Source organism: Pseudarthrobacter leeuwenhoeki, from assembly GCF_055412885.1.
In genome coordinates, this window is the sequence record NZ_JBVAYY010000016.1 from 1 (window position 1) to 56,702 (window position 56,702).

At 63.4% G+C, this 56,702-nt stretch carries 47 protein-coding genes and 7 pseudogenes (1 of these 54 running past the window's edge); 23 read left to right on the top strand and 31 right to left on the bottom strand.

Annotated features, from left to right (window positions below; genetic code table 11):
* Positions 1-299: 299 nt before the first annotated feature.
* The 4 genes and pseudogenes from ACZYX4_RS14460 to ACZYX4_RS14475 all read right to left on the bottom strand — a co-directional run.
* Positions 300-455: pseudogene (locus tag ACZYX4_RS14460) on the bottom strand (transposase); the annotation flags it as partial.
* A gap of 1,533 nt (positions 456-1,988) precedes the next feature.
* Positions 1,989-2,573 (bottom strand): annotated as a pseudogene (istB, locus tag ACZYX4_RS14465) (IS21-like element helper ATPase IstB); the annotation flags it as partial.
* Between the two features lie 453 nt (positions 2,574-3,026).
* Positions 3,027-3,704: a haloacid dehalogenase type II gene (locus ACZYX4_RS14470; RefSeq protein ID WP_463877050.1), complete on the bottom strand. Its 678-nt coding sequence runs from the start codon at positions 3,702-3,704 to the stop codon at positions 3,027-3,029.
* Between the two features lie 889 nt (positions 3,705-4,593).
* Positions 4,594-5,043, bottom strand: coding sequence for an NmrA family NAD(P)-binding protein (locus tag ACZYX4_RS14475; RefSeq protein WP_463877052.1), 450 nt, complete (start codon positions 5,041-5,043; stop codon positions 4,594-4,596).
* A gap of 295 nt (positions 5,044-5,338) precedes the next feature.
* On the opposite strand from ACZYX4_RS14475, the gene ACZYX4_RS14480 reads away from it, so the two are divergent.
* A complete protein-coding gene (locus tag ACZYX4_RS14480) occupies positions 5,339-7,852 on the top strand; it encodes an AMP-binding protein (protein ID WP_463877054.1) in 2,514 nt (837 codons plus the stop codon).
* A 97-nt stretch (positions 7,853-7,949) separates the two neighbouring features.
* On the top strand, positions 7,950-8,459 hold the full coding sequence (locus tag ACZYX4_RS14485) for an SRPBCC family protein (protein WP_463877056.1): 510 nt from the start codon (positions 7,950-7,952) through the stop codon (positions 8,457-8,459).
* A gap of 103 nt (positions 8,460-8,562) precedes the next feature.
* On the opposite strand, the gene ACZYX4_RS14490 is transcribed toward ACZYX4_RS14485, so the two are convergent.
* From ACZYX4_RS14490 to ACZYX4_RS14515, 6 genes are all read right to left on the bottom strand, one after another.
* Positions 8,563-8,907 (bottom strand): cupin domain-containing protein, encoded by a 345-nt coding sequence (locus ACZYX4_RS14490; RefSeq protein ID WP_463877058.1) that lies wholly within the window; start codon positions 8,905-8,907, stop codon positions 8,563-8,565.
* Between the two features lie 163 nt (positions 8,908-9,070).
* Positions 9,071-9,550 (bottom strand): hypothetical protein, encoded by a 480-nt coding sequence (locus ACZYX4_RS14495; protein ID WP_463877060.1) that lies wholly within the window; start codon positions 9,548-9,550, stop codon positions 9,071-9,073.
* A 68-nt stretch (positions 9,551-9,618) separates the two neighbouring features.
* The gene (locus ACZYX4_RS14500; RefSeq protein ID WP_463877062.1) at positions 9,619-10,806 is read right to left on the bottom strand and encodes an OsmC family protein; all 1,188 of its coding nucleotides are present in this window, start codon (positions 10,804-10,806) and stop codon (positions 9,619-9,621) included.
* A 1-nt stretch (position 10,807) separates the two neighbouring features.
* A complete protein-coding gene (locus tag ACZYX4_RS14505) occupies positions 10,808-11,164 on the bottom strand; it encodes a hypothetical protein (RefSeq protein WP_463877064.1) in 357 nt (118 codons plus the stop codon).
* Positions 11,165-11,276: 112 nt separating this feature from the next.
* Complete coding sequence (locus tag ACZYX4_RS14510; protein ID WP_463877065.1) at positions 11,277-11,525, bottom strand: thioredoxin family protein; 249 nt, start codon at positions 11,523-11,525, stop codon at positions 11,277-11,279.
* A 33-nt stretch (positions 11,526-11,558) separates the two neighbouring features.
* On the bottom strand, positions 11,559-12,653 hold the full coding sequence (locus ACZYX4_RS14515) for a permease (RefSeq protein WP_463877067.1): 1,095 nt from the start codon (positions 12,651-12,653) through the stop codon (positions 11,559-11,561).
* Between the two features lie 58 nt (positions 12,654-12,711).
* On the opposite strand from ACZYX4_RS14515, the gene ACZYX4_RS14520 reads away from it, so the two are divergent.
* The 3 genes from ACZYX4_RS14520 to arsA all read left to right on the top strand — a co-directional run bounded on the left by ACZYX4_RS14520 (position 12,712) and on the right by arsA (position 15,394).
* Positions 12,712-13,071 (top strand): metalloregulator ArsR/SmtB family transcription factor, encoded by a 360-nt coding sequence (locus tag ACZYX4_RS14520; protein WP_463877069.1) that lies wholly within the window; start codon positions 12,712-12,714, stop codon positions 13,069-13,071.
* 158 nt (positions 13,072-13,229) lie between these two features.
* Positions 13,230-13,622 carry an arsenite efflux transporter metallochaperone ArsD gene (arsD, locus tag ACZYX4_RS14525; protein WP_463877071.1) on the top strand — a complete coding sequence of 131 codons (393 nt, stop codon included), beginning with the start codon at positions 13,230-13,232 and terminating at the stop codon, positions 13,620-13,622.
* Positions 13,623-13,630: 8 nt separating this feature from the next.
* The gene (arsA, locus tag ACZYX4_RS14530; RefSeq protein ID WP_463877073.1) at positions 13,631-15,394 is read left to right on the top strand and encodes an arsenical pump-driving ATPase; all 1,764 of its coding nucleotides are present in this window, start codon (positions 13,631-13,633) and stop codon (positions 15,392-15,394) included.
* Between the two features lie 49 nt (positions 15,395-15,443).
* Here the strand turns inward: arsA and ACZYX4_RS14535 are convergent, their stop codons facing one another.
* Genes ACZYX4_RS14535 through ACZYX4_RS14545 form a run of 3 tightly spaced genes read right to left on the bottom strand, consistent with a single transcriptional unit; the run spans position 15,444 to position 16,319 of the window.
* Positions 15,444-15,677 carry a hypothetical protein gene (locus tag ACZYX4_RS14535; RefSeq protein WP_463877075.1) on the bottom strand — a complete coding sequence of 78 codons (234 nt, stop codon included), beginning with the start codon at positions 15,675-15,677 and terminating at the stop codon, positions 15,444-15,446.
* Between the two features lie 28 nt (positions 15,678-15,705).
* Positions 15,706-15,933 (bottom strand): hypothetical protein, encoded by a 228-nt coding sequence (locus tag ACZYX4_RS14540; protein WP_463877077.1) that lies wholly within the window; start codon positions 15,931-15,933, stop codon positions 15,706-15,708.
* A 35-nt stretch (positions 15,934-15,968) separates the two neighbouring features.
* Positions 15,969-16,319 (bottom strand): ArsR/SmtB family transcription factor, encoded by a 351-nt coding sequence (locus ACZYX4_RS14545; protein WP_463877079.1) that lies wholly within the window; start codon positions 16,317-16,319, stop codon positions 15,969-15,971.
* 39 nt (positions 16,320-16,358) lie between these two features.
* Between ACZYX4_RS14545 and ACZYX4_RS14550 the strand changes: the two genes are divergently transcribed.
* The gene (locus ACZYX4_RS14550; RefSeq protein WP_463877081.1) at positions 16,359-17,066 is read left to right on the top strand and encodes an arsenic resistance protein; all 708 of its coding nucleotides are present in this window, start codon (positions 16,359-16,361) and stop codon (positions 17,064-17,066) included.
* Between the two features lie 160 nt (positions 17,067-17,226).
* Here the strand turns inward: ACZYX4_RS14550 and ACZYX4_RS14555 are convergent, their stop codons facing one another.
* Genes ACZYX4_RS14555 through ACZYX4_RS14565 form a run of 3 tightly spaced genes read right to left on the bottom strand, consistent with a single transcriptional unit; the run spans position 17,227 to position 19,265 of the window.
* Positions 17,227-17,994: an SCO1664 family protein gene (locus tag ACZYX4_RS14555; protein ID WP_463877083.1), complete on the bottom strand. Its 768-nt coding sequence runs from the start codon at positions 17,992-17,994 to the stop codon at positions 17,227-17,229.
* Positions 17,994-18,548: a DUF3090 domain-containing protein gene (locus ACZYX4_RS14560; RefSeq protein ID WP_463877085.1), complete on the bottom strand. Its 555-nt coding sequence runs from the start codon at positions 18,546-18,548 to the stop codon at positions 17,994-17,996. Before ACZYX4_RS14560 ends, ACZYX4_RS14555 begins: the two co-directional genes overlap by 1 nt.
* A gap of 24 nt (positions 18,549-18,572) precedes the next feature.
* Positions 18,573-19,265, bottom strand: a complete 693-nt coding sequence (locus tag ACZYX4_RS14565; RefSeq protein ID WP_463877087.1) for a histidine phosphatase family protein — start codon at positions 19,263-19,265, stop codon at positions 18,573-18,575.
* A 626-nt stretch (positions 19,266-19,891) separates the two neighbouring features.
* On the opposite strand from ACZYX4_RS14565, the gene ACZYX4_RS14570 reads away from it, so the two are divergent.
* A complete protein-coding gene (locus ACZYX4_RS14570; RefSeq protein WP_463877089.1) occupies positions 19,892-20,614 on the top strand; it encodes a class I SAM-dependent methyltransferase in 723 nt (240 codons plus the stop codon).
* A gap of 273 nt (positions 20,615-20,887) precedes the next feature.
* On the opposite strand, the gene ACZYX4_RS14575 is transcribed toward ACZYX4_RS14570, so the two are convergent.
* Positions 20,888-21,424, bottom strand: coding sequence for a hypothetical protein (locus tag ACZYX4_RS14575; protein WP_463877091.1), 537 nt, complete (start codon positions 21,422-21,424; stop codon positions 20,888-20,890).
* 1,128 nt (positions 21,425-22,552) lie between these two features.
* Positions 22,553-22,681 carry a hypothetical protein gene (locus tag ACZYX4_RS14580; protein WP_463877093.1) on the bottom strand — a complete coding sequence of 43 codons (129 nt, stop codon included), beginning with the start codon at positions 22,679-22,681 and terminating at the stop codon, positions 22,553-22,555.
* Between the two features lie 222 nt (positions 22,682-22,903).
* On the opposite strand from ACZYX4_RS14580, the gene ACZYX4_RS14585 reads away from it, so the two are divergent.
* The gene (locus tag ACZYX4_RS14585; RefSeq protein ID WP_463877095.1) at positions 22,904-23,572 is read left to right on the top strand and encodes a hypothetical protein; all 669 of its coding nucleotides are present in this window, start codon (positions 22,904-22,906) and stop codon (positions 23,570-23,572) included.
* Positions 23,573-24,133: 561 nt separating this feature from the next.
* Here ACZYX4_RS14585 and ACZYX4_RS14590 read toward each other — a convergent pair.
* Both ACZYX4_RS14590 and ACZYX4_RS14595 read right to left on the bottom strand, forming a co-directional pair.
* The gene (locus ACZYX4_RS14590; RefSeq protein WP_463877097.1) at positions 24,134-25,456 is read right to left on the bottom strand and encodes an alpha-amylase family protein; all 1,323 of its coding nucleotides are present in this window, start codon (positions 25,454-25,456) and stop codon (positions 24,134-24,136) included.
* A gap of 939 nt (positions 25,457-26,395) precedes the next feature.
* Entirely contained in the window at positions 26,396-27,175 is a 780-nt protein-coding gene (locus ACZYX4_RS14595) for an ion transporter (RefSeq protein WP_463877099.1), read from the bottom strand.
* 571 nt (positions 27,176-27,746) lie between these two features.
* Between ACZYX4_RS14595 and ACZYX4_RS14600 the strand changes: the two genes are divergently transcribed.
* Positions 27,747-27,980: a hypothetical protein gene (locus ACZYX4_RS14600; RefSeq protein ID WP_463877101.1), complete on the top strand. Its 234-nt coding sequence runs from the start codon at positions 27,747-27,749 to the stop codon at positions 27,978-27,980.
* A 1,199-nt stretch (positions 27,981-29,179) separates the two neighbouring features.
* Here ACZYX4_RS14600 and ACZYX4_RS14605 read toward each other — a convergent pair.
* The 3 genes and pseudogenes from ACZYX4_RS14605 to ACZYX4_RS14615 all read right to left on the bottom strand — a co-directional run bounded on the left by ACZYX4_RS14605 (position 29,180) and on the right by ACZYX4_RS14615 (position 30,952).
* Positions 29,180-29,665: a universal stress protein gene (locus ACZYX4_RS14605; RefSeq protein WP_463877103.1), complete on the bottom strand. Its 486-nt coding sequence runs from the start codon at positions 29,663-29,665 to the stop codon at positions 29,180-29,182.
* Positions 29,666-29,918: 253 nt separating this feature from the next.
* Positions 29,919-30,164: pseudogene (locus tag ACZYX4_RS14610) on the bottom strand (AMP-binding enzyme); the annotation flags it as partial.
* Between the two features lie 581 nt (positions 30,165-30,745).
* Entirely contained in the window at positions 30,746-30,952 is a 207-nt protein-coding gene (locus tag ACZYX4_RS14615; RefSeq protein ID WP_463877105.1) for a hypothetical protein, read from the bottom strand.
* A gap of 928 nt (positions 30,953-31,880) precedes the next feature.
* Here ACZYX4_RS14615 and ACZYX4_RS14620 point away from each other — a divergent pair.
* From ACZYX4_RS14620 to ACZYX4_RS14640, 5 genes and pseudogenes are all read left to right on the top strand, one after another.
* The gene (locus ACZYX4_RS14620) at positions 31,881-32,075 is read left to right on the top strand and encodes a hypothetical protein (protein ID WP_463877107.1); all 195 of its coding nucleotides are present in this window, start codon (positions 31,881-31,883) and stop codon (positions 32,073-32,075) included.
* A gap of 364 nt (positions 32,076-32,439) precedes the next feature.
* The gene (locus tag ACZYX4_RS14625) at positions 32,440-33,054 is read left to right on the top strand and encodes a hypothetical protein (RefSeq protein ID WP_463877109.1); all 615 of its coding nucleotides are present in this window, start codon (positions 32,440-32,442) and stop codon (positions 33,052-33,054) included.
* Positions 33,055-33,441: 387 nt separating this feature from the next.
* Positions 33,442-33,988: pseudogene (locus ACZYX4_RS14630) on the top strand (DDE-type integrase/transposase/recombinase); the annotation flags it as partial.
* Positions 33,989-34,421: 433 nt separating this feature from the next.
* Complete coding sequence (locus tag ACZYX4_RS14635) at positions 34,422-34,856, top strand: SDR family NAD(P)-dependent oxidoreductase (protein ID WP_463877111.1); 435 nt, start codon at positions 34,422-34,424, stop codon at positions 34,854-34,856.
* Positions 34,853-36,055 (top strand): MFS transporter, encoded by a 1,203-nt coding sequence (locus tag ACZYX4_RS14640; RefSeq protein ID WP_463877113.1) that lies wholly within the window; start codon positions 34,853-34,855, stop codon positions 36,053-36,055. The genes ACZYX4_RS14635 and ACZYX4_RS14640 overlap by 4 nt, the downstream gene beginning before the upstream one ends.
* A gap of 354 nt (positions 36,056-36,409) precedes the next feature.
* Here the strand turns inward: ACZYX4_RS14640 and ACZYX4_RS14645 are convergent.
* Positions 36,410-36,688: pseudogene (locus ACZYX4_RS14645) on the bottom strand (IS3-like element ISAar46 family transposase); the annotation flags it as partial.
* Between the two features lie 9 nt (positions 36,689-36,697).
* Between ACZYX4_RS14645 and ACZYX4_RS14650 the strand changes: the two are divergent.
* Positions 36,698-37,237, top strand: a pseudogene (locus ACZYX4_RS14650) (IS21 family transposase); the annotation flags it as partial.
* Positions 37,234-38,042, top strand: a pseudogene (gene istB, locus ACZYX4_RS14655) (IS21-like element helper ATPase IstB). The pseudogenes ACZYX4_RS14650 and istB (ACZYX4_RS14655), both read left to right, overlap by 4 nt.
* 211 nt (positions 38,043-38,253) lie before the next feature.
* Here the strand turns inward: istB (ACZYX4_RS14655) and ACZYX4_RS14660 are convergent.
* A complete protein-coding gene (locus ACZYX4_RS14660) occupies positions 38,254-38,490 on the bottom strand; it encodes a hypothetical protein (RefSeq protein WP_463877115.1) in 237 nt (78 codons plus the stop codon).
* 441 nt (positions 38,491-38,931) lie between these two features.
* Complete coding sequence (locus tag ACZYX4_RS14665; protein ID WP_463877117.1) at positions 38,932-39,861, bottom strand: RHS repeat-associated core domain-containing protein; 930 nt, start codon at positions 39,859-39,861, stop codon at positions 38,932-38,934.
* A 192-nt stretch (positions 39,862-40,053) separates the two neighbouring features.
* On the opposite strand from ACZYX4_RS14665, the gene ACZYX4_RS14670 reads away from it, so the two are divergent.
* The 4 genes from ACZYX4_RS14670 to ACZYX4_RS14685 all read left to right on the top strand — a co-directional run bounded on the left by ACZYX4_RS14670 (position 40,054) and on the right by ACZYX4_RS14685 (position 44,025).
* Positions 40,054-40,428 (top strand): DUF7793 family protein, encoded by a 375-nt coding sequence (locus tag ACZYX4_RS14670; RefSeq protein ID WP_463877160.1) that lies wholly within the window; start codon positions 40,054-40,056, stop codon positions 40,426-40,428.
* A gap of 256 nt (positions 40,429-40,684) precedes the next feature.
* Positions 40,685-42,223 (top strand): putative bifunctional diguanylate cyclase/phosphodiesterase, encoded by a 1,539-nt coding sequence (locus tag ACZYX4_RS14675; protein ID WP_463877119.1) that lies wholly within the window; start codon positions 40,685-40,687, stop codon positions 42,221-42,223.
* Positions 42,224-42,364: 141 nt separating this feature from the next.
* A complete protein-coding gene (locus tag ACZYX4_RS14680; RefSeq protein WP_463877121.1) occupies positions 42,365-43,051 on the top strand; it encodes a class I SAM-dependent methyltransferase in 687 nt (228 codons plus the stop codon).
* A 215-nt stretch (positions 43,052-43,266) separates the two neighbouring features.
* On the top strand, positions 43,267-44,025 hold the full coding sequence (locus ACZYX4_RS14685) for an SDR family NAD(P)-dependent oxidoreductase (RefSeq protein ID WP_463877123.1): 759 nt from the start codon (positions 43,267-43,269) through the stop codon (positions 44,023-44,025).
* An 854-nt stretch (positions 44,026-44,879) separates the two neighbouring features.
* Here the strand turns inward: ACZYX4_RS14685 and ACZYX4_RS14690 are convergent.
* The 5 genes from ACZYX4_RS14690 to ACZYX4_RS14710 all read right to left on the bottom strand — a co-directional run bounded on the left by ACZYX4_RS14690 (position 44,880) and on the right by ACZYX4_RS14710 (position 52,902).
* On the bottom strand, positions 44,880-46,067 hold the full coding sequence (locus tag ACZYX4_RS14690; RefSeq protein WP_463877125.1) for a TerC family protein: 1,188 nt from the start codon (positions 46,065-46,067) through the stop codon (positions 44,880-44,882).
* A gap of 1,414 nt (positions 46,068-47,481) precedes the next feature.
* Positions 47,482-48,000, bottom strand: coding sequence for a DUF427 domain-containing protein (locus tag ACZYX4_RS14695; protein ID WP_463877127.1), 519 nt, complete (start codon positions 47,998-48,000; stop codon positions 47,482-47,484).
* Positions 48,001-48,475: 475 nt separating this feature from the next.
* Positions 48,476-48,691 (bottom strand): hypothetical protein, encoded by a 216-nt coding sequence (locus tag ACZYX4_RS14700; protein ID WP_463877129.1) that lies wholly within the window; start codon positions 48,689-48,691, stop codon positions 48,476-48,478.
* A 481-nt stretch (positions 48,692-49,172) separates the two neighbouring features.
* Complete coding sequence (locus tag ACZYX4_RS14705) at positions 49,173-50,717, bottom strand: acetyl-CoA hydrolase/transferase family protein (RefSeq protein WP_463877131.1); 1,545 nt, start codon at positions 50,715-50,717, stop codon at positions 49,173-49,175.
* Between the two features lie 1,075 nt (positions 50,718-51,792).
* Positions 51,793-52,902: a cytochrome P450 gene (locus tag ACZYX4_RS14710; protein WP_463877133.1), complete on the bottom strand. Its 1,110-nt coding sequence runs from the start codon at positions 52,900-52,902 to the stop codon at positions 51,793-51,795.
* Between the two features lie 972 nt (positions 52,903-53,874).
* Here ACZYX4_RS14710 and ACZYX4_RS14715 point away from each other — a divergent pair.
* The 3 genes from ACZYX4_RS14715 to ACZYX4_RS14725 form a co-directional block, all read left to right on the top strand.
* On the top strand, positions 53,875-54,285 hold the full coding sequence (locus tag ACZYX4_RS14715) for a hypothetical protein (protein WP_463877134.1): 411 nt from the start codon (positions 53,875-53,877) through the stop codon (positions 54,283-54,285).
* Positions 54,286-54,472: 187 nt separating this feature from the next.
* Entirely contained in the window at positions 54,473-55,942 is a 1,470-nt protein-coding gene (locus tag ACZYX4_RS14720) for an APC family permease (protein WP_463877136.1), read from the top strand.
* Positions 55,943-55,972: 30 nt separating this feature from the next.
* Positions 55,973-56,702 carry the 5' portion of a 5'-3' exonuclease gene (locus ACZYX4_RS14725; protein ID WP_463877138.1) on the top strand. 206 nt of this gene lie beyond the right edge of the window, so 730 of the gene's 936 nt are visible here — the first part of the coding sequence; the start codon lies at positions 55,973-55,975; its stop codon lies off the right edge, out of view.

Below are 56,702 nucleotides of genomic sequence, written 5' to 3' on the forward strand. Positions count from 1 at the left end.
CTCGTGGTTCCTGTTCAGGTTGAATGCGTAGTAACACTCATCCCAGCAGGACCACGAGTCCTCTGCTAGCTACAACACGAACCTATTTCCCCGGGAACCTTGAAGAGCCGCGTTGATCAGGTTCCAGGCTCCGCCCAGGGCCTGGCTGACGTCGATGCGGAAACCTGGAGGATGGTGCCAGATGGCGACATCGACGACCGTGCGCGGGAAGTGGCGCTCACCCCCGGTTGAGAAGGCCGCGCCTTTGATCGTAAATTTGTTGCCGCGGCGGAATAGGGGAACCCCTTGTTCATGGCCTTGAGTTCGGCCATGGAGGCCTCGGAGAGGTTGCGGCGGTCGCGCGCTTCCCATTCGTCATGTTGCTCGACCAGGACCGCGCCGGCAAGCCGGAGAAGGGCTGCCGGGTTGGGAAAGACCCCGATGACGGCAGTGCGTCTTTTGATCTCCTTGTTCACGAGATCACCCGCTTCACGCCATCCTGGGTGTGTCAAGTATCTGTGGCCCCGGTAGGACGGCTATATCTGGACCCACTCGAAGTCCACTGGCTCCCGCCCGGTGCGGCGCGCGGTGATCCAAGTTCCGGGTGCCGTATGCCGCAGGGCTTGGGTTGTGTCTCTGCTGCGGTCCAAATTAGCGGGCTCTTCCTCTGGCGGGGTGGTTGTTGGTTCGGATGCTTCCCGTTGCAAAGATCCGGTCCTACCGAACTTTGTGTCAACGATCGTGCTCCTAGGCGTCTATTGAGTTCGATAGGAAAAGGACTGAGCCCCCGGGCATTTCTGTCCGGGGCTCAGTCCTTGGGCGGACCTCCGAAGACCTGTAGGCCCAAGTTAGATGCGGAAGTCGATACGGCAGTTCTGTGATGCCAAGGTAAATGTTTCCTCAAGATTTAGGGGAGCGCTTTTAGGAAATGCCAGATCAGTTATTCCAAGAAATGGCCCTTCCCCAGTTGACACTGAATGCGACATGGGAACGGGCTCCCCAATTCCAACACGCAGCGTGAACCGTTCCGTCTCCACTGTGCGACTAGGCCGGTCATTTTTACGTAGACTACCGGGCTCGTCTTCTCGAAGTCGGAGTAACACGAAGTCCTCGGTCAACGGACAGAAGGTAAGCTAAGTTTCCTTCGGCACTAACAATTTCCGGCCTAATCGTGTACATATTTGTCCTCTAGGTTACATGGTCTGGCCATACACTACATCGTAGAAATTAGAGTCGTTGATATCAAGCCAGGCTTCAAGAGCAATCTGCTGGCCCGGGTAGGGGCACTCCCAGTTGCTTCAGGTGGAAAGATATGTCCCAGTGCCCGATGCAGACCCGCAGAACTGCCAACTGTCCCAGTTTCGCTGTATGGAACAAGTCAGCGAGTTCCACACGCCGTTGGGCATGGAACTCGCTGGGGCGCTGTATGTCATTTGTCCCGGGGACAGCGCGAGATTCGCCGCGAGGTAACCATAGCTGGTCCAGTGAGCCATCGGAGTCACCGTACCGTCAGTCGGCTTGCCCTTTTCCCCTTTTGGGCCACAACCGTTTTGTCGTTTACGCACCTCCTGCGTAGGTGCTTCTCCATGAGTCGAGACTCTTCCGCCGTCAGCTGCTCGCCATCGGTCCCGGTGAGCATGTAAGAGATGCCCGGACAAATCGTCTTTTCGCCCGGACCGGCATTCTTTTGTGATGAGTCGGCGTTAGCCGCAACTGGAGCCATGAGTGCCAGGATCATTGCAGTGATAGGAATTAGTAAGAGACGCCTAAAGGACATAGTATTCCCCCTAAATTCAACCAGCATGGAAATTGAAGGTTACAGCATGCCTCCGGAGTCTCTTGTTTATCGACGCCTATATGGCTTGCAGTAAATTGAATATCTAGCAGGGAAAGTCCGGCGTCTAGCGTAATTCTCGTTCTCTTAGAGTAGTTCACCAGATGTTCATTTAGGCCGACGTTGGTGGCGGTCCGCATCGAAGCCCGCCAACCACCACGGTCCTGCTTTATGGCTATCCGGGAGCTGCCCTGTTGAGGCTGTGTGCGAGGCGATAAGAGTCTGTGCCGGTTTCGATGATTGCCCCATTGAATGTGAGCCTATCGACAATCGCAGCGCACAGCCTCGGGTCTGTGAAGGTCTTGGTCCAGCCCGAGAAGGACTCGTTGCTTGCGATGGCGATGGAGTTCTTCTCTTCCCTTTCGGTGAGGACCTGGAAGAGAAGCTCGGCGCCGCGCCGGTCCAGTTCCATATAGCCGAGCTCGTCGATACAGAGCAGGTCGACGCGGCCGTAACGGGCGATGGTCTTGGCGAGAACCTTCTCGTTAGCTGCTTCAACGAGTTCGTTCACGAGCCTGGTGGCGAGGGTGTATTTGACCCGGTAGCCCTTCTCCGCCGCGGCCGTGCCGAGACCAATGAGCAGGTGAGACTGGCCGGTCCCGGAGTCGCCGATGAGGCACAGGGGTGCTCCTTTGCGGATCCAGTCCCCGGTCGCGAGGGTGTGGATGGTTGCGGCGTTGATGTTCGGGTTAGCGTCGAAATCGAAATCTCCCAGCCACTTGTCCCGGGGAAAGTTCGCTGCTTTGATCCTTCGGATGGAGGGTGCTCAGCTGCTGCGGGGACGGTTTGCCGGGATGATCTCCAGGCGGGGTCGGCACGTGTTGGTCCTCGCCGCCAGGAGCAGAAGCGCCCTAACGGCGCTGTGCGTTCTCGCTCATGTCTGCATGGTCCCACCGTGACGCGCCCGGCACTAGGGTAGTTCGTCCTATGGCTCCAGGCGTCTGAGTCTTTGAGCCAGAACTCATGGGGCCACAAACGTCAGGGAGCTCTGACAATATCCTCAGCATCGCTTATTAAGCGGGACGGCCGGTTCATGTCCGGTAGGCCGATGTCCGCCGGGGACGGCTTGGGTGTCGTCTGGATGGCCGGGCTGGGTTGCGGAGGGAAGGCCCGACCAAGCTGTCGGTCTGCGGATCTGATCCGGGTGATGATGCATGTCCTGGGCACAGCGGTCGCCCCCCATTCCGATCCGCACGGGGGTCAACGGTGCATGTCACGCTGCTGTCAGGGCCGCGGGAAGCTCGGTCAGCGCGGTGACTGTAAATTCAGGAGCCTGAAAGTAGCCGGGGTAGCTTCCCCCAGCCCTGTTCAACCATGCCGTGCGCAGACCCGCGTGGGCGGCGCCGTGGATGTCCCATGGATGGACGGCGACCAGCACCATGTCGGCGGGGTCAGCCCCGCAGTCGACGGCGGCATATTCGTAGGATGCCCGTGCGGGTTTCCAGGCGGCCGCGTCTTCGACCGAGAGTAGCGACTGAAACTCGTCACGGATTCCGGCGTCGGTGAGCAGCTTCCCGGCGATCTCGGCAGAGCCGTTGCTGAGTGTGATGAGCCGGAACCCGGCAGCGGCGAGTGCCCTAATTCCGTCCGGGACGTCCTGATGTACGCTCAGGCCCGTCATGCCGCCCATGACATGCTCGACCGCGGTCTCAAGTGGCCGGTTGAGTCCCACCCCGGTAAGAAGTCCCCGGAGGGCCTCGGCCCCGATGGCGGCGAAGGATCCCTTGTCGCCGCTGGCCGTAAGGGCGAAGCCGTCGCGCAGCAGAGTAGCGAACCAGAGTTTGGCCAGTTCAGCCGGCGCGCCGATCTCGCTGAAGCGTTCGCCCATGGGGGACATGTCGGAGAGAGTCTCGTTGACATCAAAGACGATTACTGGCAAGGCGTTGGTCATGAATTCTCCTTGTAGTGGTGTGCAGACTCTTCGGCCAAGTCTCCCCCTTCTTTGCGTTGTTGGACAGCCACAGGTTCTAGGAGGCCTCAAGGCTGTGGCACACGGAACATTTGCGGATTAGTAAGTGTTGTCGTGCCAGCGCCGGCGGCCTTGACTGCAGTTAGTTACAGATCAAGGTTCTGGTCAATGATGGAAACCCTTGCCTGGCGATCACAGCCATTGGCCGTCGCCCGATTCTCTTAATCCCGAATAATTTGCAGTCTGTGAAACTGCCCACTGGGGGACGGCATTTGAAGACAACCTGTATCCGTGTCGTGCCGCGAACTTCTGGAGTTCCCAGGCGAGCGGCCAGCCTGTCTTATTGGTCAATCGTACTTAAGATGCTGGACGAGACGACCGTGATCGGCTGCCGGTTAGGTAGGCTGCTTTGCTGCCGGTGCTGCTCCAGGACGTCCCGGGAGGTCGTCTATTTCCGCCTGCCGTCCGGTCGTTGTTGATGTAGCCCAGGTTCTCGCGTCTCCGCTGAACATGCTGGCGAAGTACTGCATGCCCTGCCACGGCGGGAATGGGTCGTCCGAGGCGGGCATGAGTGCTTTGATTGCATGGCCCATAGCAGTCAGGGAACCGACGCTCCCCGCGTAGAGGAGCCGGAATTGGGTCCCGGTCAGGTCGGACATTGTGGATGCCAGTGTCCTCGCGGTGACTTGGTGTCCTGCGATCTGGAGGGCGCGGGGGCCCGGTCGTCGAGAGCGGCGGCAGCGGTGTAGGTGGCCGTGTCGTCCTTGGTGGTGAAGTCGAGCACCTGGTCTGGTCGGACAAAATGAGCACGCGGTGCCGGGAAGAGAGGATCATAGGTGCCTGCCCGGAGAGCATGTCGGTGAAGGCGCCGTTAAGGATCGACGTCGCCCGGATTTCTGTTGCGTCCAGCCTCTACGGGAAGTCTCGACGGAGCTGTAAGTTCCGGTTGCTCCGGGGCCGGATACCACGGTAACCGACAGAGAAATCGGACGGGATGAATCGCGGCACGCCCGCCGCCGCCGCCTCCAGTAGGCGCGCTTGAGCGCCGACGATTGCGCGGTCGAGACCGTTGATAGCGGAGACCACGCAGTCCACATTTGCGCAGGCTCTCCGGAGGCCCGTCCGGATCGTCGTAACGCGTCCGAACCACCTCGGCGCCTTGGGAACGTAGCTGGGCAATCCGCGCCGTGTTGGTCCCCGGGCGTGTCAGGACCCTAACGGTAGCGCCCAGGCCGACCAGATCCCGCAGGATCAGCCCGCCGAGATCGCCGGTGGCACCGGCGAGAAGGGCGGTGCCCGGAGGGGATGCTGTCGCGGTCATGGATCACACCTCAAGTGACTTCTGGTGAAAAAGCGATGGTGGGCTAAAGACTACGTGGGCTCGTTCCCTACAGCGGCAGTGCGGAGACCGAAGTTCTGGCCATCGTGATCATCGAGGTCGAGACGGGGCGGTATTCCACGCTCAAGCCCCGCCCTAGGTTGGCGCTGTTCGGGCGGCCCTGATGGGCTCCGTTCAGACTGACATATTCAGTGACCGGCGACGGGGCATTACGCAAGACTTTTGTACCTTAATTTTGCTTAGGTGAGCCTAATCTAATACCATCGTTCGGGTGACCATGCAGCTTGATTTCATGCGGGTCCCCTTTGCCTCGGATCTTGCGAGCTACGGGGACCGACCCGCCATTCTCACCGACAACATCGCGGTGACCTACCGGGAACTGGCGGAGCGCGTCGATGACCTGGCCGTCCGGCTCGGCACCGAACGGCGCCTCGTTGCGCTGACGGCAGCCAACAACGTCGAGTCGCTCGTCGCCTATCTGGCGGCACTGGCGGGTGGGCACCCGCTGATTCTCCTCCCCGAGGACAAACCTGCAGCCCTGGAATCCCTCGTTGCAGCCTATGACCCCGATGTCATTGTGCGGTCAGGGACCGGGCGCACCGTCCTCGAGGAACGCCGGCCAGGCACCCGGCACGAGCTGCACCCGGATCTTGCCCTCCTGCTGAGCACGTCCGGGTCCACGGGCTCGCCGAAGCTTGTTCGTCTTTCGCATGCGAACCTGCAATCCAACGCGGAGTCTATTTCCGAGTACCTGAACATCGGCCCGGACGACCGTGCTGCGACGACCCTGCCGATGTCCTACTGCTACGGGCTGTCGGTAATCAACAGCCACCTGCTCCGCGGTGCGGGACTGGTCCTCACCGACCTTTCCGTCGTCGATCCGTGCTTCTGGGAGCTTTTCCGAAACCGAGGTGCGACGGCATTCGCCGCCGTTCCCTACACCTTTGAACTCCTGGAACGGGTGGGGTTCGCGGACATGGAGTTGCCCGGCCTTCGCTACGTCACCCAGGCCGGCGGCCGGCTCGCACCGGAGGCGGTGCGACGCTACGCCGGACTCGGCCGCCGGGGTGGCTGGGATCTTTTTGTGATGTACGGCCAGACGGAGGCCACGGCCCGGATGGCTTATCTGCCGCCTGAACTCGCGGCCACAGTTCCCGGGGCCATTGGCATCCCCGTCCCCGGAGGCGCATTCCGCATCGACCCCGTTCCAGGCCTGGAGCATGGCGAACTCGTGTACACGGGCCCAAACGTCATGCTCGGCTACGCGGAGACGGCCGAAGACCTCGGAAAGGGCCGGAGCATCGGTGAGCTCCGCACCGGCGATCTGGCCCGGCAGCACCCCACCGGCGTCTACGAAGTGGTCGGGCGCCGCAGCAGGTTCGTCAAAATCGTCGGCCTGCGCGTTGACCTCGGGCAGGTGGAGCGGATCCTGGCCGACCTCGGCGTGCAGGCAGCCAGCGCCGGGACCGACGACGGCCTCGTCGTCGCGGTCGAGGGCGACCACGACCCGCGCCTGCTGGGAAAGGTCCTGGCCCAGGGCGTGGGTCTGCCCCGTGCCGCTCTGCAGGTCCACACCGTCGAACATCTCCCGCGTCTGGCCACGGGCAAACTGGATTATCAGGCTGTCCTGTCGCTGTCCCGGCCCGACCCCGTGCACGCGCCTGCGGACGGGTCGGCCGACGGCCCCGGCAGCGTCAGAAGGATTTTTGAGGACGCTCTGGAGGTCAACGACATTGCCGACGGCGACACTTTTGTCTCGCTGGGCGGCGACTCACTGTCGTACGTGGCGGCATCGGTCAGGCTGGAACAAGCCCTGGGCCATCTCCCGCCGGACTGGCACGTGACTCCTGTCCGGGACCTGGAACCACGGCGTCGTACTGCCCCGGTCGGAAAGCTGCGGCGGTTCGTTGCGCCGCTCGAAACGAGCATCGTGTTGCGGGCCGTGGGGATCGTCCTGATCATCAGTACACACGTCGGTTTATTCAGCTGGCAGGGCGCGGCCCATGTGCTCATGGCCGTGGCCGGGTACAACTTCGCCCGCTTCCAGCTCTCGGGGGAGCGGGTCACGCGCCTGCGGCGGCAGCTGGCCAGCCTGGCCAGAATCGTCTTGCCCAGCATGGCGTTTATCGCCGTCGCCTATCTGATCACCGACGACTACGCACCTGCCAATATCCTGCTCCTGAACGCCATTGTCGGGCCGGAGGCCGTGACCACACAGTGGCACTTCTGGTTCATCGAAATACTTGTCTACCTGTTCCTGGGAATGACGGCCCTGCTGGCCGTTCCCTGGGCGGACCGCGCCGAGCGGCGTTTCCCCCTGCTTCTTCCACTGGCCCTGACCGGAGCCGGGCTGCTCACCCGTTACGAGCTGGTTACCCCGTCAGTGCCGAACACGGCGCCAGCCCTCTGGCTCTTCGCGCTGGGCTGGGCCATTGCACGGTCCCGGACGGTAACCCAACGATGCGTGGTCTCAGCCATTGCGGTACTCACCGTCCCGGGGTTCTTCGACAACGCGACCCGGGAATGCACGCTCGTCGCTGGGATCCTGATGCTCATCTGGCTGCCCAGCATCCCGGCGCCGAAGGGCCTCCGCCGTCTTACGGTGGTGTTGGCCAGCGCCTCCCTCTACGCGTACCTCGTCCACTGGCTGGTCTACCCGCCCCTGGCCGGGATAAGCCCCGCACTGGCCGTCGCGGCCTCGCTCGCCGCGGGGGCAGCGTACTGGGCGCTGTGCATGCGCGTGGTCAACGCAGCCACCCACCGACGGACCCTGTCCCGGAAGCGGTGGTAGTGGAAGTGCACCCCGGAGTGGGCCGGCCCCGGGGCTTATGGCCCGTGACAGCGGAATCCGCGGTCTGGAGAATTGCCCGATGACGAAGCCACACAACATGAGACAGGCTTCCAGGCCCGCGGCAGTGTTCGCTGGGCTGGTGGCATCGGGCTTCCTGTTCCGGCGCTTTCAGTTGCGTTGGGGTGCCACCGCCGCTGAAGCCGACGGCGGGCTTCCGGGCGACGGCTTCCTGTCGGTTGCCGATCTTCAGTCAACGCGGGCGATCACCATCGAGGCTCCGGCGGATGCAGTGTGGCCCTGGTTGGCGCAGATGGGTCAGGGTCGCGGCGGACTCTACAGCTACGACTTCCTTGAAAACCTCGCCGGCCTGGACATCCACAGTGCTGACCGTATCCACCCGGAGTGGCAGGACATCGAGGCAGGCGATCGCTTTCACCTGGCCCCGGCTGCTTCCGCTGACCTGGAAGTGGGGTTAGTGGACCAGGGCAACGCCGTCGTGCTGCGCGTTCCTCCCGGTTCCCCGCCCGGGCCGTTCGATTTTTCCTGGGCATTTGTCCTGCAGCCACGGTCCGACGGCACCACCCGGCTGCTGGTGCGGGAGCCTTAGGATGCCCAAGCAACATCACCGGTCCGGCCTTATAAATCCTGTTCTCTGCGCTCAGGACTCACAGGTCCACGTCTTGGCAAAACTAAGGTTGCGCGGTTACGCCTCATGGCTTTGCGTAGTCGGCGAATCCTTGCCAGTCGATGATGACGCAGGGCTCGTCTCCGAGGACCCAGGCGTCATGCCCGGGTGCCATGATGGCGAAATCGCCCGGGCCGTACTCCATTTCTTCGCCGTCGTTCATGACGACCTTCATTCGACCGGAAATGAAGTACCCCAAGTGGGCGGCTTGACAGCTTTCGGTCTTGGCGATTGGTTTGACATGCTCGGACCAGCGCCATCCGGGCAGGAATGTGGCTCGGCCCACGGCGCCCTGTTCAAGATTGACGAGTTGGAGCTGGCCCTTTCCGCTTTCGAAGGGGCGCGTCTCCTCGGGCGAGTCGAGGCTCATGCGAATTAATCCTGACATCTTGACCTCCTATGGTCGGCACTGCTGCTTTATGGGGTGAGGTTCCCGCGGCAACCTTGGGGTTTTTACCCGGTTGCCGCATGTCTGCTTCAGTCGGGAGGGCCTCTGCGGACGGGCGTCAACGCAACCGGCTATTAACAGATACTTAGACCCAATCGCCCCATTTGTCCAGAGCACACGGGTGGGCTTTTTCAAGCGGTGGCCCAAACTGTCCAGGAGGGTGTCGGTTGGAGTGAAGGGAGGTGGAATCGTTATGCAGGGCCAAGTGCGGCCGCATGGTTTTGTGAGACGGCTTTATCAAAGAGCCATCCGGTGACGCGGCCCTCGTCCTGCGGCGGATCTGCAGTTTGATTGTCCCGTCGGGACGGGGTGCGCTGCCGATCGGGTAGGCGCGGGCGAGACATGCCGTGCCCTCCAGCATCAGGTACTGGCCCGGGATGAACTGACAAAGACAATCGCTGTCATCAAGCGGGGCAAGCGTCAGCAGCGGGGTCCGGGCGCCGGCATCTTCCATGCTCGTCACCGTCAGACGGATGCGGCGCTCCGGATGGGGGAGCACGTCGTGCCACTCCAGTTGTTCGCCGCGGGCCAGCAGATACGTGATGGACCTCGGGGCGGTGCTCAAGATCCTGCGCGTTATGGCTGCGCGGGAGATGGCTTTGCATTCCGCGGACGGGCTCCCGGGGCGGCATGTCAGGGCCCGGGGGCCACCGCGACGATGGTGCCGTGGACGTCGCAGACGGCGGCGAGGGTGTTGTAAATGGTGCCGTACTGGCTGAGGTTGCGGTGCAGGAGCTCGACGCGCCGCGGGCTTTCGCTGGTTGCGAGGCGGATTTCGTACTCGATCCCGACGAATTTCGGCGGGCTGTCCTGACGGCGGGCCTGCACGTCGATCTCGGCACTTTGGTAGCTGAACGGCATCATCGCGCTTGAGCGTTCCAGATTCTTCAACAGACAGGCGGTGAAGGCCGCAGCGAGCAGTTCAGCCGGTCCGGGCAGCCCGGACGGTTGGTCAGCGCCCCAGCTGGCGTCGATCGGGATCATCTGGTTGGCGGCCTGGATGGACGCTTCCTGGCCTGCCACGCCGTGTCCGCGGACCCGGTATGTCGTGGGTGGAGTTCTCATGAGGGTTCCTTCGGCGTCGTTGGGGAAGATGGCCGGGCAGGCGGTCCGTTCAGGTAGCGTGCGGCCCAGGGTTTGGGCAGGATCCACGGGAACTTCGGGTTTCGGCGCATCGAATCCCGTTTCGTAGGGACTGCTGAACCGTGCGGGCGGGGGAACGTCGCGGTTGACGACGTCGGTGCGCCGGGCTTCGGCGGCCGGCGCGGGAAACTCGGCATAAAGTTCCCGGACGGTGTAGTGCTCGGCGGGGCGGCTGGGCAGCAGCACGGTGCGCCGCCAGTTCCATTGCACGGATTCGTTGACAGCCACGAGGTCGGCCTTGTCGGCCTGGCTGAGTGTTCCGCTGTCGGTGAGCGCCTCATCGAGGAGGGCGGTGTCCCACCGGACGATCAGCGGCGGGAAGAAGCCAGGTTCTTCCCGCACTTCCCAGGTGGCCCCGGTGGAGACTTCCCTGACCACGAACTGCACCCCAAAGGAGCCGTCCAGCAGATGCGTGCCGAACCGGGCCCGGCCTCCGGTGAGGTAGGCGGCGATGTCACCCAGGCAGGGGCTGTTTTTGGAGACAACAACCAGGTTGGTGCGGTCAAAGACCCCGTCCGGGAATGCGGTGGGGGCCAGAGCGGCAAAGGCATACGCTCCGCGGGGCAGGTCCGCCGCTTCCGCGAGCCAGAACGGCACGTCCCAGCGAGAATCCTGGCGTGGCTCCTGGCGCCGTTCGCCGGCCGGGTTCTGGCCTACGCCGTCGCTCGTTGGGGTCATGTCAGAAGCTGATCACTGCCGCGCCTTCGAGCGCGTAGCGGACGAAGGCATCACGGGCGAACTCCAAGGCCAGTCCGCGTGAGGTGAGCGCCTCGGCCGTCCCGGCGGCGTTCGCTGCGTTCAGGCACGCGTGCACGGTGACGCCGGCGGCAATCAGTGCGTCAATCTGCTCGCGGTATCCAACACGCACCGGGTCGCTGCTGTCCTCCGTGAGGGCGGCCTGCGCCGGACCGAAGCAGAACACCTCAAGTTCCACGCTCTGGCCGCCGGCAACCTGGCAGACCCTCTCAGCGACATGGGAACCTGCGTCCAGTGAAGCGTTGTCATCGTGGAACATAAAAATTACGGTCTTTGCCATACGCTCATCATCCTCCATTGCCCGGATTGCCCCTCGTCGGTGACGGGGGCGCGTGGTGTTTCCGGGGCCGGCCGGTCTTGGAAGGCGGCGGACGGACCCCCAGGGGCAAGGATCAGCCTGCGGCTGTTGCTGCGGTGAGCAGTTCGCGCAGCTGTACCGGTGTGGGGACCCGGCCGGAGACGAGGACTTCCTCATTGACGACCAGGGCGGGGGTGCTCATGACGCCGTATCCGGCGATCGCCGCGTAATCTTCGACTTTTTCAATGGTGGCGTCGAGGCCGAGGTCTTTGATGGCCTCTTTGGTGACGCGCTCGAGGGTCTTGCAGTTGGTGCAGCCGGGGCCGAGGACTTTGATGATCACGATGTGATTCCTTCCGGAGGTTATTGTGCAGGGTTATCTTGCGAGGATGAAGTTGAAGAGGTATCCGACGGCAATGATCCCGGCGCCGGTGACGGTGACGAAGATTGCCAGCAGCGGGAGCTTGAGGACCCGGCGCAGGAGGATCATTTCGGGCAGCGAGAGGGCGACGACGGCCATCATGAAGGCCAGCAGCGTCCCCATGGGGAGGCCCTTCTCATAAAGGGCCTGGACCATCGGCATGATGCCGGCTGCATTGGAGTACAGCGGGATGCCGATCAGGACGGCGATCAGGACGCCGAAACCGTTGCCGGGTCCGGCGTAGGTGGCGAAGAAGTCAGCCGGCGCCCAACCGTGGATGAGAGCACCGATCCCGATGCCGACGAGCAGGTAGATCCAAATCTTGCTGATAATGGACTTGACCTCCTCGACCCCCATCTGGATGCGCTCTCCGAAGGTCAGTCCGAGGGATGGATCGATGGTCTTACCGCCGAGTTTAACGTCGAAGACGAACGGCTCGATCCAGCGTTCGACGCCCAGACGGCCGATGATCCAGCCCGCCACCACGGCGACGACCAGTCCGGAGGCGACGTAGAGCGCGGTGATCTGCCAGCCGAACAGGGACAGCAGGAGCCCGATGGCGATCTCATTCACCAACGGGCTGGCGATGAGGAAGCTCATCGTGACCCCGAGGGGAACACCGGCGGCGACGAACCCGATGAACGCGGGCACGGCACTGCAGGAACAGAACGGGGTGATCACACCCAGACCCGCCGCGAGGATGTTGCCCACCCCCTCCCGCCGACCGCCCAGCAGGGCGCGGGTGCGCTCGACGCTCATGAAGGACCGCAGCACCGTGACCACGAAGATGATCCCGGCCAGGAGCAGCAGGATCTTCAAGGTGTCATAGATGAAGAAGTGGACTGTCCCGGCGATCCGGCTCGTCGGATCAAGCCCCAGAAGGTCGTAGAGGAGGACGTCCCACAGCCACTCATTAATCCAGTACAGCAGGGCCCACAGACCGGCGGCGGCGGCCAGGGCGGCAACCCGGCCCCTGGTGCTGGTCGGTACCCGCTCAGCGACAGTCATCGCCTGCTCCGTTTCCGCTGATTCGACATATTCGACGTTCATCTAATACGTAGCATGACGACCTCTTTGATATATGTCAAATGTCTGGGAAGATGAAGTTATGCCCAAGACTCTCCCGGTACTGGATGACGCTTCGCCGATCTGCTGCCCGCCGCTGGGGAGCGGCCGGCAGCTCACGCCTGATGATGCTGTTGCCCTGGCCATACGCCTCAAGGCCCTTGCGGATCCGGTGCGCCTTCAACTTATCGCCCATCTGCTGGCCCAGCCGGATCAGGAGGCCTGCACCTGTGATCTTGCGCCGGTCGTCGGATTGTCCGAGCCAACAGTCAGCCATCATCTGAAGAAACTCGAAGGCAACGGTCTCCTCACCAAGGAACGCCGCGGGATGAGCGTGCACTACAGGGTGGTCCCCGAGGCCATCCGCGCCGTTGCCAACGCCTTGGGCTCAGGCGTAGTCTGACCGCCGGGGTCTGCCGCTTCCAGGCATCGATCAATATCGATACAATGACGGGGGGCCATAATCACGCTGGTTAAGTCCCGCCGGGACGACGGCCTGAGTGAGTAGGGTCCCGTGGTTCGGTATTGAATCGAATCACCACCAAAGCCAAGGAGAACCACATGCCTGCTATCCGAATCTACGAATCCGCACTCTGCTGTGACACCGGTGTGTGCGGCCCCGACGTGGACCAGTCCCTGGTGGATGTGACCGCCGATGTGCGTCATCTTCAGGGCCTCGGTGCCGATATTGCGCGCCACAACCTCGCCAGCGAACCGACCGCCTTCGCGGAGGACGAGACGGTCCGTGGATTCATGCACCTGGTCGGATCCAAGGGCCTTCCGCTCACGATCGTCGACGGCGTCACGGTCGCCACCGGGACCTACCCGGGCAGGGAAACGCTGCTGGCATTGGCCGGACTGGGCGACGCCGGCGTTGAACCGCAGTCCCGCCCGGAACTTGGCTTGAGCGACAAGTCCGGCGGCTGCTGCGGCGGCTCAACGAGCTGCAGCTAGGTCCCGGCGTGAAGTTTCTGCAAAACGCGCCGCGGTTCCTGTTCTTCACCGGCAAGGGCGGTGTGGGCAAGACGTCCGTAGCCTGCGCCGCAGCTCTCACCCTGGCCAGGGCCGGTCAGAAGGTCTTGCTGGTCAGTACCGACCCCGCCTCCAATATCGGGCAGGTCTTCGGCGTGAGCATCGGGAACACCGTCACGCCACTTCATGATGTGCCGGGTCTCTCCGCGCTGGAAATTGACCCGGAGCAGGCGGCCGAGGCGTACCGGGAACGGATTATCGGGCCCGTTCGGGGCCTCCTGCCCGAGGTTGAGCTGGTCGGCATTGCCGAGAGCCTCTCGGGCTCCTGCACCACGGAGATCGCCTCTTTCGATGAGTTCACGAACCTGCTCGCCGACGACACCTCTTACGGGGAGTACGAGCACATCGTTTTCGATACCGCCCCGACAGGCCACACGATACGGCTCCTGCAGCTGCCCGGGTCGTGGACCGACTTCCTCGAGGCGGGCAAGGGAGATCCCTCCTGCCTCGGCCCACTCTCGGGTCTTGAGAAGCACAAGCAGGTGTACGCCAAGGCAGTCCAGGCACTCACGGACCCCGCGAGGACCCGGCTCGTCCTTGTCGCCCGCGCGCAGACCTCGTCCTTGGCCGAGATTGAGCGGACGTACCTCGAACTCAACCAGATCGGAATCGGCGGCGGCTATGTCGTCATCAACGGCGTCCTGCCCGAAGCCGCAGGCGACGAGGACCTGGCGCAGTCCCTGCGCACCCGGGAAACTGCTGCCCTCGGGGCCATTCCGGAGGTGGTCGCCGCTTTGCCCCGCGATGTCCTGGATCTGAAGCCGGGCAACATGGTCGGCATCCCGGCACTTGAATCCCTGTTCGCGCCCACTTCCGGCGCCGATGGCACTTTCGACGCCGCGCTGGTGCCCGAGATTGAGGACGCACCACTGGCTGCCCTGGTGGACGAAGTGGAGGTCGACGGACACGGCCTCGTGATGTGCATGGGCAAGGGTGGGGTCGGGAAGACCACCGTCGCGGCGGCGATTGCGGTCGCCCTGGCCACGCGCGGGCATGCGGTCCACCTGACCACGACTGATCCCGCAGCGCACCTCACAGAAACACTTCATGGTTCCATCCCCGGCCTGACGGTTTCGCGCATCGATCCGGAAGCAGCGATCCAGGAATATCGAAGCCACGTGATGGAGACCAAGAGCCGGAATTTGGACGACGACGGGCGTGCGGCCCTCGCCGAGGACCTGCTGTCCCCCTGCACCGACGAGGTCGCGGTGTTCCGACAGTTCTCCAAAGTGGTCCAGGAATCCCGCCGGCACTTTGTCGTGATTGACACGGCACCGACCGGCCACACTCTGCTGCTCCTGGACGCCACCGGCTCCTACCACCGGGAAATCGCCCGCCAAGTCGGCGACACGATGGGATTCGTGACGCCCCTGATGCGGCTTCAGGACCCGGCACAGACCAAGGTTGTTCTTGTCACGCTGGCCGAAACCACACCCGTGCTCGAAGCCGAAGAACTCCAAGGCGATCTGGAACGGGCCGGAATTAACCCGTGGGCCTGGGTCATTAACAACTCAATCGCCGCCGCACACCCGCAGACGCCGTTCCTGCGGGCCCGCGCCGCGAGTGAAATCGAACAGATCACCAAGGTGCACACGCTGACGGACCGTTTTGCTCTGATTCCGCTGCTGCCCGAAGAACCCACCGGTGAAGAGAAGTTGGCGGCACTGACCGCTCTCAGCTCCCTGCCTGCCTGAAGCGGACCCAGCCCGCCGGCGCTTGTGCGGCGGGGCTGGGCCCCGCCGGCTAGACGTCCTGGCGCTGGGCCAGCAGTGATTCGATGTCCCGGGTGGTGGCGTCCAGCCTGGTGATTGTGTCGCGTTGGATCGACCGCAGGTACTCGGCATCGGACTCGCCGTCCTGCACCCAGTTCTCGTCTCCGGGGGAATCCATCGACTGGCGCGTGTTGGCGGTTGCCGTCCTGACGTTCTCCAGCATTGCGCGCAGCCGCTCTTCTGTCGTGGGAGCCTCGGTGTGCATGGTGTCCTCCTTGCTTGCGGTCCTGTTGTCAGATCCGTGGGGCGACTCTGTCGACGGGTGCGTCGTAACGCCGGAGTACGCCGGACGGGAGGAAGCGGCGGACACGGCAGTCCAGCCGAGAATCCCGCCGGTGGGCGGCGAGCTTCGAAACATGGAGACCGCACCAGTCCGGCACCCCGGCCTCGAACGTGGCCTCCCAGGTTGCGATTCCCTTGCTGTAGATTCTTTGGACCTCGGGCCAATCAGAGTCCTGCATCAGTTGGATCATGACGTCGGGATTCGGACCGTGGCTCACAGGGAGGCCAGGATGCCGGCCGTCCGCTCCATAGCGCCGGGAACGAGGGAGTAGTACGCCCAGGTGCCGCGCTTTTCGCGGTGCAGCAGACCGGCGTCGACCAGGATCTTCAGGTGGTGGGACACCGTGGGTTGGCCCAGGTCCAGCGGCTCGGTCAGGTCGCACACGCAGGATTCGCCCGAGGCCTCACTTTTGACGATGGAGAGCAGTCGCAGCCGGTTGGGGTCGGACAGGGCCTTGAACATCAGGGCCTTGCGCCGGGCATCTTCTGCGCTGAGGACAGCCTGGCCGGACGGTGCGCAGCAGGCTTCGTCGAGGGCCGGCTCAGCAGTTCGCAGAGAATTCATGTGTCTATTATGCACGCAGATTGACATTCATCGATATAGGTGGGGATACTACGGCCTCCTCTTCACGATCACCCGCTCTTCGCCCTGCAGGGCGGCACCATCACCTCCCGGCCGCTGGACGTCGTCCGGATCGCCCTGCCGCGGCTGGTCTGCTTCCTCGTGGTGTTCGGTGCCGGCATGCTGATCGGCAAGTGGCTGGATCTGGGCTCCGCCAAAACCACCACCCTGGCATTCACCGTCGCCGGCAACAACTTCGAACTCGCCATCGCCGTGGCCATCGGAGCCGTCGGCGTCACCTCCGGCCAGGCCCTCGCCGGCGTCGTCGGGCCCTTGATCGAAGTCCCGGTTCTTGTTGCACTGGTCTATGTGGCTCTGGGCCCGCACCCGCTTCCTCACCCCCGCCGTGACGATGCCCTCTCCGCTCCGAACTCTGCCGTTCAGGTCGGCGAGTACAAGGGTAAAGACTGGGAGTACGTGGACGGGGCTGGCGTGACCAGGGGAGCTCAAACGGAAGACACGAGCCCGTGGAACGTCGCCTACCGCTGCACCTCACCCGATGGCACCGTTGCGTTGACCTTCGATCAATCCAAACGCGGTATGAAGAACGCCACGCTCCACGTAGGTGGAGAGGAGGTGCCGCTTCACTGCATCAACAACGGATTTTGGGGCGATAGGCTGAGGTTCTGCCTCCCGGAGACGGTGCCAGCCGTTCCGGGCCCGCCCACCCCTCGACCTGACGCTTCATAACCGTGGCCGTAAGCCTGAACATCCAAATGACGGTTCGCGGCCGCGTGAGGCGCCCTGCGGGGCGATGGAAGCTGGGGGGTGGAGATCTGACGTTACGCCGAAACCGACGCACCATGCCGTCAACGTGACACAGCCTGCGAAGCCCGTAGCCGTAATTCCCTTAGAACAGCGGCCAGGGCACCGCCGACATCTCACCGCTCGGTGCCGGAAACCGCCCTGCCAAGCGCAACCGGGCGCAGCGCGCGGCGAGCGATGCGATTTCTTCGGCGCTGAGCAAGTCCGCCAGGTTTCGGCCCAGCCCACCGTGCAGTCCTTCGCTGACACGATCGATGCCGTCGCGTTCCTCGGCGGTCAGAGCGTCTCCCAGCCATCCCCACAGAACCGTGCGCAGCTTCTGGTCACGGTGAAAGGTGAGCCCGTGGTCCACGCCGTGCCGGTGTCCGTCGGTCATGGCAAGAATGTGGTCGCCTTTGCGGTCGGCGTTGTTGACGACCACGTCGAAGACCGCCATGCGTCTGAGCGCTGGGGAGTCTTCGTGAACGAGGGCGACCATCCGTCCGTTCTCATCTCGTCCCTCGAGAACGTGTTTCCAGCCCGTCTCCGGCACGTGGTCCGTCGCGACCAGGTTCACGGGGCTTTGGGCGGGGTCTTGGTCCTGCCAGCGCTGGACCATTCCTTTGCCCATCGGACCATCGCGCAGCCAGGTGTGCGGCACGATGTCCCAGCCGAAGACCTGCGAGACCAGGTAGGCGGCCACCTCCCGGTGAGCCAGGGTGCCGTGGGGAAAATCCCACAGCGGACTCTCGCCTGCTATCGGCTTATAGACGACCACCACGTCGCCGATGCTGCCCAGAAATGTAGCGTTTGAAGCCGTCGTGATGCGGCCGGTGAGCGTCAGCTCGGCGGTCACTAGGTCCGGCGCTGGCATCAGAGCTCAGGAAGGGTGCAGATGTGCCCGTCGGCGTCTATGGGGTAACCGCAGAGCGAGCACATCGGACGCCCGGCGCCCACGATCTCACGGGTGCGCTTGGCGAATGCGCGGGCGGTGCCGACCGGCATTCGCACCAGCAGCATTTCGGACTCGTTAGCGCCGTCCTCATCAAGGGATTCGTCGTTCTCATCAGCATCGAGATCGGTGATGGGGTAGGCCTCTATTACGACCTGGGCCGTGGTTGGGTCCCAACCTAAGCTCATGGCGCCGGTGCGAAACTGCTCCTGAATGGCCTCGAGCTGGTCATTGTCGACAAGTTCAATGGGAGTACTCGTGGGTATGCTGAAGGGGTTGCCCTCGACGGTGATTAGCTGGTCGAGTATCTCGTCGATCTTCTCCGCGAGCAGAGCCGACTGCTGCTTCTCCAGGGCAATACTCACGATCTGCGTCCCTGCGCGCACCTGCAGGTAGAACGTGCGCGCCCCCGGAAGGCCAATGGTGCCAACGACGACCCGATCAGGCCAGGGAAACTCATGAACACGTGTAGGCATATGAATATTTTAGGCACATGAGGTTCATGGCGCCTTTTGCCCTGCACCGCCGCCCACCGGCGCATCGCCAGAGTGGATGCCGTTCGAGAGCCACGACAGATCACCCGCGTCGGTGTTGGTCGCGTAGACGCTTGGCCGACTAGCGCCGTAGCCCACGATCGATACGGAGGCGGGGCCCACGTTAATACGCTGGAACAGGTCAAGGTGCATGCCGAGCGCGTCCGCGAGGATTGACTTGATGATGTCACCGTGACTCACCGCCACCCACACGGCCCCTGGACCGTATTCGGCTTCGAAGGCTGCGTCGTGGCGTCGAATCGCTGCCACCGACCGAGCCTGCATCGCGGCCATGGATTCACCGCCGGGAAAGACGACGGCGGACGGTTGCGACTGCACAACCGGCCACAAATCCTCGGTCGCGAGATCACTGAGCGTGCGGCCCTGCCACTGGCCGTAATCGCACTCGGTGAGATCGAGATCGATCGGCGCGTATGGCGTGCCAGCCTGGCGATCGAGGATGAGCTGGGCGGTCTGCTGACAACGCTCAAGAGGGCTCGACACCACCCCGACTACGGGCACGGCCGCGAGCCGGTCTCCGGTCAGAGCCGCCTGGTCGCGCCCGATCTGGTCCAGGCTGACGCCGACGGCCCGGCCGGCCAGCAGTCCAGTGGCATTGGCTGTGGTGCGGCCGTGCCGCACGAGAATAACTGTCGCCATCCACCCAGCCTAACCACCCGCTCAATAGCGGTGTGAACCGAACCGGGTCGGACGTCGAACAGGCAGATAACGCACTGGCGGAACCTTCAAGCACGCCGACGCGCTCAAAGCCGCCCAGACGGACTCCGCACGCACGAACCAGCTCATGGCCGACGCAGCAAAACCGGAAGAACCGGCACAGCCAGAAACCCCCGGGCCATGTCGACCCCAGCATGGAGGACGTCCTGTACCCGCTCGGCGTCGGATCCGGTAGTTCCCGTCCTCTCAGAGCGGGTCGTGTGCCATTGGTTGTGGTGGACCACACCGACCCGCGCTGTGCGCCCAGAACCAGGGCGCGGCACTCTTTGGAGAAGACGGCGGGTTACGACGCGGCCCGAACGGCCCGCCTCAAACGCCTACTAGATTGCTGCTTGCGCCAGCGCAGCGCCCATCTTGGTTCTGAACTGCTCGAACTGCTCGCGTGCCTGGCGAAGAGAAGTCCCAATGGACTTCATGTCCGCTATCCCGGATCCCAATATTTGTATGGGGTTTTTTACGGCGGGGGAGCGGGCAGAGGGTGTCGCGGTGGGGGACCGGCTTACGGACGCAGGCTCCGGATGTATGTCGCCTGTGCGTAAGGTCTAGCTGTGAGCGATTACGACGCCAGGCTCGTTGACCTGTACGACCACGACAATCCGGATGGACCGGACCACGACTTCTACCGCTCGGTAGCTGACGAGTACAGGGCGGAGTCCATACTCGACCTTGGGTGCGGGACTGGCATCCTGACAGTTACTTTCGCCCAAGAGTCCCGCACTGTTGTTGGCATAGACCCGTCCGAGGCGATGCTAGCGTTCGCGCGACGTCGGCAAGGAGCGGACGCGGCGGACTGGATCCTCGGCGACAGCCGCGCCATCCCTCCCAGGAACTTCGATGTCGCCGTGCTCACAGGCAACGTCGTCCAGCACATCCTCGACCCGGAGTGGCAACGCACGTTGCTTGATCTCCGCGCTCATCTGCGAGGAGGTGGAGTGCTGGCCTTCGACAGCAGGAACCCCGGAGCCCGTGCGTGGGAAAGCTGGGGGTTGCTGGAGCGCTCTCGCCGGGACACCCCACATGGCCCGCTCGTTGAGTGGGCAGAGGTGTCCGAGTCCGACCGTGGCATCGTTACCGCCAGGTTCCACAACGACTTCCTGCGAACCGCTGAGAGCGTGACCGAGACGGCGCGCTTCGCCTTCCGCCACGCTGACACCCTTCGACAGCAGCTCGCTGCCGCCGGCTTCGAGGTGGATGCCGTGTACGGAGACTGGGCGCGCACAACATTCACCCCTGACGCATCTTTCATGGTGTTCATCGCACACGCCCGCTGACGGATCCCCAAACTGGACGGAAATGCCCCAAAGACTGCCGGTCGTGCAAGAATCGCGGCATGGACCCTAGATCTGCCTAACTTGATGACGTCTGCCCACAGTCGTTGGTGGCGTGTGGCCAGCGCCCCGCACGGGGGCGGGAAAGCCACGCAGGAAGGCGAGGAGAGGCACACGAAGACGCTCCTGCACGAAAGGTGCAGGAGCGTCCGGCTGCTTATTGCAGGTGCGAGCTAGCGTTGGGGTCTCGACAGGCTCGACCACACCGGTAGGGTGTTACTTCGGGCAGTGCAGGTCCGGGTTAAAGGCTGCGAACATGCCGTCCGGGTTGTCCCTCCATACCCACGCGTGGAGCGCGTAGGAGCCGGGGAACGGCCCGTCCTCGAAGTCGACGCCGGCAATCGACGGCCGCTCGGCCGCCGTCGATATAAACTCAGCGGCTACCAGCTTGTACCGCCCGTACTTATTCGGCATGTACACGAGAACCTCAGGCTTTCGGGCCCGGGTCTTGTCGTCGATCAGTTCCTGCTTCGCGTAGTGAAAGCCCATTGCCCCCACGCGGGGATTCTCGACGCATTCAGTGATTCTCTTGTAGCCGTCCGCCTTCGCGTTCTCCAGCCAGCGATAGTCGTCGGTAACGTGGCGCAGGATCTTGACCAGCCGGCGCTGATCGTCATTGTTCCGCCAGTCGTCGCTGTGGTCCGAGCCCCCGTGCCCGGATCCTCCATGGGCGACCGCAGTTCCAGGAGCAAGTCCCATGGCAAGCACGGCCGCGGTGGCCATCGACAGTAGCCCCGTCTTGGTGCGATTCATCGTTGATCTTCTACCCGTCTGAGACCGATATTTTCTCTCGAGGGGATGCGAAGCGTGGGAAAGGAGTCCATCCACCTTCGCGAGGATGCCGGCAGACGTCCCCGGGGACCGCCGGTGAAGGAGCCGCTCGGACGGTCAAGCGCCCATCGGCTTGAGCGGCGTATCCAGTATGCTCCTACTCCAAAACGCTGCGCTACCCTACGGGCGGGTAGGAGGGGGCCGTGTAGGAAGGCCGGCTTGTCCTCGCCGGAACCTCGGACCTGCCAGAGCTGCTTCTCACTGACCCGGTTATCGTGACGGTCAGGGAACGGGCGCCGAAGATCGCCGGAGCCTACGTCGCCGGCGTCGGGACGCATATGCCCGCCAGCCTGGACGAGCCACTCGGCGACGAGGGGAAGCCGGTCCAGGACTTGTCCGGGGCGGCGCCGGATGGTGAGTCCGCTCAGGCCGAGGGGCAATCCGCTTGGCCGTGCATAACGACGGTTCTGGCGTGCGCGTCAAAGTACTCGCCTCTACATACGCGTGTCAGATGGGACACGTACGAAAAAGCGTGTACCTAATGGACGTATCCGCCGGCTTTCTGCAGGGCTACAAGGTCGTCGGTCTGCTGGCGGCAACCCTAACAATCCGACTCCATAATGCGTTCACACGGCCGGATCACGGCGGCATCCGCGCCGGGGAGCTCTCCGCTATCCGCCGTGGGCTGCGGGCCACCCTGAACCTGCACCCGGTCCTGCGCGACACTACCGGCACTCTCACCGTGCTGACCGATTTCAGGGCCGCACCTGACCTCCTGGAGCGTTCCCGGACGGATGAGGCACCCTCCGAGGAGGACGGCCGACTAAGTACACGAATACCGCCGCCTTCGCGACTCCGCCCGGGGCATCGACATCAGCTTCGAAAGGGGCCACGGACACGACGGCAATCCATGAACGAGCTAGCTGACCGGCTCGCCACGTTGGCCCTCCGGAACCGCGAAATGGGGGTCGCTGAAGTGGCCGGGGCCCGCATGGTCGATGCGGGTCCCGGACGCCGCCAATTTCAGCTTTGCACCCGGCTTCTGGATCGATGTTGTTTTCGAGCTCGGCTCCATCGGTCCTCGCCAAACTTCTGGACCGGGTGTACTGATCAACCCAGTTTCCGATGCGACACGCCCTCTGTGACGTTAGTCCACACACCTTCTCCGGGGGTCATGACTTTGGCGTAGGAGCCGGTGGCGAAGCGCTCAGGCCCGTCGGCCGGGTCTTCTCTGGTCATGATCTCGAAATCTTGGGGTCAGCACGAGTGCTGTGCTCATGGTTCATATTTGTGCGGAGGTACCGCCGTCGGTCACCGCTACACACGCGGCAGAGGCCTACCCAGAAGTCAGCAGTGGTCATTTTGAGGTCTTCTGAGCAGGAAGTTATAGGGGGCTATTGATAAGCAGAGCGGGGGACGACCATTATGGCCCCACCACATCCTTACAAACAGGAGAATGCAATGGTGCACGGTGCTGAAGCGACAGAAGTAAATCTGGCCGAACTGACCCTCGACGCGGCAATAGAGGACCTTAGTAATGCCTCAACAGGCCTGGATGCCGGCCCCATCCCGCTATCCGGCATGGCCATCACCAAGTACGTCCTGCACGACCTCAGCGAACCGCGCTTTCAAAAGATGGCGGAGCCCTATCTCTTCGGCATCGCCGTCGACAGCACACTCAAGCCGGTGAAAATCCCCTGGGGTCTGGACGCCGTCGATCCCACCAAGTTCAAAATCCCGAAAGTTGGCGTGGAGGCCACCGTCACGTTTGGTAACGAAGACGGCGCACCTCTCGTTTTACCGCCGGTCCACGACTTCCTCGCCGTGGTGCTCATGGTGGCCGACAGCGACAGCGCGAAGGCAACCGCTGAAGTTCTCAAGGCAGTCTCCAGCCTGGCGACAAATGCCGAGGTGCTCAAAGTCGTCGGCGGTGCTGCCCCGGCCGCCGGCGCAGTCCTCGCTGTCGTCGGCGGTATCCTCAACGTCGCGATCAAGGGGATCGAGGGCAACAGGGACGACATCATCTCCGTGTACAGCGCGTATTTCGGCCCGAGCAAACTGGTTCCCGGTACCGAGCATCACCTATCCCAGCCGGGTTCCGAAGTCTGGCTGAAGGTTCTCGAAGACTAAGAACGGTTTCAAAGGCCGTTCCTGCTTGCACTTTGACAGGCGGGAACAGCCTTTTACCGTGTCCGCACGCATTACACCTCTGCTGATGTAGTTGATTGCCGAAGTGATCACCAATATCTGCACAACATGGGCAGCGCCCCCTTCCTGCCCGCGGTCTGGGCTTCATTGGCCGAGGCTGGCAGTGCCCGAAGTCGGGTGCAGCGCACAGTGTGTGCAACAACGGCCCGGAACTCGTTGAGCCGGCCACCTAAAAACAGCTTTACTGTGCTCGCTGGCGCCCGGCCGTGTGGACGCAGCAGGTCGGCAGGATGATGTCCGCGGAGGACAGTTCCGGCCGTGCGCGGAGGACGCGGAGCGGGTGGGGGAAGGACCTGCCTGCCTGACCAGGCAGTATCGGCGGAGAATTCCGCCGCCGCAGGTTTGACCAAGGTCAGCGCAGCCGGTTCCTTGTCCCGGTTGGACCGGTCCAGGGTGGTGCCCTTCACGGTCGCGGGCCTGCGGGAAGTCGATGCGTGTGGAAGTCCGCCGGAACCTTGGATACAGCGTCCTCTCGCAGCTGCCTTAGCCGAGGACGGCCCACCCCCGCGGCGGCACCAGGACGGCGTTTGCACCGACATCGAGTGTCGCCTGTCCGGCGACGACGGAGGTGGCGCCCGCGGCGCTGATCCGCTGGGTGTCGTGCGAGAGGTTCAGTGCGACCACGAGCGCATCGGCGTCAACCGCGATGCGGTATGCAAGCACCTCGTTGGAGAGCTGGAGGACGTCTGTGGTCGCGCGGTGCAGCCAGGGGTTCCGTCTCCGCACCCCGATGAGCTCCTGGTGCAAGGCGAAGATGGGTCCGCCCAGGGCCGAGAGCTGGTCGGGGGAGGACGGGAAGTGCGGCCTCACGTCGTCGTCGCCCCCTGCCCTGTCCTCCTTGATGCCGCGGTAGCCCTGCTCGTCGCCGTAGTAGATGGACGGCGTTCCGCCGACCGTGAGCAGGACGACGACGGCGTGCGGCAAGAGCGCTGCATCGGTGAGCTTGCTCGCGATGCGGGTGACGTCGTGGTTGCCGATGAAGGTGAGCGGTGCGTAGGAGCCCAGGAGCGCGTTGTGCCGTTCGAATGCGGCGGCGAGTTCGAAGAAGTTCGCGTCGTTGAGCGAACTCCAGACAGCCTTCCAGAGCTCGTATTGCGTGGCGGAATCGAGTCCGCCGGACCGGACCTCCGATGCATAGTCGCCGTGGATGTATTCACCCACGAAGTACGCATCCGGATGGGATGACCGGACGCGCGCCGTGACCGTGGCCCAGAACGACGACGGGACGGCATAAGCGGCGTCGAGTCGCCAGCCGTCCGCACCCCGGCGCAGCCAGTGCTCCATGACATCCACGACAAAATCGGCGACGGCCGGATCGTCATGGTTGAGCGCCACGAGGTGGTGGTGACCCTCGAAGTCGCGGTATGCGGGTTCGACGCCGGGCGCGGCATCGTCGGGCCACTCCAGTGAGAACCAGGAGGCGGTGTCCGCCTCCGGCCCGCGTGCGAGCACATCCTGGAACGGTGCAAAGGTGCGCCCGGTATGGTTGAAGACGCCGTCGAGCAGTATACGCAGTCCGCGACGGTGTGCCTCGGCCACCAGGGTGTCGAAGTCCTGCTCGGATCCGAGCCGGGGATCGATCCGGAAGTAATCGGTGGTGTCGTACCCGTGCGTCTCCGACGCGAAGATGGGGCCGAGGGCCAGCCCTGACGCCCCGAGTTCCACCGCGTAGTCGAGCCACGGGACAAGGTCCAGCAGCCGGTGTTCAGCGGCGGGTTCCGTCGTCGCGGTCTTCTCCGCGCCGACAAAACCGAGGGGATAGACCTGCCACCAGATGGCGTGTTGGACCCAGCCAGGTTCGTTCATGGCGATGATGCCTTTCCGTCCGTTTCCAGCCGGCCAAGGAAGGCCGGCGGGCTGGCCCGGGCGGGGCCGGCGTCCCGTCTAGCCTATATGGACCAGGAGGTGGCCCGGTGTTGAGCTGCTGGACTTCAATGCGCTCGAGGAACGCCCTTCCTTCTTCAAACGGGCCGGCGGGGGGAATGCGCTGACCAACCGTGACGACTTCTTCCAGTGGAGTCCACGTCACCGGCGTTGGGCGCAGCCTTGAGCCGAATGAATTTGCAAGCGGTCCCATCCTGACGCATGAATTACCGTCGAGTATCAGCCGTGTTCAGAATGCGGTTGTGGCCCGAAAGCAGCCATGCGTCAACGCACTGCTGACGGATCAGGCGGGGGCATCGGGGAGCGGAAGCTTGCATTGACGATTGCCCTAATCCGGTTCCGTGCGTGGTTTGCGTTAACCAGCACCGTTGTAGTTACACTTTCGACCAGCCAGGACGCCACGGCCGCGGTGACCATGCTCAAGACGGCAAATCCGCCGATCGTCAGTGCTGTCGCGGACCAACGGCCAAGAGTGGTTACGGGGTAAGAGTCGCCGGACGCTTGTCCCTGGAAAATTATCCGCCCGGCCCTTACGAGTAGGCGCGGACAGCCATCCTGCTCTTCCCCTGGAGCCAACGCGCCCTGCCCTTAGGGAACGCCGGGCCGACAGTCCTTGGCCTGACACCGTTTATCGTGTGCTGAGCGAGGGCGCATGGCAGAGAGGAGCGGCGGGCCATCGGATGGCCAGAAGCTGCGCGGAACAAGAGCGCATGGCCCTCTCGTGGCCAGACAGCACCAGCATTTCCGTCGTTCTTTGCAGCTGTCCTGCGGATCCTTTGTGCCCGGTCCGCCTGCTCAACTGTCCTTCGGGCGGCCTCGCGGCGATGGCCATCGCGGAGGCGACGAACTATGTGTGGACGCTTAAAGGGTTGGCTTGTCAAGCAGCTTTCTAATTTCGTTGAGCCTGGCTTCGGACTCGTCGAGGCGCAGGCGGAGTTCTTCGACCGTCGCGGTACTTGTGTCGGCTTCATCGGTAGGTGGTGCGGGTTCTTTCGTTTTGGGAGAGAGGAAGAAGTTGGCCAGGTAACCGGTGAATGTGCCGAAGATGCCGACACCTACGACGATGATGCCTGCCCCGATGATTCGGCCCGCATTGGTGACCGGATATTGGTCACCGTATCCCACTGTCGAGATCGTGACGATCGTGTACCAGAGTGCGCCCGAGGCGGTCGTGATGTTGGCCCCTGGGCTGCCCTGCTCGACGTGGAGTATCGAGAGGCTTCCGAATTCCAGCACGAGAATGCCCATGAGTAACAGTATGTACAGGGAGCTGCCGGCCCGATCTTTGATCAGCGCGCGGCCGACCGTGTGGATGCCGACACCGCCGAGCAGACGGTACACCCGGAGCAGCCGGAAGACGCGCAGGATCTTGAATTGCGCCAAAGGCACGCTGGCCAACAGGTCGGCCCAGCCGAAGTGCTTGAAGAAATAGGCGCCCGCCGAGGGCACGGTGAAGATCCGGTAGAGGAAGTCGGCAACGAAGATCACGCTGAAGACGCTGTTCATCACGGTCAGCACCGTGTCAAGTGACTTGTCCTGAACGGCATACAAGAGCACGAGATTGATGATCGACAGGATCGAAAGGATTCCGATGAAGATCTCGTATCCTATGCTTTTCAGTTCTCTGCGTTCCTTGCCCATGCCAGGATTCTGGCACGGGAGCAGGTGCGTGGGCGATACTTTTCGCCAGGGTCTGGTAGGACACGGACATTCTGCAGAGGCAGGTTTCCACCAGCGTTCTGCCGTGTAGGTTGCTGATGAACCGACCTCGTGTTGGCTGCCGGTCTGCTCACGGGTGATGTTGTCGGTCCGGGAGGGGGTGCGCATGAACTGGTCAGTTGCGCGGTGTATCCGCGTGCCGGCTTCCGGAACCGCCGTGGCTCTGCCGGAAATCCTGTCAATTGTTATGATTCTCGTCCTGGGCGGTCTGGGTGAAGGGGGCACCCGGCGCCACAGGAAGTCACCGTGGAGCGCGAATGAGGAGCCTCGACTAGCTTTCTCGATTTGACGTCTTAGCACCGTGAGATGTCTCTGGGGAGGGAAAACCAGGCAGGGCCGGCACATATGCCGGCCCGGCCGCATTTATGAGCACCTAACAACGTGTGGCACCCTGCCCCGCGACTTGGGGCCCTTGCATCAACTTTGTTCCCGTCGTCGAAGCGCATTCACCACCCTGCCGGAAGGTTTGCAAGCGGGAGAACCCTTTCCAATAATGCTCGACGTCCATATTGGCGAGCGTGAAGGCGAAAGGTTGCGACTCCCGAAGGGCAGTGCTGAGCCGGACGGCATCAACGAATTCAATCAAGATCCGGGGCTTAAGAACCCACCGCCCCGAGAGGCTGGCGATGTGTTACTGGGTGACCTCTACGTCGCAAAAGCGGGCGGGCAGGTGATGGCTCTGATCGTTGCGGATGTTCTTCATGGTCCTTACCCAAGCGATCATTGACGCGAAGCTACACGAGGCGGGCACAAACGTTGAATGATCAGGAAGAGGACAACGCTATGCCGTCGTCGGTTTGCTGGTACCGCGTTCGGGGGCGAGGCTTGATAGTTGGCACCGTGCTGTGGCGGCGGCTGGTGACGCCGCCGGGGCTGGCGTCGTGATGGAGAGTCCAGAGGCTGATCATGCCGTGCGGCGTGCCCGGGACTGCGCACCGGGCGCGTGCAGGACGAGGCCGAAGCGGCGGTTGAACTTCTCCAGCAGGATCAAGTTTTTCAGGTCAAAGAAGCGCCGCACCCATCTCGATGCGGGGTGCGGCAGTTTGGGGGAGGCCTCTGGTGGGGAGAAATGGGGGTGTAAACAGTGTCCACACTTTGGGTCCCGGACCGGGTCGTACCGGTGCCGGACTGGCCCGGATTCCGTATGTTTGGGCGGGAGTCCAGTGTTTGCAGGCAATGGAACCCGGTTCGAGTCCCACCTCGGGCACAGCAGATCCCCTCGTCAGGGGTTTCTTGCTTTAACGCCTGTAGATTGACTCTCTGCGGGTCTCTTTGGCTGTGGCCGCAGGCTGTACCTGGCGCCGCGGTGGCCTATGAAGTTATGTGGGTGGCGGTCCAGGGTCCTGGCTAGCGGGCCCTTCGCCTGCCGGGATGTGGGGTCCTGCGTGCCTCGTTTCTGAGTATCTGGGGTGACCGTCGTTTGCCATCGCTCATTCATGTCCGGAGGTTGGGCTTATGACATGACCGGAGGGAAGTTTTTTCAGTGTTTTTCCTCGCTGAGCTGCTTCCCAAGGCTCTGGAGTGACGGGTGAATGGTTTGTCCGATGCCGCGATGGGCGGGGTGGTTGACCGGAAGCGAAGGCGCGGGCCGCCGTCGTCGGGGATTCCGGGCGACGGACGTCGTCGGTGAATGCCCAGACGGCCGGATTGGGGGAGGGCGAGGCTAAGGCTGCGCGGGATCTGGCTCCCGCAGAGCACGAGTTCAGCGTCAAATCCTGCTCGACAGGACAGGTGAGCGCGGGATTTCCGGGCCATCGGACACCACGCGGATCCGGTATTCGCTGTCGCTTTCTGCCAAGCGAGGAGAGCACAGAGACGCCGGCTAGTTCGACCAATCCTGCAACCGAGTGGACGCATCGGCGAAATGAGAGGGACCCGGTTGCTGTCAGAAGCCGTGTCTTACGGCCTGAGAGGCGGAATCCCGGCTTATTCGGGGGTCTGTCCTTTCGCCTTGGAGCCCTTCCGCAGATGATGGGAGCGGTGGACGCTTTCGGCATGCAGCACTAAGACGGGGCAGTCCGCGTGGGCAACAGATGCAGAGCTCACGGAGCCGAGGTGCATGCCCAGGAAACCCCCATGACCCCGGCGTCCAACCACCAGCAATGAAGCGCCGGCCGCCGCTTCCACGAGCTTCGCCGCAGCCGGTCCGCGGACCAGTTGCGAGGTCAGTCTTTCCGGAGTCTCCTCACCGAACGCCTTTTCCAAGGCGTCCGCAAGAGTCTTCGCCGCAACCGCTTCAAACCGGGCGAAATCGGGTGGAACATATCCGGCATAAATGTCCGGAAAATCCCAACAGGCAATAGCGACAACGGTGGCGTTCAGGGCCGGCGCCAACTGCGCCCCCAGACGGAGCGCCTGGACGGACGATTCCGAACCGTCCACACCGACAAGAACCTTGGCTTCCGCATCCATGATCATTCTCCTTCGAAGGTGAATCCCCTGGTTGTTCCTTTGCAGCTCCCGCTGGCGGTAGCTGTGTGCCGAGCATATGCGCACCCGCAGGCGAACGGAACTGCCTACGGATGTTTCTCGGGTCTGCCCTGGAATCTGATGCTATTCAGGTCCAATCACCGAAGGTGCCGCATGGGATAAAGCAGTGCCCACGTCCGTCCAAACCGTGCAACCACTCGCCTTATCGACAAATTCGCGGGAGCAAGGCAAGGATGGGCTTGGCGATCGGCCCGATCTCCTTGCCGACATGGTTCCGGAGTTCCTGCACGATCGCGTCCCCGGTGTCCACGGCATCCCCGCGCACGATCACGAAGGGGACAACCGACTGGCCGGTGGTCTCGTCCGCAGCGCCCACGACGGCGGCCTCCGCCACCACGGGGTGGCTGACCAGGGCGGATTCGATTTCGGCGGTGGAGAGCCGGTGGCGGGAAAAGTTCATCACTTCATCGACGCGACCGAGCTGCATGCGCACGATGAAGGAGGCATCACTGTGTTGTTTGAATGTTTCACTAAGCCGCAAACCGGGCCGGAATTTCGTGCGCGTTTGCCTGGCTGCCGGACCCGGCGCCTGGGTTCCGAGTCCAAGGCGCTGGCCCCCACACGGATGAACAACACGAAGGGTGTCTGCTGCCCCGTCTGACAGTTGGCCAGGGAATGGAGGACCAGCGGAATGCGCATAACAGAAGGCGTGCACATTGCGCCCACCTTGGGTTTCGGACTGGGCCGTATCGGTGCCGGACTGGCTCGGAACGGCCGTGTTTTCGGGGGAGTGGAGAGTTTGCAAGTGCTGAAGCCCGGTTCGAGCCCCAGCTCGGGTACGTGTTTTCCCTGTTCAGGGGAGTGCATGACTGTGTGCGTCTTGTTGACGGGTTCTGCGCGGCGTGAGGGTGCGGAACCTGGCCGATTCTGCAGTCACCCGGAATCACCCGCTCCAGCCTCTACTGCCACCTGCCGACCCGGCCAGCAGAGACGCTGACCGCCGGGAACCAGCAGAACGCCTGAAAGACCTGTTCCATGGCCTGTGCTGGTGCAGCCGACTTGTCAGACATTGTGAAGTTCGTCCAGCGTCCAAGCCAGAACGAGTATGTCCGGACCTGACAGGGTCATCAGGCCGTAAATGAAGGCGTCCAGGTCCCACGCCTCGGCGCGGCCCCCGTTGGCCCAGAAGCCGAGCGAGAGATCCAGCAGGGTGAAGTTTCCGTCGTCCAGGCCGTTCCGGGCCGCCCTGCGCAGAACGTTGACGTCCATTGAATTCCTCCCGTCCCGGGTGTCCTAACCGGTACCGCGAGCACAGATGGCGAAAGCCGGCTCAGCCAACCGGCCTTACCCCGGCGTCGCGATGTCTGTGTTCAAGCTATTCCTCTGATTCCCGGCGGCGCTGGCCCGCGGTGCTCAGCTGCTGCGGGGACGGTTTGCCGGGATGATCTCCAGGCGGGGTCGGCACGTGTTGGTCCTCGCCGCCAGGAGCAGAAGCGCCCTAACGGCGCTGTGCGTTCTCGCTCATGTCTGCATGGTCCCACCGTGACGCGCCCGGCACTAGGGTAGTTCGTCCTATGGCTCCAGGCGTCTGAGTCTTTGAGCCAGAACTCATGGGGCCACAAACGTCAGGGAGCTCTGACAAACCACAGCATCGCGTGCCGCCGCTCAATACATTCGGGGGCTGCCTATGGCTTCGGATTGGGCGGGATTGCGCGGGCGGGTAGCAACAATGTCTTGTGGTGAGGCTGATGCGTTTCGAGCATTGGGATATGGACGCCCGGTCCCGGGCCCGAAACCTTGTCGCAACCAGCGAGATGTCTTTAGACGAAATTTGGCTCTCCTATTTTAGCGTCGGCGGTAACGCCGGACCCTTTGAGATGGAAGCCTTCATCTACGGTATTGCTTGGTCAGATCGACCTGATGCTGCTTGAACGCTCACTGACTGCCGGGCGCGCGCCTGACGTCGCTGTCTGACTCAAGGGACGTTCCACGGGGCCATGGATACGTGTTGACGCCGTTGTTGAGAACCCAAGCCAGCCCCCGACGACGACGCCGAATTTCGCGGCTTCCCTCCTCAGTAGGTGGATGACGGCCTGGGCGCGAGCCTGGGCTGTCTGAAACAGAGGTCCCGAGGGTCTAGGATCCGTTGTCCGGGGTATGCCTAGTACCCGGGCTTGCCGGGTGGGAGGATGCATGTATGAGCGAGAACACACATTCCGGTGCGGACGGGACTTTTCCGGGCGGCGAGGAAGGCCGTGTCCAGGGTTTGGATAAAGAAAACCCGAAGAGGCCGATCACGCAGCCGATGCGCACCGTGGGCCAGCGTCGCCGGGACTCCGAGAAGAAGCTCGAAAACCACCAGCGCGAATCCCGGACAAAGCCGTCAGATTGATTGGCAGTGGGGCGCTTATGCGGGCTGCGTCCGGCACGGGAGGTAAGACCCGGCGGCTGCACCGGTCCCGAGGACCCCGATGGTGGAACAGCCGTTCGCACCAGTTGGCAGTGGAAATGTTCCCCTGCTCAGACGAAGACTCGATGGTGGGGTGGTGTCCGCGACCTGCCACCCTCTGGATGGCGAGCTCACGACACTCATCCTTTGCGGGGTATGCAGAGGGAGTCCGAATGGGCAGATAATGAGTTCACCTGCCATCGAGCCGGAAAAGTGCACTGTGACGACAAGCCAGAACAAGGAAGAGCAATCCGTTCTAGTCTCGGGTGACCACGGGCACGGGAGGCACCACTGCGAGGTCCTCATCATGAATAGGGACGCAGACGGTCCCGGAGCATCGGGTCACTACTACAACTCCCTTGGGGTGGTCGATGACGTCTCCGACGAGGACTTCGACGCGCGCTTCCTGGCACTCGATCCTGAGAAGTTGAGGAAGGAGCACGGCGGAGACGGGGTGCGCTTCAACGGTCCGCGCCGTTTCCTGGCCGACCGATTCGAAGGGGAGGCCTTCGATAGGGGCAAGATCAGCATTCTTGGCCCCATTCCCATGTACTTGTATGGCACCTTCGTGGTTCCGGATTTCGACGCATTCATCGCTGGCAAGCAGACTTCCTACCGTGCGTCGGTCTCCAAGCGCACCACCACATGGTTCTTCGAGGCCGGCTCAGAGGTTTATGAGCTGGTTTCCCCTGAGGGAATCGTGTTCGTCATACAAAGCGCCTCGTTGAGAGTTCACCCCGACAACACTGTCGACAGGCTGCCGACACTCGGCGAACGCCTGGCGTTGCCGGAGGGCTGGACCTTCCGGACCCGGACGCTTGAGAACGAACTTGTCATGCGGTCCGTCTATGACAGTGACCCGCCAAACACGGTCGTTCTCGACGAGCCCGAGAACAACTACCAGCGCCTCCGGACCGTGTAGGGCGCGGACTGCGGGGCGAGCACGGATCGTCTTCACTACGGCAGTCGGAACCATGTTCCGGGCGCGACCGACGGCTTCGGGGAGGTCGACAGCGCAAATGCCGCCGACGACCCAGCCAGCTATCAAGCCAGGTCGCGCGGGCTCGGGAGGCCGTGGCAGGTCGCACTCTCAACGAAGCCGGTCCTGGTGAGGACTACGCGCTGCGGTGGATCTACCTGCACATGATCGAGGAGCAGGGGTTTCAACCTTAGTCTTGATCCACCGATCCGCGGTTGGTCCTGGCTGCTGGTCGGGGGCCGCCGCGGTTTTGGTTTTGGGCATGGCGGGTTGCCGGCCTCGCTGCCGGTAGCGTTCCACTGCGTGGTTTGGGCTGCCGCGGCGATCTTCGAGTTGGTGCGGCAGATCATGCTCCATCAGGGCCTGGTGGCCTGTCAACCACGCCCGTTCCGGGTGACGACTTGCATCCACAGCTGGCAAGGATTCGTCTACCTCGCCACCGTTATCGACTGCTACTCCAAGAAAGTCATCGGCTGGTCCATCGCCGATCACAGGCGCACCGAGCCCGTCGCCGATGCGCTCAGGAACGCCGCCGCGACAACGCGGATTGAGCCTGACGCGATCTGGCGCTCCGGCCGGGGCAGCCAGCCGTCAGCACCTCGACCGATTTCAGGGCCCTGGTGGCCGGCCTGGGCATGCGCTCATCGATGGGCCGCACCGGCGTGTGCTGGGACAACAGCATGGCCGAATCGTTCTTCTCGGCCCTGAAAGACGAGCGCGTCTATCGGACCGTTTACGCCACCAAATCACAGGCCCGGAGTGACGTTATCCGCTATATCGAGGGGTTTTACGCCAGCCGGCGCCCGTCACTCCGCTCGGTTACCGGCGGCCTAACGAAGTCCACTATGGTTATCAACAGCCAGCCTTGGCAGCGTAGAAAAATCCACTCATTCCGCTGTCCGAAATCCCCGCAGCAGCCCAGCCGGGCCCGTTCTCTTATCAGTGTCGGGGAACCTTCAGGCGGGGGCCGGTCAGCTCCGGCCCTGCTTGAAGGCTCGTCCCCGTCTGCGGCCTCCTCCGTTGCCACACAGTATCCTTGTCTGCAAAGCCCGGGGGCAACGCTTGGGCAGGCTCATTAGGTCCTCCAACGCGTTATTCTGGGCCGCCCGAATCGATGTGGGGCCTCAGGAATTCCACCATTGTGCGAGACGACGGATTGACCATGGGGAGGTAACGATGAGCTCCGTGGCTTTCGAAGGCGAAGGAATGCCGGCGCCAGGCAGGGGTCGTGGGTTTCGGGCACCAATTCCTGCGGCCACCTGACCGCGCTTTACCTCATACTTCTTGTTTGCTTTCTGAAGGGACATTTCATGGATCTGCAAGACCGTTCAATTCTGCTCACGGGGGCCTTCGGCGGTATCGGTGCGGCGCTGGCGTTGGAGCTGGCCGCACGTTCGGCCAGGCTCACCCTGGTGGGCCCACGGCGCGGTCCCACGGACGAGGTTGCCTCGGCGGTGCGGGAACGCGGCGGCCAGGCGCACGTGGTGGCCCTGGACCTGACCGGGCCCGGCGCCCCCGCTTTGGCCGGCATGGAACAGCACGCCTTGACGGTCGTCCGGGGAGGCACGACCCGGACCGCGATGATCACCTTGAACTGTGAGGACCCAGCCGCCGTGGACCGGACGCTTTTGGCGCGCAAAGGCGCCCTGGAGGAAGCCGTTGCTGGCCATTCCAGCCTCTGCCCACCCTTGTCCGCGGAGACCCTCGCTGCCGGGGACCCCGCCGTGACCGGACCCCGTCCGTGAGGGGGCAGTGGCGGTGGCCGGCCCTTGCGATGTTCGCCGCCGGTTACGGGGCGAACCAGTTCGTTCCCCTGCTCGCGCTCTACCGCCGCACCCTCGCCCTCTCGGACGCGGATGCGACCGCCGTGTTCGGCGTCTACGCCCTGGGCCTGATCCCGGGTCTGATCTTCGGCGGAAGGATCAGCGACAGACGGGGGCGGCGTCCGGTGTTGCTGGCCTGCACCGCACTGTCGCTGCTGGCCACGGCCGTTCTGATCACCGGGCAGTGGGGTACGTCCGGGCTGTACGCAGGCAGGCTGCTGACCGGGTTGGTCTCCGGAACGGTCTTCACGGCCGGCACCGCCTGGGTAAAGGAGCTCTCCGGGGACGAACGTGCCGGTGCCGGCGCACGCCGGGCGGCGCTGGCACTGACAGCAGGGTTCGGTGTCGGCCCGCTCGTGGCCGGTCCCTTGGCGCAGTGGGGGCCGGCACCGCAGGTCCTGCCCTACATTGTGCACCTGGCCCTGGCCGGTAGTGCACTGCTGATGCTCCCGCGCGCCCGGGAGACGGTGCCAGGTGCCAGGAAATCAGATCCTCCGGCTCCTTTGTTGCCGCCGTCGGCCTCCTCGGCCCGGTTCCGCCTGGTGGTTGTGCCGCTGGGGCCGTGGGTCTTCGGCAGCGTCACGCTGGCCTTCACCACCCTTCCGGGGCACGGAACCGGACCCACGGGTGTACTCGGCGTGGCTTTCCCCGGACTGCTCGCCGCCGGTGCCCTCGCCGCGGGCGTGGTCTCCCAGCCTCTGGGCCGGCGCCTGCACGAGGCCGGGGCGGCCCGCGGCAGCACCGCCGCCGCGGTAACAGGCCTTGGCATTGTGGCTGCGGGCTGCGCCGCGGCAGCGTTCGCCACAGCCTTCCCCGGGATTGCCACCGCGACCACGGCGGCCCTAATGCTCGGGGCGGGCTATGGAATATGCCTTATTGTCGGGCTGCGGGAGGTCGAGGAAATCGCCGCGCCCGGGCAGCTGGGCGCTGTAATCGCCCTGTTCTACAGCCTCGCCTACTCCGGCCTGGCCGTACCGTACCTGCTGGCCCTCATAGCCCCAACCACTGGCTACCCCCTGGCCCTGCTCTTCACCGCAGCAGCCGCCACCCTGACCCTGGCCGCCGTATTCCTGACAGGACAGAGAAGTTACCGGGCCCGACCCGAACTGAACAACACCTGACCTCCGGCCTTACTCAGGCCCGCTGTACCGGCGCCCTGCGACCGGGTGGCTGTCCTGATCAAGGCAAACACGAGACTCACTCACCAGCCACAAACGCGCCGGTAACCTGGTTCGGGCGGCGTCGGAGAAGATTCATCATCGTCAGGGCGGCCACCACTTCCTGGTTTTGGTTGAGGATTTTAATTGCTGTGTGCACGAGCCCGCGGTCAGGTTTGCTCCGTGACGGCCGTGCCTGCACAACAGCGCATCGGTGGGATGGAACATCCCGGGGCGTACCGGTTTGAGCCAGCGCAGTTCGTCAACTCCCGGCGACGCCAGACTTGCCGCCTTGTTATGGAAAAACCGGACCAGGATCGCGCCGACGATGAACCTGGAATGGATATCGACCATCATGTAGCAGTCGAAATACTTTCCCTTGACCGGGCCCGCGAGTTTTGTAATATCCGAGGTGTAGACCTGTCCAGGGGCGGTGGCGACCAGTTCAGGAACGGCCCGGAGCGGGTGTTTGGCCAGCCGGCGGCGTTCCTTGACCTGTTTGTTTTCCTCCAGCACCCGGTAAAACATCGAGAGCGGTCCCAGATAGGTTTCCTGATCCAGCAGCTTCGTGTAGACCTGCATGGGTGCCAGGTCCACGGGCAATGCGTGCAGCTGGACCACTACCTTGAGGTCTTCAAGTTCAAACCCGGCGCCCTCCCCGGCTCCACCGCGCTGGCGCAGGCCCGGCAGTCGGGCGTGTTCACCCCGGCCCATGACGCGTTCTGGGCCGCTGCCCGCAAAACCGACGGCGACACCGCCGCCACCCGTGAACTCATCGACGTCCTGCTGTTGCACCGGGCCATGGACGAAGCGGACGTGATTGCCGGGATCACGGCCGCCGTGCGGGTCGGGGCGGTCAGCGCAGACGTCGTCGCCGTGGAAGCACTCCGGGTCGCCGCCAAGCGGAACACCCCGGGGTGGGTCCGGCCCGATCGTGATCCCGGCGCGAAACGAGGCATCGTCGAGCACCGCATTGTCAGTCTCACCCAGCGCCGCCTCGCGGACCCCGCCGCCGTGATCGCCGGCCTCCCACCGGACAAACGCCCGCTCCCGACCGTCGCCGGCTATGACCAGCTCCTGAACAAACGCACCACCCACTCCACCGACCCGCAGCAAGCGCAACCGAGCAAGGAGCACGTCTCATGAGCCCCACCGCACCCGTTGTCGTGTCCCAGACCGTGCGCCGGCGCCGCGGATTGACCGAACAAGCCGCCGCCGCGGCCGTGGACCAGGCCTGCCGGCGCCTCAGGCTGCCCACGATCCGTGCCGTCCTCGACGAAGCCGTCGCCGTCGCCGGAAAGGAACAACTCTCCTACCAGGGCTTCCTGGCCGAACTGCTGCTGGCCGAGTGCGATGACCGGGACCGCCGCTCCTCCGTCCGCCGGGTCAAATCCGCGAACTTCCCGCGGGACAAACGGCTCGGGACTTCGACTTCGACGCAAACCCGAACATCAACCCCGCCACCATCCACACCCTCGCGACCGGGGACTGGATCCACAAAGGCCAGCCCCTGTGCCTCATCGGTGATTCCGGAACCGGGAAGTCCCACCTGCTCATCGGGCTCGGCACCGCCGCGGCCGAGAAAGGCTTCAGGGTCAAATACACCCTCGCCACCCGGCTCGTGAACGAGCTCGTCGAGGCGGAAAACGACAAGGCCCTCGCCAGGACCATCGCGCGCTACGGACGCGTTGATTTACTGTGCATCGACGAACTCGGATACATGGAACTCGACAAACGCGGCGCCGAGCTCCTCTTCGAGGTCCTCACCGAACGCGAAGAAAAAGCATCCGTAGCCATCGCCACCAACGAATCCTTCTCCGGCTGGACCAAAACCTTCACCGACCCACGCCTGTGCGCCGCCATCGTCGACAGACTCACCTTCAAAGGAACCATCATCGAAACCGGCACCCACTCCTACCGCCTCGCCCACACCCTCCAACAAAACACATAACCCAGAATCGACCAGGACCTCTTCAGCGTCGAGCTGGGTTACAGCGTGGCCCCTCTGTCTGCAGCGAACAAGGACGGCAATGTGCCAGCACGAACGCCGGTTCGACGGGGACGACGTCCAGGGCCCACCCGCCCCGGCGGCAGCTTGCTACCGTGTACATCCGCTGTCCCTAACTTGAGCCGCGGTGCTGGCGGGGTGCTGTCGGTGAGGGCTACTGAGTTTCATCAGGTGTCGGCTTGTTCCGTTTCCCAAGCCATTCCTCACGGTACTTGTCGGTTTCTCGTGCGCTCTTATTTCCGGCGCGCACGCCAATCCACGCACCCAAGCCGGCTCCTGACGCCATAATGGCTCCGAGAGCCCATTCCCAGCCAACAACCACACTGATGAGGATTGTGATCAAGACGGCACATACGGAACCCAGCAGAATTTTCTTGTTGTTGTTAGTCAAAACGTGAGCCTGCTGCCGTTCGCGTCCTAGGTCCAGTCCTCGGCCTCCGTCCCGGTGACGGTGAACTTGAGCCACTGCTTGGTGTCGTGAAGGTAGTGACCGTTCCGGGCTCGGTGGTCATGGTCTCCGCAGGAGCCGTCTCAGGCCGTGGTGGCGTGAGTGGCCGAGGGATAGGCACAGGACCTGCTGCGCCAGATCTTACCGAAGGAAGTATGCAGGGGACCGCTAGCGGCGTTTCCACATCCTTCACGCCGTCAGTCCGTACACGATCAATGCCGCTAGTCCCACCGCTAGCGCGACGCAAGTACCGACGAACCAGTGTCGAAATGGTGGGTTGTCCATTTTCTTTCCCGGGTGTCGAAACAAGAAGACCACGGGGAGGCAAGCTGCTATAGCTATCGATCCGATCATGATGACAAAGCTGGCTGTTCTCATAGTCTCTTACCCTGCCGTATTCGGACGGTGTATCAGCCTGCCTACACCACCAGTTGCCGCGCCAACTAGGGCACCTCCGAAACAAGCGCCCGCTGTGCTTCCCCAGTCGATTCCTCCGGCTGGTGAACCTTGGTTGACGATGTTATTAGCTCCAGCTGCAATGCACCCGAATGTTGCAGAGATAGCAAGGCCAGGCAGCGTTTTGCTAACAGTTGCACCAACGGCAACTCCGACGACTGCGATGTGGCCGCCGACGAGCTGGCCGGCAAAGCCATCCAAGAAGCTCAGTCCGCTCGGATCGGTGTTGTTGACGGGGTTAGCGCCAGCGTAGAGGTAGGCGTTCGCTTCCTGGCCGGAAGGGTCCGGCTGGTTGAACCGTCCGGTGGTTGGGTCGTAGTAGCGGGCACCGAATTTGGTGTAGCCGGTGGCGGCGTCTTTGTAGCCGCCGGCGTACTGGAAGGGGTTCGTTGAGGCCTGGGCCCCGGTAGAGGTGGTGACGCCCCAGGAGTCGTAGGCGTAGGAGGCGACTTTGGCCTGGGTGCTGTCGGTGAGGGCGATGACTGAGCCGAGCGCGTCGGTGGTGTAGTAGAAGCTCGCCCCGGCACTGTTGCGCATGCTGATGAGCGTACCGTCCGGGTCACGGATAAACGAGGTACTCGCCCCCGCCGTGGTTTGCCGGGTGATGCCGAGTGAGCCGTTGAGGAACGTGGTGGCGCCGGCGGCGGTGCGTTCGGTGTTGGATGATCCGGCGTAGGCGAAGTTCGTCGTGCCGGCCGAGGCCATCTGGTCGAAGGTGTTCCAGGTGAAGGTGGGTGTGCCGGCCTTTATGGTGTTGCCGTTGGCGTCGTAGGTGTACGTGGAAGCCCCGGACGGCGGCGCCACACAGGTGCCCGAGGAGGTGCCGGTCCAGCAGAGCTGGTCCGCGGCGATGGGCAAGGGGGACCACGGTCAGAAAGTCGCGGGCAGGGACAGCAGTGGGTCCTGAGCGGGGCAGGAACGGCCTCACACGGTAGCTGATCAACACGCGGGGCGTTAGCCGGGCGTTGTTTCCATGAGAAACGGGGAACCGGGGGTACTTTTGAGGAGTTGCTGAAAGGTTCGGCGGCCTGCTTAGGGGAGGACGTGATCGTGGTACCAGTTGCTGCTGGGGGTGGAAAGGCCAGTGTCGACTTAAACGCCGACGGACTTCTCCATCTGCTCTGGCCGCCTGGGGTCCACATTCAGGTTGAGGATGCCCGGGCGGCGATGGCGAAAGTCAACGAGGTATGCCAGCAGGAGCAACATCCTATGCTCGTGGACATGGCAGCAGTCGCTTCCGTTAGCCGGGAGGCCAGGGGTATATGGTCCATTCCCTGCGGCGCTTCCCGCATCGCGTTGTTAGGTAAGTCGCCAGTAGACCGGGTCCTGGCGAACTTCTTCCTCGGAGTGCACGTCCCGCCATGCCCGACTCGTTTTTTTACATCGCGCGGCGAGGCCATGGCCTGGCTGAATGCCGGTGTGTGAGTTCCGGATGTGCTTCCAGCGGCGGTCAAGCCCAAGCCGCGCGACCGGGGCAGAACTCTTTTGGCGGAGAATCGACAACGGGGCACCGCATCCGAGGTTGCCGGCGAATGGGAATCCGGGACGTGGAGACAAATAATCCGCTCGGCACCCAGGGGCAGATCCCTGTTAGTGAACGCACTTCTACCCATTGCTGCGTCCGTGAGGAGGAGCCCGCCAACGGCCCACCTTCCCGTGGTTTTCTGCTCCGTAGGATTACATGACCTCGAGAAAAGGCGTTGAGGACCCGCGCCTGCAGCTTTTGGTGGACGGGGTTGTCCGATTGGCCGCCGGTGAGCTGGACGCACGCATTGAACCCTCGGAGCATCGGGATGACATTGATGCTGTCATCACGGGAGTCAACCTGCTCGCAGAAGAACTGGGCCACATTCATTCGGAGCTGGAGCAGCGGGTGGCCGCCCGCACGGCTATGTTGCGCCGAACCCAGGTTGAGCTGGAGCAGATGGCCAAGACAGATGCTTTAACGGGCCTTGCCAACAGGACGTTGCTAACCGAGAGGATCCAGGAAGCAACCCGGTCCAGCGCGGACGGCGGAAAAGCCCCGGCCGTGGTGCTCCTGGATTTGGATTCATTCAAGACCGTCAATGACACCCTGGGCCATAGCGCCGGTGACGCCGCGCTGGTGGAGGTTGCCAAACGTCTCCGTTCCGCCGTCAGGGCCTCCGATACTGTGGCCCGCTTGGGCGGGGATGAATTTGCCATCCTCATTACCGCGGCCACGGAAGAGGAGATCCTTCAAATTGCCCATCGTGCATCGGAGTATCTGCAGGACAGCGTGCGTATCGGAACAGAAACGGTTTGGGCGATGGCCAGCATCGGCGTGTGCATCGGCACGCCGGGGTACCCGGCGGAGGCGCTGATGCGCGATGCCGACATTGCCATGTATCAGGCAAAGGCGCGGGGTCGCAACAATGTCCAACTCTTCCACCCAGAAATGCTTGACGCCGTCCGGGAACGGTCGCAAATAACCGCCGAACTACGCACAGCTGTTGCCCGAGGGGAGCTGGCACTGCTGTACCAGCCGGTGGTCGAATTGGCGTCCGGTAGCGTGATCGGCATAGAAGCCCTCCTCCGATGGCATCACCCTGTCCGCGGAACCGTTATGCCGGACAGCTTCATTGGCATCGCTGAAGAAACCGGCTTGATCTTTGAGCTGGGACGGTGGGTGCTGCATGAAGGTGTTGCCCAATTGGGGGGCTGGAGCCGCACCGACCCGGACCTGGCAGACTTTTGTCTGCACATTAATCTATCTGCCGCCGAACTGCTTCGAACCGATTTGCTGGAGGACATCCGGGACACGCTGGCCAAGCATGGCGTGGATCCGCGGCGTTTGGTCCTGGAGATCACTGAGTCAGTGTTGATGTCCCGGGGAACCGGGGAAGAACAGGTCCTCAGCAGGCTCCGGGAGCTGGGCGTGGGGCTGCACATTGACGACTTCGGTACCGGCTACTCGTCCATCAGCTACCTTATGTCGCTTCCGGCAGACGCAGTGAAAGTAGACCAGTCCCTCATAAAGGACATGGGGTCGGACCCCCGGCAACAAAAGTTCGTTTCTGCCATTCTGCAGCTAATTTCCGCTGCGGGACTCAAGGCAATCGTCGAAGGCATCGAAACCGCCGAGCAGGAGGCCCAGCTGCGGGCCATGGGTTGCCTCTACGGGCAAGGCTACTTCTACGGACATCCGGTCCCGGTCGCGAAAGTACCGGATCAACTCCGCCGGCCCGCACGGCGTCTGTAGAGTTAGCGTATGTCGACGCTTTGGGACCAGATGCTGCTTGTCCCCTCAGTAGTACGCCTCGCTTCCCGGGCACCGAGGAACCCGGACGCTGCGTGGGAAGGATACTGGCGGGGAATCCGCACCACTGGCCGTTCAGGAGACGTGCTTTGGGATTCCGACTCCTTGGCAGAGCGTACGCAGTACTCCGACGCGGTTGTAGCTCACTTTGATCCAGCACTTCCGGTAGTTGACGTCGGGTGCGGAAACGGAACCCACACCCGCTGGCTTGCCAGCCTATTTCCAAGAGTTCTCGGCATCGACGTATCCAAGGGGGCGGTCGAGATGGCGAGCAGGGAAGCAGAAGGCATCCAAAATGCCGACTTCATAGTTTTGGATGCTGCGGGGGCACGTGCGGGAGAGCTCCTGTTGGAGCGGCTGGGGCCCGCCAATGTCTTTGTCCGCGGAGTATTCCACGTCCTGAAGCCCGACAAGCAGGCCGCCATGGCTGCCAACCTGCGAACCGTCATCGGTAACAGAGGCCGAGTGTTACTGGCCGAGACCAATTTCCGCGGAAATAGCCTCGGTTACCTGGCGGAGCTCGGCGCTACCCGGCAAAGCATGCCCCTGCAGCTTCAGCGCGCCTTGGAAAACCTTCCCCGGCCCGGGCACTTCGGTGCTAGGGAACGGCGCAGCGTATTTTCGGATTCGGAGTGGCAGTTGATTGCGGACGGCCCGGTCGACATTGAAGTGGTCCCGTTGAACGCAAGCGGTCTTTCGCAGTGGGTTCCGGGATATTACGCACTCCTGTCGGGCGCGGAAGATTCCGGAACAGGGCACGAACGGGTGTAACTGCACCCGGTGCGCACCCCGACTTGATGGACAGTGGTGGGTCCCCGTATGGGAGTGAGCTGCCGCAGAGATCTCGGAAAAGTGGACCTCCTAAATTGCGGGTGTACCGAAAGTAGAGATCAGGGGTGGAGCTCACTTCCCCCAGCATGGGCTGAACGGTAGCGTGAACCGTGGTCGCCGCGGACCCACTGCGGTGTGGCCGGAGAGGGAACAACATGGCTCAGTTCACGGACAAAGTGGCGCTCATTACTGGAGGAGGCTCCGGCCTTGGCGAAGCAATCAGCAAGGAGCTCGCCGCCAAAGGGGCGAGCGTGGTCGTCACGGATATCAATTTCGATGCCGCACAGCGCGTCGTTAGGGAAATCGTCGGCGCCGGCGGGACTGCTTCAGCGGTACGGCAGGATACTGCTAAGAAGGAGGATTCCGAGATGGTGGTGCGACACGCCGTTGACACCTACGGTGGCTTGCACCTGGCGGTCAACAATGCCGGTGTGGGGGGCACACCCGCCCCGGCTGGCGAAACAGACTTGGACGAGTGGGACAAGGTCATCGGAATCAATCTCAACGGCGTGCTCTACGGCATGCGCTACCAGATCCCGCAGATGCTCCAAGCCGGTGCCCGGAACTGCGCCATTGTGAACATGGCCTCGATCCACGGCACCGTAGCTGCCCTGGGCAACGGAGCGTACACCGCCGCCAAGCACGGCGTAGTGGGCATCACCAAAAATGCCGCTGCTGAGTACGGCCCCCAGGGTCTGCGAATCAACTCCGTTGGCCCCGGATACATCAGGACACCGCTCTTGGAGAACAACCTAAGCCCTGAGGTCATGGGTGCCCTGGCAGGCAAGCATCCCCTCGGTCGGCTTGGCACGTCGGAAGAGGTGTCCCACGTGGTCTGCTTCCTCCTCTCTGAAGAGGCCTCATTCGTCACTGGTGGCTACTACTTGATCGACGGAGGCTACACGGCCGTGTGACGGCACGGGCCGGCCTCACGGACGCGGCCGAAAAATGAACAGGAAAGAGCACCTCACGCCTTCTGGCACTTTCCTCCAGGTCAGCAAAGCGACGGTGTTTGTTCTCGGTGAGAACATCCATGAAACAGCCCAGCGGGCATCGCCATCGGCTTTGAGGGGGTGGCATCGGTCCCTGAGACGGGCCGGGTTGCCCGCCTCAGGCGGTGCGGGTGGCCGCCGGATCGGAGAGTCCACCGCGGCCTGGCGGAGGCGGTGAGGAGGTGTTTGGCGACGGCGTCGCATTTCCTTGGGCTGAGCCGCCGGCCGAGGTCGGTGCCGTCGCTGTCATTCCCTGAGTCCCAATCACTCCCTGATTGAAGCATGACTGGCAGCGGGTGCGCGGAAACGGGGTTCTGAGAGGCGCCGCCGGTCATGCGGCTCTCGACGTTTGCGGCCAGGAAAGGGATGAACGGAGGTGGAACCGTTATGAAAAGCCTAGCGACCGAAAGTCCGGCACGGTCTGCCGAAGAGCCCGCAATGAGCGAGGCATGACCAAGTTGCTCCCGCTCGTGGAGTCCTACGGCTGGGGCAACTTTGTCGAGGCAGAGAAATGCCGCACCCTGTCAATGCGGGGTGCGGCTGTCTGGGGGAGGCCATGGTGGGGAGAACCGGGGCGTGCAGAACAACGTTCAGGACAGAGGTCCTGTGGAAATTGGTGCCCGGCGTCAGGACCCGCGAAACAGGTCGTCGACTGACAGATGACGCACAGCGGCGAGGAGGGGCGGGCTCCGAGCCCGCACCCGCCCCTCCACCGGCTACTGATCCCGGGTTACTGGATCCTCCGGGGATGGGATCCATGGCGGGGGTACCACCGGCTAGCGCGCCAGGTACTGCCCGTGCTGCCGGTGAGCCTCGGCCACCTCGGCGCGGATCGTGTCCACGTCCTTGGCCTTGTTGCGGTACTTCGGCTCCATCTGTTCGATCTGCCGTTCTTCTTCCAGCAGGGCGTTGTAGATACGCTCGCGCTCAGCGGTGTCAGCGGTGTACTCGAGGTCAAGGTAGCTGACGGCGTGCCGGCGGGCATTGTTGATCGCGGTCTGTGCCTTGCCTGCCTTGCTCACGAGCGATGCCACCACGGTAAAGACCAGTACGCCGATAATGACGGTCAGGGACAAGCCCGTGGTGATCTCCACGACCGGGACCGGCTGGCCGTCGTTGATGAACGGCAGGTTGTTCTCGTGCAGGGCGTGGAGCACCAGCTTGACACCGATGAAGGCCAGGATGGCTGCCAGTCCGTAGGCGAGGTAGATGAGCCGGTCCAGCAGGCCGTCGATCAGGAAGTACAACTGGCGCAGGCCCATCAGCGAGAACGCCGTGGCGGTGAAGACAATGTAGACATTCTGGGTCAGGCCGAAGATCGCCGGGATCGAGTCCAGGGCGAACAGGATGTCGGTCCCGCCGATGGCCACCATGACCAACAGCATTGGGGTCAGGACCCTTTTCCCGTTCTCCATGGTGAACAGCTTGTCGCCGTCGTAGTGCTCGGTGGTGTGGAAGATCCTGCGGGCCAGGCGGATGATGAAGTTGTCGGCCGTGTCGTCGCCCTCGGGTTCAGGCTTGAGCAGGTTGCCGGCCGTGATCAACAGGATTAAGCCGAATACATAAAAGATCCAGGCGAAGGAATTGATCAGTGCGGCGCCGAGGAAAATGAAGCCGGTGCGGGCAATCAGCGCGAACACAATGCCGAAGAGCAGCACCTTTTGCTGGTCCTCGCGCGGAACGCGGAAGCTGGCGATGATGATCAGGAAGACAAAGAGGTTGTCCACCGAAAGTGCCTTCTCGGTGATGTACCCGGCGAAATACTCCGAGCCCATAACCGGGCCGCCAAAGATCAGAACGAGAATGCCGAAGGTGATGGCGATACCCACATAGAGGGAGGACCAGAAGGCCGCTTCCTTCAGCGTGGGGACGTGGGCCTTGCGGATATGGAAGAAGTAGTCAAAGGCCAGCAGAGCCAAAATGACAACAACGGTGATGCCCCAGATCAGGGGAGAAACAGTCAAGGGGGTTCCTGCTTTCGTAAGGTGGGTACCAGAGAGCTTCATAAGTCTCTCCGCCCGCCGTCCGGCTGGCCGCTGCACCCGGCCAGGCATCGGTGCCTGACGTGTTGACGATTGCAGCGCTTCGGAATACTCCCCTACGCATTGTCACTCTAATAGGAATTGGGGCCAGAGACGAATCCGCACCGCTGGCTCAACGGCGGCACCTGATCGATCTCCGACTCCAAAACGAATGGCGCCGCCGCGTGCAGCCAAGGCGCGCATGCGCCGAGCTCGAAGCGGGCGTTCGGGCCGTTCGACACCAGAAGGCGGCTGGAAATCCTCCTGAGCGGACTCCGGGAAGCTGCCCGGGCCCCAGGTACGCTCCGACCCGTCAGGAAATGGTGCGGAGGGCAGCAGTGGCCCTCGTGGCCCGGGCCGCGTCAAGAGCACTCTCGGTCGCAGCCCGGCCCGGCAGGGGCATCGTGTTTCAGGTCTGCGGTCCCAGCCTCGGCGCTCTGGCCGGATCACAGGCAACCGCCCACGCCCCCGCCACTACGGCCGAAGGCTTCTGCGCGTCTTCTACCTCTCCGGCCCCGGGCCCTCAAGAGCTGCCCGGCTTCCCGGGACTACTACGAACGCAAACGCACCGAAGGGAATACCCACATCCAGGCCGTGCTCGCCCTGGCCCGGCGACGACTCACCGTCCTCTGGGCCAGGTTTGGCGACAGCACTCCCTACGCCCCGGTTCCCGCGACGGCACCAGTGGCCGCGGACAACCTCCCCGCCATAGCCGCCAATCTTCCGGAGCAGGACCGGAAGCCCCACCCGGGCTGGACGGACTAGAGGAACTCTTCGTTCCTCGGCCAACCGTCCGGAGAACGAAGAGCGGCATGCCAACATCCGTTGACAACATCATTTAGATTCGTGTGGATCGTTCGTGCCCGCTCCACCGCAGCAACCGCCCTGCGGACGGCCGCGCCACCGGGTGCCTTGCGTTCGGCGCTGCGCTTGTTTCCTCACACAATCCGTCGGGTGCTTGGCCTAACTGTTGGCCATTGACACAGGTCTACACCTGTTATGACGATGTCGTGGTTATTCCGACTCGGCGGCAGGATGCTGGACTCCCGGCGGTGGCAGGGGCTGGCGGGTCGGCATAATCAGAGCACCCGAGGAAAGCGATGACGGCGTCCGGGTCGGCTGGGAGCGGCCCGGGTGGCGGCCGCCGACGGGGGGGACTTATCCGATTTCCATCGAGGGCTCTGTAACGTCGAAACCCATTGCCCCTGTTCCATCGAGGATCACTGCGCGAGCGTCGATTGATGCCATTTGCCGGTGCTAATAGTCGCTCTGGCGGGACCGCCCGTATGCCGAACCATCTACGGAGCCATCAGACGCAAAGCGAGGGGCAAGACTTGCCGGCGCAAGAGCGATGTGCTCACCACCCGGCCGTGCCCGGACCACCCTTAAACGGACCAACGATCTGCCTGGTGATCCAACCGCCGTAGAAGTCACCATCCTGGAAGGTCACCTGCTCTCCGTTGACCTCGCAGGATTCCATGTGACCCGGGTAGAGGGCCACCCGGGTACTGAGCGCCTCGAACCCCCGGGCGGGTTCCGGGTAGGTCCACCCGGCACGGGGAACGACGACTCCGCCGGCAACGACGTCGAAGTAGTGCGCTTCTCCCTTGAACTCGCAGAAGGTGGTGCCCTCGACCGGGACGAGCACACCGGCAGGGAATGAGTTCAATGGCAAGTAGTAGACAGGCGGATGACTAGTCTCCAGGACGCGCACTGCATCGGTGGTGTCGGCAATCACCTGCCCGCCAAGGCGCACGATGATCCGTTCGGATCGCGGCTCGACCCTTGGCGGCCGCGGGTAGTCCCACACCGATTCTTGACCGGCCTTGGGTTTGATGGGCTGGGGACGCCGGAAGAAGCCGTGAGCAGGAGTCATGTTCCCATGCTGCCATCTTCCGCTGGGAAGGCACCGTGAACGCCGGGGGAGGTCCCTGATGGCACATATGGCGGCCGGTTCAGGTGGCCATTGCAACAGCAGGTTCTCGGCCACGTCAACCAGAGGTTCGATGGAGGCATAACCGAATCACCATAGTTTTGGTGGGCCAACCCGGAGTCCCATTGACAAGGTGTCAGCCCTCTGGGCGGCGCCGTGCGCAGAACCCGCCCTGCCCGGCGGGCCGTGCGTGCTGCCTGTCAGGCTGCTGTTCGCTTCTCCATGGGATGTTTGGAAAGGAGGCACCCGCCGCCATAATGTTCGTCGATTTCCAGCATGAGGGCGGCCCCGGCCGGAGCCCGTGCGGGCGGAACCGCGGAAGATCCTCACCAGCAGCCGGCACATCACCGCAGGGTGCTATCACGGACAGTCTCCGCCCGTAGGCTCTCACCGAGAGAAAAAGCCAGCGAGCAGCGACTCACCGTTCCAGATCAGGAAATCGCTTGGAACGGGGCCCGACGCCATCATAGACGGCGCTGTGGTTTGTGGCATTGCTGATAAGCGGGCGGTCCTCCGCGGGAATGTAGGCGCCCTTGTGGCGTCCAGGTTTATCTGGCCGCACGGCGGCCGCGATAACGAAACCCAGGATTACCGCGACAACAGCAGCGATTCCGATAATGACGACACTCTCCATGCTGCAACTCTAAGCCCACCAGCGTGCACCTTAACGCCCGCCGGCTTCTGCTGAGTGTGTCAACTATCTCTGGTTGGAACCACCGATTGCAGACGGGACGAGCGGCGGCCCGCCCCAGATGGTCACCGCACCGACGACGACCAGTAGCAGCGCCAGGAACACCATCGCATGCCAGCCCTCAAGCCTCATCGGTTTCCCCATCCCGGTCGGTGCCATGCGCTGACTTCACCGGGCCGTACGTGCGCAGGCGTCATGAGCTCGCCCTCGGGGATCAACCCGGGCGAAGTCTTCCATCTCGGAGTCGCAGCGCTCTGGCGACCCGGGCACTGGACCCGACCGGCAAAGGCATGGCGCGACGGGCAACAAGGTGGAAGCCGGCACTGAACCCCTTCGCCGTCACCTTCCAAGGAAGAATTAACTAAATGCCAACTGCGGATCCACCGTTAAGCGGACTCTCCCCGGTTGGTCAGCGGCCATGGGGTTATCGGATCGCGCCAGCCGGGAGGCGGTCGGCGTGCTGGTGCATGTTGCCGGTTTCGACGAACCTCTCGTGCCAGGAGAGGGCTTCGGCGAGGAGGTGGGGGGTGTGTTTGCCGTAGCTCTCGCGCTTGGCGCGGTCGTAGTAGTCCTGGAGCACGGGGCGGTAGTCGGGGTGCGCGCAGCGGTCAATGATCAGTTGTGCGCGCTGTTTGGGAGCGAGCCCGCGAAGGTCGGCCAGGCCCTGTTCCGTGACGATGACCATGGTGTCGTGTTCGGTGTGGTCGACGTGGCTGACCATGGGCACGATGCAGGAGATGCTGCCGGCTTTGGAGGTGCTGGGGGACATGAATATTGAGAGGGAGCCGTTTCGGGCGAAGTCGCCGGATCCGCCGATGCCGTTCATTACTTTGCTGCCCGCGATGTGGGTGGAGTTGATGTTGCCGTAGATGTCGGCTTCGATCATCCCGTTCATCGCGATGCAGCCCAGTCGGCGGATCAGCTCGGGGTGGTTGGAGATTTCCTGGGGGCGCAGCAGTATCCGCGTGCGGTAGAAATCGACGTTGTCGTTGAATTCCTGCAACCCGGCGGCGCTGAGCGAGAAGGAGGTGGCGGAGGCCATCTTCAGGACACCCTCGCGGATCAGTTGGAGCATGCCGTCCTGGATGACCTCGGTGTAGGCGGTCAGCCCCTGGTAGCCGCTCTGGGACAGGGCAGAGAGGACGGCGTTGGCGATGTTGCCGACACCGGATTGCAGTGGGAGCAGTTCCTTGGTCAGCCGGCCCTGTTTGATTTCATGTGTGAAGAAGTCCAGCAGGTGCCCTGCGATTTGCTGGGAGGCTTGATCGGGGGCGCTGAACGGGGAGTTCCGGTCCGGGGCGTCGGTGGCGACGACGCCGACGATTTTGGCGGGATCCACGTGGAGGTATGGTTCCCCGATGCGATCATCAGGTCTGATCAGCGGTATGGGTTTCCGGTCGGGGGGCAGAGCCGTGCCGTAATAGATGTCGTGCATTCCTTCCAGCCCTGCCGGCTGGAACCTGTTGACTTCGAGGATGACTTTATCCGCCTGTTCGAGCCAGGTCTTGTTGTTCCCGACCGAGGAGGACGGTATCAGCCGGCCATCCTCAAGGACACCTGCTACCTCGATCAGGGCAACGTCGATATTGCCGAGGTACCCGGCCCAGGTGTGCTGGGCGACGTGGCTGAGGTGCATGTCGATGTAGTCGATCTCACCGTTGTTGATGCGTTCGCGCAGCGCGGGATCGGATTGGTACGGCAGGCGCAGTTCCATGCCGTTGACTTTGGCCAGGGCGCCGTCGAGCTCGGGGGCGGTGGACGCTCCGGTGAGGACCTTGATCCGGAACGGCTCGCCGGCCGCGGCGGCCGCCTCCATCCGGGCCGCCAGGGCCTGCGGCACGGCCTTTGGGTAGCCGGCTCCGGTGAAGCCACTCATAGCCACCGTCATGCCGGGTTTGATCAGACCAGCAGCCTGCTCAGCGGACATCAGCCGGTTGTATATGTCGGCGTTACGGATACGGTCCTGCATCAAGGCCCCTTCGTTGGAACTTCCGCATCAACCTTACGTCCATGGCAGGCGTGTGACGGACCGGGCAGGAAGCCGGGGACTTCGCTGCGTGTCCAGAGAGTCCGGTAATCCCCGGAGCAGGACTCCGCGCCCGGCAGCCCGTCAAAAGTGACATTCAGTGCTGCCGCGAGCCGCCGCGCGGGTCCGCCGTGGTTGCTGAGCAGCACCCCATCACACTCAGCTTGGAGATGATCAATTACTGGCTCACGGACATCACCGAGCACCACGCCGGGGAGGGTGTTGCAGCGGGTGGATCTGCCAGTACTAACAAGCGCCGCATCCTTTCGAAGGGGGGTGCGGCGCTCTGCAGCGGTAAATGGTGCTCTGGAACGGTAAACATGGGGTGTGCAGATTGTGCAGACCCCGGGCTTCGGATCGTGCCGTACCGGTGTCGGACTGGGCCGGAATGGCTACGTTTTCGGGGGCGGCGAGTATTCAAGGGCTGAACCCCGGTTCGAGCCCCACCCCGGGCACAGGGAACCCCCGGTAGAGGGGATTCTTGCCTTAATTGTGGACTTTGACCCTTCGCTGGCTGCGTATTGGAGGGCCCCTGGCCGGCTCGAGTCGGAGTGTCGTACTCATGGGACCTTGGTCTCTGGGAGCGCGGTCCAGCGATACCTGGCATGGGCAGCGACGGATGGCCAAGGCACACCGGACCCGGCGCGAGTCACCGCGTTGAAAGAGAAGAATAGGTCGAAGGTATCGAAGGCCACCGCGTCGTCTCACCAGGAATTCCCAGGTGGCCTTCACCCCGACCAAGGAGGCGAAGCAGAAGACCGCGGTGTTGATGCCGAACATCATGAAGTTAGCCCAAGAGCGCGGAATCGAACTGCCGGGACAAGCGGCGTCTTCCTAGTCCTGAGTACGCCAGGAACTTATCCACTCGAGGGTCATCGCGCCCGGACGTACATCCCTTGAGCCGCATCGCAGCCGGCCAAGCAGGAGCTTCCGCGGGCCCACCAGGTTTTCCAGTGCCTGAGCAGCGTGGAAGGGGCTTCTGTTTTGGCGCGCGAACGGGGACAGGGCGCCGGTGCGATCAGGCTGCCTGCCAGCTGGCCCGGAGCGTCTTCACCCCGTAGACGATGGTGCTGTCCATCCGTTCAAGACGCGCTCCCGGGGCGAGGGACAGTCCGGGCAGCCGGGCCAGGGTGGCCTCCAGCGCGATCCTTGCTTCAAGTCGTGCCAGCGGGGCACCGAGGCAGAAGTGAATGCCGTGACCGAACGCCAGATGCCGGATCTGGCCGCGGCCGATGTCGAACTGGGCTGGCCGCTCGAACTGCCGCTCGTCGCGGTTCGCGGAACCGATCCACGCCACCACCGGGGCGCCCGCCGGAATCTCAACGTCGCCCAGGGCGGTGTCAGCAACCGTCACCCGGTACATGGACTGGACGGGCGACCGGAAGCGGAGCACCTCTTCTATGGCCTGGGGAAGCAGTGACGGCTCCTTCAAAATCCGTTCGATGGTTCCGGGCACTTCAGTGAAGCAAAGAACCGCGTTGCCGATCAGATTGGTGGTTGTTTCATTGCCGGCGACGAGCAGCAGGGCGCAGAAGCCCAGCAGTTCGGCTACGCTCAGTTTTTGCCCGTCAATCTCGGCGGCGAGCAGGTTGCTGATCAAATCATTGCCGGGCCGGCTCCGTCGCCGTTCGATCAGTTCCAGGAAGTACCCGGTCATTTCCTGGTTGGTGGCCTGGTGGTCCTCAGTCGCTGCGCCGGTCCGCGTTTGGCTCACGATCACGTCGGACCACTGCTTGAAGCGGTCACGGTCAGCGGCGGGTATGCCCATGAGTTCCGAGATCACGATGACCGGCAGCGGGTAAGCCAACGCCTCGATCAGGTCCGCTGTTCCGAGGGAAGCGATCCCTTCCAGAAGCTCGTCCGTGAGCTCTGAAATGCGTGGAGCAAGCGCATCGACGGCTTTCGGCGTGAACGCCTGCGTCACGAGGGAACGCAATTGCCGGTGCCGCGGGGGGTCAGTGGTGATCAGGCTCGACGCAAACAGGTGACCCGTCTCCGATGGATCGTCGCCGCCCATCCGCGAGGAAAAACTGGCATGGTCAGACAGCACCCGCTGCACGTCGTCATACCGGAAGACATGCCAGCTTCCCGATTGCTCGTCGTGGAAGACGGGTGCGGCTTCCCTCATTCTTTCGTAATGGGGAAAAGGATCCAGCGGATGCTCATTGGCCGGGGCGAAGTCCATGGCTGGCCTCCCTGTTCAGCCCGGCGATCTATTGGCCTTGAGGACCGTCGGGGCGTCGAATTGATGGACCCGTGGGACCCTGAGTCTATTCCAGGCCCCCTCCGCATGTCAGCAGGCAAGTATGGCCGGGAAGCACCCCGGTCCGGTGCCAGGGGGCTCGCCACCGCGGCCTACGAAAGCGGACGACGGCGTGACGGTTCCCGCCGTCGTCCGCTTCGTTCGGTTCTACTCGTAGGCCAAAGTTCTTACCTGGCCGCGGCATTCCGATCACCGCACCAGCAACGGTTCCGGCGGCAACCGTACCGAGGATTGCCACCGGGGCCCAGCCCATCGGACCCGGGCCGGGCTGCATCGGGGCGCCCATCGGAGCGAATCCGGCAGCGAAGGTGCCGATCTGGTTGCCGACGGCCATACCCGTGCACCGGACGGGTGCAGGGCGATGGCGTTGATTTCGTGATCGCCGTTCCCGGGATCCTCCGTCCGGAGGCCGCACCCTGCGATATAGGGTTCCGGAGGGAGCGACACTTAAGGGACCATTAAAGGGACCATTGTCGGCACGGGGAGAGTCACATGCGCAAATCAGTTTCGTCCGGCGTCGCTGTTCCCACGGCATTTCTCTTCGCCTTGTTGCTTTCGGGATGCGGTCAGCAGGCAGCGCCGCCGGCATCGGGCACTGCGAGCGGACCCGCGTCCACAGCCACGGCAACCGCAGCACCGGGCCAAGGGCCCTCGTCGGGCGGGACACCGGGCGCTACTGGCGCCCCCACGTCATCGGCAGCCTGGACCAATTACACGACGGCGGACGGCCAGCTGACATTCGAACTGCCTGCCGCGTGGAGCGTCAGGGATCCCGCCGGTGAGCTGGCTGAAGGTGGTGGCGCATTCGCGGAGGTTACGAACCAGGCCGGGAAGCCGTTGGCTACTCTCCGGACCAACATGGCCACGGGTTCCACCTGCACGGAGCGGTACCCGTACTCCATCCTGGACTCGCAGGAGATGACGGCGCTGACGCAGAACGGTGCGGCGCCCCGGTACGTGTTCGAGACCCGCGGCAACGCCGAGGATCCCGGGCCGGCGGATACGCCGGGAGCTGCCTACGGCATCGTGACCGGCCCCGTACCAACGGGGGATTCTGCGTGTTATATGTTCCACTTCTTCATCTGGCCGCCCAACTCTGCCATGTTCGGGGCGTTCTACGATCCCGCCAACAACGTGACGCCTGGAGACGCAGCCCTGCCGTATCTGGAGAAGGCGAAGAAGTACGCGAACACTCCCGAGTACCGGGATATCAGGAGGATGATCACCTCGCTCCGGCCGGCGAGTTAGGCGAGCAAAAATCGGGCCGGGTGCGCGGGTTGACACCGATCGGCACGGTCACGGTGTGTCTTTTGCGGTGCTGGCGATTGGTTGTTGCCAAAAGCGGCTCGATAAGGCCAAGGTGAGGTAGGTCACATCAAGGTGTTGAGTCCGGCCGCGGCTACCCGAAGCCGTGTACCTGCAGTGGAGGTCAACCATGAGCGCAACCCAAGACAAAGTGTTCGACGCACCTCCCGAAGGTGGCGAACCCGGACTCAAGCGGGTCCTGGGACCCAAGCTCCTGCTCCTGTTCATCGTCGGTGACATCCTCGGCGCCGGCGTGTACGCCGTCACCGGCACCATGGCCGGCACGGTCGGCGGCATCGTCTGGCTGCCGTTCCTGCTCGCCTTCGTTGTCGCGACGCTGACCGCGTGCTCCTACCTCGAGCTGGTCACGCAGTACCCCCAGGCAGCCGGTGCTGCGCTGTACGTGCACAAGGCGTTCGGCATCCACTTCGTGACCTTCCTGGTGGCGTTCGCCGTCGTCTGTTCCGGCATCACGAGCGCCGCGACATCCGCGAACGTACTCGCGCAGAACCTCTTCGGGGGCTTGGTGATCAACGGCTGGATGGGCATGCCCGGACAGGGAGCGGTCACCGCCGTCGCGCTGGGGTTCATGTTGCTGCTGGCGGCGATCAACCTGCGCGGCGTGGGCGAGAGCGTGAAGTTCAACGTGGTGCTTACCCTGGTCGAGGTGACCGCCCTGTGCATCGTGATCGGCGTCGGCTTCTTCGTGATGGCCCAGGGAACCGGAAACCTCGGAGAGATCACCGTCTTCACTGACTCCCAGGACAAGGGCCTGTTCCTGGCAGTCACCGCCGCCACTTCCATCGCGTTCTTTGCAATGGTCGGCTTCGAGGACTCGGTGAACATGGTCGAGGAGACCCAGAACCCCGAGCGGATCTTCCCCCGGACCATGCTGACCGGTCTCGGCATCGCGGTGATCCTCTACATGCTGGTGGCCGTGTCCGTGGTCACCGTGCTCTCGCCCACCGAACTCGAAGGGATCCGGGAGGCCGAAGGCGCCGCGCTCCTTGAGGTGGTGTCCAAGGGCTCACCGGATTTCCCGATCGACAAGGTGTTCCCGTTCCTCGCGGTCTTCGCCGTCGCCAACACCGCATTGATCAACATGTTGATGGCCAGCCGCCTGATCTACGGCATGGCCCGCCAGGATGTCCTGCCGCGAGCGTTGGGAAAGGTCCTCCCGGGACGCAGGACGCCGTGGGCCGGCATCGCCTTCTCGACCGTCCTCGCGCTGGGGCTGATCTGGTACGTCACGTCCGACCCGGACAGCAACGTCGTCGCGAACCTCTCAGGCACAACGGCGTTCCTGCTGCTGTGCGTCTTCACCGTGGTGAATGTGGCCTGCCTCGTACTACGCGGCAAGAGGGACCCCCACCGTAAGGTGTTCTTCACCTCGCCCGGTCAGCTGCCACTCGTTGCGGCCCTGCTGTGTGCCTTCCTCGCCGGTCCGTGGGTGGGCCGGCCTGTCATCCAGTATCAGATCGCCGGCGGTCTGATGGCGATTGGCGTCGTGCTGTGGTTCATCACGTGGTTGATCACGAAGCGGACCAACACGGGGCCGGGCGAACCGGTCGGCATGCAGAACGTCGGCAGGGACGGCTAGCTTCCACCTCTCGAACCCCCAGGATCAGTGATGACCGACCGCCTGATGCTGCTCGACACTGCGTCTCTGTACTTCCGTGCTTTCTACGGCGTTCCCGAGACGATCCGCCGCGCCGATGGCACGCCGGTGAATGCCGTTCGCGGCCTGCTGGACATGATCGCCCGGCTCACCACCGACTACGACGCGACGCACCTCGTTGCGTGCTGGGACGAGGACTGGCGTCCGCAGTGGCGGGTGGACCTCATCCCGGGCTACAAGTCGCACCGGGTCGCGGAGGAGGTCACGGGTGCCCCCGACATGGAGGCTGTGCCGGAGGCGCTCGAGGCGCAGATCCCGATGATCCGCCGGGTGCTGGACGTCGCGGGCATCGCCGTTGTGGGGGCCGCCGGGCATGAGGCGGACGACGTCGTCGGCACCTACGCCAGCCACGCTCAGCTTCCCGTCGATGTGGTGACGGGGGACCGCGACCTCTTCCAGGTCATCGACGACGCCCGCCAGGTGCGGGTGATCTACACCGCCCGCGGCATGAAGAACCTTGAGGTCCTCACCGACGCGGGGGTCGTCGGCAAGTACCGCGTGTTGCCCGGGCAGTACGCCGACTACGCGACCCTCCGCGGCGACACCTCCGACGGGTTGCCGGGCGTCGCCGGCATCGGGGAGAAGACCGCCGCGTCGCTCCTCGGGGAGTACGGCACACTCGACGGGATACTCGCCGCCGCGGATGCGGGCAGCGGGCTGTCCGCATCCGTGCGCTCGAAGC

What these genes read in the sequence shown, in the direction of transcription:
- ACZYX4_RS14555 (WP_463877083.1), bottom strand. Translation starts at nt 17,994, where the DNA reads ATGCCAGCGCCGGACCTAGTGACCGCCGAGCTGACGCTCACCGGCCGC.
- ACZYX4_RS14590 (WP_463877097.1), bottom strand. Translation starts at nt 25,456, where the DNA reads ATGAACGAACCTGGCTGGGTCCAACACGCCATCTGGTGGCAGGTCTAT.
- ACZYX4_RS14700 (WP_463877129.1), bottom strand. Translation starts at nt 48,691, where the DNA reads ATGGAGAGTGTCGTCATTATCGGAATCGCTGCTGTTGTCGCGGTAATC.
- ACZYX4_RS14490 (WP_463877058.1), bottom strand. Translation starts at nt 8,907, where the DNA reads ATGAGCCTCGACTCGCCCGAGGAGACGCGCCCCTTCGAAAGCGGAAAG.
- ACZYX4_RS14540 (WP_463877077.1), bottom strand. Translation starts at nt 15,933, where the DNA reads ATGCAGGACTCTGATTGGCCCGAGGTCCAAAGAATCTACAGCAAGGGA.
- ACZYX4_RS14695 (WP_463877127.1), bottom strand. Translation starts at nt 48,000, where the DNA reads ATGACTCCTGCTCACGGCTTCTTCCGGCGTCCCCAGCCCATCAAACCC.
- ACZYX4_RS14705 (WP_463877131.1), bottom strand. Translation starts at nt 50,717, where the DNA reads ATGCAGGACCGTATCCGTAACGCCGACATATACAACCGGCTGATGTCC.
- ACZYX4_RS14595 (WP_463877099.1), bottom strand. Translation starts at nt 27,175, where the DNA reads ATGGGCAAGGAACGCAGAGAACTGAAAAGCATAGGATACGAGATCTTC.
- ACZYX4_RS14545 (WP_463877079.1), bottom strand. Translation starts at nt 16,319, where the DNA reads ATGAATTCTCTGCGAACTGCTGAGCCGGCCCTCGACGAAGCCTGCTGC.
- ACZYX4_RS14600 (WP_463877101.1), top strand. Translation starts at nt 27,747, where the DNA reads ATGCTCGACGTCCATATTGGCGAGCGTGAAGGCGAAAGGTTGCGACTC.
- ACZYX4_RS14635 (WP_463877111.1), top strand. Translation starts at nt 34,422, where the DNA reads ATGGATCTGCAAGACCGTTCAATTCTGCTCACGGGGGCCTTCGGCGGT.
- ACZYX4_RS14625 (WP_463877109.1), top strand. Translation starts at nt 32,440, where the DNA reads ATGAATAGGGACGCAGACGGTCCCGGAGCATCGGGTCACTACTACAAC.
- arsD (WP_463877071.1), top strand. Translation starts at nt 13,230, where the DNA reads ATGCCTGCTATCCGAATCTACGAATCCGCACTCTGCTGTGACACCGGT.
- ACZYX4_RS14585 (WP_463877095.1), top strand. Translation starts at nt 22,904, where the DNA reads ATGGTGCACGGTGCTGAAGCGACAGAAGTAAATCTGGCCGAACTGACC.
- ACZYX4_RS14515 (WP_463877067.1), bottom strand. Translation starts at nt 12,653, where the DNA reads ATGAACGTCGAATATGTCGAATCAGCGGAAACGGAGCAGGCGATGACT.
- ACZYX4_RS14565 (WP_463877087.1), bottom strand. Translation starts at nt 19,265, where the DNA reads ATGGCGACAGTTATTCTCGTGCGGCACGGCCGCACCACAGCCAATGCC.
- ACZYX4_RS14605 (WP_463877103.1), bottom strand. Translation starts at nt 29,665, where the DNA reads ATGGATGCGGAAGCCAAGGTTCTTGTCGGTGTGGACGGTTCGGAATCG.
- ACZYX4_RS14615 (WP_463877105.1), bottom strand. Translation starts at nt 30,952, where the DNA reads ATGGACGTCAACGTTCTGCGCAGGGCGGCCCGGAACGGCCTGGACGAC.
- ACZYX4_RS14475 (WP_463877052.1), bottom strand. Translation starts at nt 5,043, where the DNA reads ATGACCGCGACAGCATCCCCTCCGGGCACCGCCCTTCTCGCCGGTGCC.
- ACZYX4_RS14505 (WP_463877064.1), bottom strand. Translation starts at nt 11,164, where the DNA reads ATGGCAAAGACCGTAATTTTTATGTTCCACGATGACAACGCTTCACTG.
- ACZYX4_RS14710 (WP_463877133.1), bottom strand. Translation starts at nt 52,902, where the DNA reads ATGAGGGAAGCCGCACCCGTCTTCCACGACGAGCAATCGGGAAGCTGG.
- ACZYX4_RS14685 (WP_463877123.1), top strand. Translation starts at nt 43,267, where the DNA reads ATGGCTCAGTTCACGGACAAAGTGGCGCTCATTACTGGAGGAGGCTCC.
- ACZYX4_RS14560 (WP_463877085.1), bottom strand. Translation starts at nt 18,548, where the DNA reads ATGCCTACACGTGTTCATGAGTTTCCCTGGCCTGATCGGGTCGTCGTT.
- ACZYX4_RS14500 (WP_463877062.1), bottom strand. Translation starts at nt 10,806, where the DNA reads ATGACCCCAACGAGCGACGGCGTAGGCCAGAACCCGGCCGGCGAACGG.
- ACZYX4_RS14480 (WP_463877054.1), top strand. Translation starts at nt 5,339, where the DNA reads ATGCAGCTTGATTTCATGCGGGTCCCCTTTGCCTCGGATCTTGCGAGC.
- ACZYX4_RS14720 (WP_463877136.1), top strand. Translation starts at nt 54,473, where the DNA reads ATGAGCGCAACCCAAGACAAAGTGTTCGACGCACCTCCCGAAGGTGGC.
- ACZYX4_RS14575 (WP_463877091.1), bottom strand. Translation starts at nt 21,424, where the DNA reads ATGAATCGCACCAAGACGGGGCTACTGTCGATGGCCACCGCGGCCGTG.
- ACZYX4_RS14535 (WP_463877075.1), bottom strand. Translation starts at nt 15,677, where the DNA reads ATGCACACCGAGGCTCCCACGACAGAAGAGCGGCTGCGCGCAATGCTG.
- ACZYX4_RS14520 (WP_463877069.1), top strand. Translation starts at nt 12,712, where the DNA reads ATGCCCAAGACTCTCCCGGTACTGGATGACGCTTCGCCGATCTGCTGC.
- ACZYX4_RS14620 (WP_463877107.1), top strand. Translation starts at nt 31,881, where the DNA reads ATGAGCGAGAACACACATTCCGGTGCGGACGGGACTTTTCCGGGCGGC.
- ACZYX4_RS14580 (WP_463877093.1), bottom strand. Translation starts at nt 22,681, where the DNA reads ATGACCAGAGAAGACCCGGCCGACGGGCCTGAGCGCTTCGCCACCGGC.
- ACZYX4_RS14470 (WP_463877050.1), bottom strand. Translation starts at nt 3,704, where the DNA reads ATGACCAACGCCTTGCCAGTAATCGTCTTTGATGTCAACGAGACTCTC.
- ACZYX4_RS14485 (WP_463877056.1), top strand. Translation starts at nt 7,950, where the DNA reads ATGAGACAGGCTTCCAGGCCCGCGGCAGTGTTCGCTGGGCTGGTGGCA.
- ACZYX4_RS14675 (WP_463877119.1), top strand. Translation starts at nt 40,685, where the DNA reads ATGACCTCGAGAAAAGGCGTTGAGGACCCGCGCCTGCAGCTTTTGGTG.